The organism is Mesorhizobium sp. P160187 (assembly GCF_057766425.1).
On record NZ_JBYMDX010000004.1, the window covers coordinates 1,179,195 to 1,235,759 of the forward strand.

The following is a 56,565-nucleotide window of genomic DNA, read 5'->3' on the forward strand; positions in this document are numbered from 1 at the left end:
GGAGCAAGGAGCGTAGCGACGCAGCGTAGACCCGAGGATCCATCCCGCGTCTTCAACGCGTTGCCACGGTGCGGAATCCTGCGCAGCTGCACGCCAAGGTCGCGGAATGGATTCCAGGGTCTACGCGACGGAGCTTCGCTCCTGCTCCGCCTTAGAATGACGAAGCGACGGGCGTCTGCCCAGTCGTCGGGGCATGCGGTCCGCAACATGAGCGTCCCCGTCAATTTAGCCCGCCCCTCACCTGTACCGCGCCTGGTTCCACTTGTGCCCCAGCAGCGACAGGATGATGATCAGCCCGTTGAAGAACTGGACGTAGAAGCCGCTCAGGCCCGCCGCCACGACGCCGGTCTGGATGAACGACACGGTGACCGCGCCGATCGCTCCACCGGCAACCGTACCGATGCCGCCCCAGGTCGGCGTGCCGCCGACGAACACCGAAGCCAGCACCGGCAAGAGATAGCCGTCGCCCGCGGTCGGCCACCAGGTGAAGTTGATCATCACCGAAAACGTGCCGGCGATCGCGGCCCCGATGCCGGTGAAGATGAACACTTTCACCCGCACACGCTTGACGTCGATGCCCATTTGCTGGGCGCTGTCGGGGTTGTCGCCGACGACCCTCACCTGCGCGCCGAAGCGGTGCCGGTTGTAGAGCATTGCCGAAAAAATGACGAAGGCGAGTGCCCATAAGACCTGTACCGGAAAACCCCACACCTGACCGGAGAAGATGGTGTACGCCCAGCTGTCGCTGAGACCGGTCAATGCGGTCGATCTGCCCTCGTTGATGATCTGGATCAGTCCCCGCAGCAGGAAATTCATGCCGAGCGTGGCGATCAGCGACGACAGCCCGCCATAAACGACCAGTGATCCGACGAGAAAGCCGAGCAGCGTGCCGGTGATGAGTGCGGCAGCAATGCCGAGGAACGGATCATAGCCGGCCTGCACCACCAGCGCGAACACCCACGAGGCAAAGCCCATGGTTGCGGGAAACGACAGGTCGATCTCGCCGCAAGTGACGACGAAGACCAGCGGCACCACCACGAACAGCGCAACGGGCAGCGTGGTCAGCACGGATCTGTAGAGATACCAGGTGGTGAACACGGTGGGGTTGGCGATCAGGAACGCCGCCATCATGATGATGAACACGGCGAGCGTGCCGAGCGCTGCACGGTTGTCGATGACGAAACCGCGCAGCCAATGGTCGGACGGATGCTTCCACTCAGGTCGGGCCGCCTTGCCGCCAAGAGGGCTCTGCAGATCGGGTTCCATGGTCTTGCTCATCGTGCTGCCCTCTCCGCGTCGCCGGCCTCCTGCAGCCCCGGCAATCCGCCGGGATGCGCAACGTCTTCCATGAAGTTGATCAGCTCTTCGGCCGACTTGACCTGGCTGCGATCGGCGGTCAGCGCCACCTTGCCGCGGTCAATCACCACGAAGCGGTCGGCGATGTCGAAGACATGGTGGATGTTGTGGCCGATGAACAGGATCGAACGGCCGCTCGCCCGCACCTGGCGCACGAAATGGAAGACCTTGGCGGTCTCGGTCAGCGACAGCGCCGTCGTCGGCTCGTCGAGGATGATCAGCTCCGCCTGCTTGTAGATGGCGCGCGCGATCGCCACGCCCTGGCGTTCGCCGCCGGAGAGCTGGCCGACGATCGAATGCGGCGTGAACACTTTCGAGGTAAAGCCGATCTCGCGCATCAGCCGGCTCGCCTCCTCTATCTCTTTATTGACCTTCAGAAAGCCCATGAAGCCGGTGAGTTCGCGGCCCATGAAGATGTTGCGCACGATGGTCTGCTGCACGGCCAGCGCCCGATCCTGGAACACCGTCTCGATGCCGGCGTCGCGCGAGCGTGCCGCACTCCAGCCGGTCACCGGCTTTCCGCGCACCAGGATCTCGCCGCTGGTCGGCTTGACGACGCCGGACAGGATCTTGATCAGCGTCGATTTGCCGGCGCCATTGTCACCGATCAAGCCGACCACCTCGCCGCGGTCGACCGAGAGATTGACCCCGCCCAGCGCATAGACCTGGCCGTAGGATTTGCTGATGTCGCGCAGTTCGATGATGCGTTCGGCCATGGCGATCCTCGCTCCTGTGGTATCATCCCGGCCTGGTGCCGGCGGTCCTGCCGGCCGGGCTTGCGCCCAGCCGGCAGTTTGGGAGGTCAGCGCAGCGCCTGCTTGGCGAGCTCGGCGACGATCTCGTAATTCTGCGGCGTGACGAAGCCCGCCCCGGTGTCGACATTCATCGGCGCCAGCCCCAGCACCACCTGCTGGCAAAGGCTGAGGATCGGCAGATAGCCTTGCAGGAAAGGCTGCTGATCGGCCGTCAGCTGCACCCAGCCGCCCTTGAACGCCTCGACGATCTGCGGGCTGGTGTCGAAGCCGAAATTGAAGATGTCGCCGGGTTTGCGCCCCGCCGCCTGCATGTAGGTGGCGACGTTGCCCAGCATCTGGCCGCCGGGATAGCCGACCGCCTTGACGTCGGGATTGTTGAGCAGGGCCGCGGTGATCACCGGGATCGCCAGATTGGGGTCGGACGCCCATTCGCCGCTCGGCGGCGACGACAGCTGGATGACCTCGACGCCGGCTTCCTTGAGTGCTGCCACCGTGCCGCGCTCGCGCGCGCCGCGGGCCTCGTTCTCGAACGGACCGATCATGATTGCCTTGTCGCCGGACTTGAGCTTCCCGAGCTTGAACGCCTCAGTGCCGAGCGCGCGGCCCTGCTGCTCCTGCTGGGCGCCGACATAGCCGCCGCCGAACGCGTCCACCACCTTCGGAACCGGCACGTTCTGGTACATCATCTTGATGCCGTCCTTGTGCGCCTGTTCGGCCAGCGGCATGATCGCGGCGTCGCCGGGATGGCCCATCATGGCAATGCCGTTGGGCTTCACAGCGACGGCCTCGCGCAATTGCTGAACCATCTTCTCGACGTCCCACTGCGAGAAGATGTAGTCGACCTTGGGTCCGAGATCGGACGCCGCCTGCTTGGCGCCATTGTAGACGATGGTGCCGAAAGCGTCGCCCTCGGCGCCGCCGACGAAAAAGCGGATGTGGACATCCTTGCACCACTGGGCGTCGAGCGCCTGCGCCGGCAGAGTGGAGATGGCAGCGCACAGTGCCGTGGCCGCAGCCACGACGGTCGAGCGCAGAAATGTCGTTCTCATTGCGATGCTCATGCACGTTCCTCCCTTTTGTCCTCGGTGAGCCGAGGGGTTCGTCATTCGCTATCAGCAGTGCTTGTCGGCAGTGCTTGGCAATTTGTCAGGCCGGCTCCTCCCACCGGCCCTCGGTCACGCTGGGTTCGGCAGGTAGATCGCCCCTCCCCGGCATTGCTTGAGGTATTCCAGCCCGCGCACCTGACCTGTGATTTCGAGGTCGCCGCGATAGACCGGGTCGTGCCACCCTTCGATGTCGATGGCGCCCTTGTAACCGGCCAGCCGCAATTCGCTGATCACCCGCGTCCAGTCGCTGTCGCCAAACCCGGGTGTGCGCATCTGCACGAAGGGCAGCTTGCCGAACACGCCGTGCTCGCGGATGACATCCCAGCGCACCGTCGCGTCCTTGCCGTGGACATGGAAAATGCGCGGCGCCCATTTGCGGATCTGCGGCATCGGATCGATGAGATAGACCAGTTGATGGCAGGGCTCCCATTCGAGGCCGAGATTCTCGTCGGGCAATTCGTTGAACATCAGCTCCCAGGCGTCGGGATTGTGGGCGATGTTCCAGTCGCCGGCCGCCCAGTTACCATCCATCGCGCAATTCTCGAAGGCGATGCGCACGCCCTTGTCTGCGGCGCGCCTGGCCAGCGGACCCCAAACCTCACGGAAGCGCGGCAGGCTGTCTGTCAGCTTCTTGCCACGCAGACGTCCGGTGAAGCCGCTGACGATCGAAGCGCCGAACAGATGCGCATTGTCGATGACGGTTTCCCAGGCCGCGAGCACGCTGCGATCGACCTCGCCATCCTCCAGCGGATTGCCGAACACGCCGATCGACGACACGGCGACATCGGCATCGCCGATCGCCTCGCGAATCTCACCGGCGAGCCGCCGCAAATCCTTGCCGCCCAGCGTCTGCCAGAAGAAGGGCTGGATGCTCTCGAAGCCGAGCGGCAGAATCTCTTTGATATAGGCGGCGGGGTCTTCGAGATTGGCCCGCACCATGGTGCCGATGCGGATGTCGAGAAGCGGGTTCGGCATCATTGTGTTTCCTGTGTCGGGATAGCCACTCGCCGCCCCGTCTCGGCACTTTCGATAGCGCCGAAAACCATGGCCAGGCTTTTGATGTTGTCGCTGCCACGCGTCTCCGGCTCGCTGCCGGTCTCGATGGCGTGGATGAAATCCTTGATGATGCCGAGATGGCCACCGACGCGGTCGGCGGGATCGAGCGGCGGCACGATGATGGGCTGGGTCAGGTCGAACAGGCCGTCGCGGACCGACAACACAACCTCTGCCTTCAGCCCGTCCTCGCCGTCCCAGAGCAGGCTGCCGTGCTCGGCTACGATGCGCCATGTGCTCTCCCAACTGGTGCGGAAGCCCGCCGCGCACCAGGAGCCTGCATAGGTGAAGCGCTTGCCGCCGCCGAGATCGAAGATAGCGCTGGCCGACGAGCCCTGCCGGTACCAGGAATTGGCCGGCTCCCATTCCTGGCAATAGACGCCGGCGGGATCGCCTGCGACCATGTAGCGGGCGGCGTCGAATGTGTGGATCGCCATGTCGAGCAAAAGCACATGCGCCATCTCCTCGCGAAAGCCGCCGAAATGCGGCGCGACGAAGAAGTCGGCATGGATGCTGGTCGGCTTGCCGATGGCGCCGGAGTCGAGAAAGCGCCTGATGCGCCGGACATTGGCGACGTAGCGGCGGTTCTGCACCACGGCATGAACGCGCCCTGCCTGGCGCGCCGCGTCGACAATGGCGCGGGCATTTTCCGGAGTGTCGGCGAGCGGCTTTTCGGTGAGCAGATGGCAATTGTGGGTAAAGGCGGAAAAGGCGACGTCTCGGCGGGCGGCGGGAACCACGACGTCGAACACCGCTTGCGGTTTGGTCTGGTCGAGGACCTGATCGAGGCTGGTGCCGATGGCGGCGCTATCGAGCCCGTATTCGCGTGCCCTCGCCCGCGCCCGTTCGGCGTCGAGATCGACAAGTCCGACAATGGCCAACCCGTCGATCTGCCTCGCGGCATCGAGCCAGGCCTTGCTCATCGCACCACAGCCGACGAGGACGGCATTCATCATCCGGCATTCCTCCCGTCCGGTCCCTCCAGACCGAATGTCACGGCATTTCCGGCATCACCGTAAACGTTTCTCCGTAAACGTTTACGAGAACACACCCGATGGCCTAGAATGTCAATCGGCTGCCCGCGAAAATCATCCCGAAGCCTTGGCCTGGGCGGCAGCCGGTGCTAGCCAAGACAGGGGGAGAACTGTCCTTGCCGTCCAGCATCCATGACCTCGCGCGTCACCTGAACATTTCGATCGGCACCGTGTCGCGGGCGTTGAACGGCCGCGCCGACGTCAATGCCGACACCCGCCAGCGCGTGCTCGCCGCCGCCAAGCAATTGAACTATTCGCCCAACCAGTCCGGCCGCAGCCTGCGGCAAGGCACCACCCATTCGATCGCCTTCATGCTGCAGCCGCATCCGGGCGACCAGCAATATGGCGAACCGTTCTTCATCCCGTTCCTGATCGGTCTGCAAGGCCGGCTTGCCGAGGATGACCTGGATCTGATGGTCGTCATGGGCGAGCCCGGCCAATATCAGCAGGAGAGGCTGCGCCGCGTGGTTGAGACGCGCCGGGCCGACGCGGTCGTGTTGGCCAATACACGGCGGGAAGACGATCGGATCGACTATCTCAGCAAGGCCGGCTTTCCCTTCGCCACGCTTGGCCGAAGTCAATCCGGCGACGACACCTATCCTTCGCTCGATATAGATTTCGAGAGGGCGGGTGATGAAGCCGTCGACCGGCTGGTCGCGCGCGGCCACCGCCGCATTGCCGCCATCCGCCCTTCGCTTGATCTCAACTTCGGCTACCTGTTCCTCGACGGCTACCGCAAGGGGCTGGAGCGGCATGGCATCGAAGTCGACCCCGGCCTGATCGCCGACGGCTTCATCAACGAGGCAGGCGGCTACCAGGTGACGCCGCGCGTGATGCTCTCCAAGGACCGGCCCACAGCCATCATCTTCAACAATGACGCAATGGCGCTCGGCGGCTGCAAGGCACTGGCCGAGATGGGCATCAGGCCCGGCCACGACATCGCGGTGATCGTCATCGTCGACACGCCGCTCTGCCGTTATTTCTCGCCGGCGCTGACCGCCTTCCGCCCGTCGCTGGAGCCCATGGGCCGGCGGCTGGCCGAAATGCTGCTGGCATCGCTTCCGGCCTTTGCCGGCCCGGAAGGCCCGCGCATCATCCGCGAAGTCTGGCCCCTGGAGCTGATCGCGCGCGACAGCGATTGATAGTGCGTCCTTCCCTTCTCCCACAAGGGGAGAAGGGAGAGGCCCGCTCTGTCACGCAAGTATCATGTTCGCGTCCTAGACCGCTTTGCGAGAGGGCGACATCGTCGATGCGATGCGGTGGCCCCTTTGCGCCGCTCAAGGCTTGTCACAAAGAGGATCTCCATGAAAATCTCGCACCGAACCGTGTCGCTCGGCGCCGTGCTGGCGCTGTTTACCGCCCTGACCCCTGCCCTTGCCGGCAGCACCGCCACCGTTGGCGGCTTCGTCAACAAGGGCCTGGTCGGCGTCGGCCGCATTCCGGCCGACCTGAAGGACAAGTTCGGCGAGACCTTCGGCTCAGGCTCCGGCATGTCGATCGACGCATCGAGCTGGACCCATGGCGCGGATGGCTACAAGGGTTCGCTGTGGCTGCTGCCGGATCGCGGCTACAATGTCGTCGGCACCACCGACTACCGGCCGCGGCTCAACACTATTCGCATCGAGTTCACGCCGGCCGCACTGGGCGCCACGCCCGCTGCCGGCCAGGAACAGACAGGCGTCAAGGCGACGCTAGCCGATTCCCTGCTCCTCACCGACGACAAGGGCGCTGACGCCACCGGTCTCGATCCGCTCAACGGCGTGCGCGCGGCCAATGGCGACCTGCCGATCCTGCCCGAGGCCAATGGCAAGCTGGCGCTCGACAATGAGGCGATCGCGCGGCTGCCCGACGGCACCATGTTCATCTCTGACGAATACGGCCCCAACATCTACCGCTTCTCGGCCGACGGCCATCTGTTGTCGGCGACGCAGCCGCCGGCCGCTTTGGTGCCGATGCGCAAGGGCGGGCCGAACTTCGCCTCCGACAATCCAGGCCCCGGTGCAGTCGAACCCGATCCGAAGGATCCCGAAACCGGCCGCCAGAACAATCAAGGCCTCGAAGGCATGGCGCTGACGCCGGACGGCAAGTCGCTGATCGCTGTGCTGCAATCGGCGCCCCGCCAGGATGGCGGCGATTCACCCGCGACGCGCCAAAACACCCGCGCGCTGGTCTACGACGCCTCCGACCCGGCCCATCTCAAGCTGGTGCATGAATATGCCGTGCCGCTGCCGGTGTTCAAGGACGCCAAGGACAAGACCAAGGTCGCCGCGCAGAGCGAAATCGTGGCGCTGTCCGACAAGACCTTCCTGATGCTGGCGCGCGACAGCGGAAACGGCCAGGGGGTGAAGGGCGATACTTCGCTGCTGCGCCAGATTTTCGTCGTCGACGTCTCTGGCGCCACCGACATTGCCGGCGGCGCCTTCGATGCCGCCGACAAGCCGCTGGCGCCCAAGGGCGTGCTCGACCCCTCGGTGACCCCGGCCAGGCTGACGCCGTTCATTGACATCAACGACAACAAGGAACTCGGCCGTTTCGGCCTGCATGACGGCAAGCCGAACGACAAGAACAATCTCTCGGAGAAGTGGGAAGCGATGTCGGTGGTCAGCGTGCTCGATCCGGCGCTGCCCGACGACTATTTCCTGTTCGTCGGCAACGATAACGACTTTCTCACCCAGGACGGTTTTCAAGTCGGCGCGCCCTACAAGGCCGAAGACGGCGCCGATGTCGATACCATGTTCCTGGTCTATCAGGTCACGCTTCCGGGCCTCGCCAAGAAGTAGCCGTATACGGAGAGGCGGACGCGCCCGGCGCGTCCGCCTCTAACCGTTTGTCGGTGATCAGCGATGCCGTGAAGGCACCTATTTCAAAATCTCCGCATCCCTTGGCACGCCGGCATCGATCGCCTCGGCGGTCCGGCTCGACACGGCCATGATCTTGCCCGCGGCCGAAAGGTTCGGGCGCACATAGACCTGGGCTACGCCGTTGACCCGGCTGTAGAGGTCGATGATGTCCTGGTTCATGAAGCGCACGCAGCCCGACGACGCGTTCTTGCCGATGGAATCCCATTCCGGCGTGCCGTGCAGCCGGTACATCGTGTCCTTGCCGTCGCGGAACAGATAGAGCGCACGCGCGCCGAGCGGGCTCTGCGGTCCCGGCGGCATGCCGTCCTTATATTTCGCCAGTTCCGGCCGGCGCTGGATCATTTCGGGCGGCGGCGTCCACACCGGCCATTTCTTGCGCGCCTGGATCACGGCGCTGCCGGTCCAGCCAAACCCGGCCTTGCCGAGGCTGACGCCATAGCGCATTGCCTTGCCGCCGTCGCGCACCAGATAGAGAAAATGCTCGGATGTATCGACAACGATCGTGCCGGGTTTTTCGCCGGTCGGATCGTCCACGATCTGGCGCACGAACTTCGGATCGAGCTTGGCCACGGGGATTGCCGGCAATGAAAAGCCCTCATCGACGCGCGCCGAATACATGGTGGCGGCATCGCCCAGAGCCGGTTCAGGCGCCGGGGCGGGCGTTGGCGGCACCACGACATCGGTCGTGGTGCAGGCTGAAAGCGCCATGGAAGCGGCACCCAAAGCGGATATTCCAAGAAACGCGCGCCGGTTCAGGCGCTCGGAAAAAAGCGGATTGTCGGACATGATCCCCCCAGCCTATTCATCATATCCAACAGGATATGCGACCCCACGCGGCGACGACCCATAGCCCATTCCGGATGTTTTGAGAACTGATTAGCGTGAAGCCGCCAGGTGGCATGTTCCAATGCCGCATCGACCTTGTCCGTCAAATCGGCGATCATTGCCGGGCGGACTTTGAGATGAACCTTCGCCGAACAGCCATGGACGAAAAAATACCACCGCGCCGGCGCACCGGCGACCTGACCAGCGGCCCGATTCCGCGCACGCTGCTTTTGTTCGCTCTGCCGGTGCTCGGCTCCAACGTGCTGCAATCGCTCAACGGTTCGATCAACGCCGTCTGGGTCGGCCGCTTCCTCGGTGAATCGGCGCTGACCGCCACCTCCAACGCTAATCTGGTGCTGTTCCTGATTCTCGGCACCGTGTTCGGGATCGGCATGGCCGCGACCATCCTGGTGGCGCAATCGGTCGGCGCCCGCGACCTGCCCGAGGCGCGGCGCATCGTCGGCACCAGCGCCACCTTCTTCTTCCTCGTCTCGGCTATCTTCGCCGTCTGCGGCTGGATCTGGGTCGACGCCATCCTCAACACACTGGGCACCCCGCCCGATGCGCTGCCGCTGGCGCGCTCCTATCTGCGTATCATCTTCGTCGCCGTGCCGATGATGAATCTTCTGTCCTTCGTCATGACGGTGCTGCGCGGTGCGGGTGATTCGCGCACGCCATTCCTCTTCATGGCGCTCGCCGTCGTGCTCGACATCATTCTCAATCCGCTGCTCATTCGCGGCATCGGCCCCTTCCCCGAACTCGGCATCGCCGGCTCCGCCACCTCGACGCTGATCGGCCAGACGGTGAGCGTGACCGCCATCCTCGTCGTGCTTTATGCCAGAAAGCATCCGTTGCGGCTCGCCGGCGCGAACCTCGCTCTGCTGCGGCCGGATCCGGCGCTGCTCAGGATCGTCGTCTTCAAGGGCGTGCCGATGGGCCTGCAGATGATCGTCATTTCGGCGGCGGCGCTGACCGTAATGGGCATCGTCAACTCCTACGGCTCGCAGGTCGCCGCCGCCTACGGCATCGCGGCGCAGCTGTGGACCTATATCCAGATGCCTGCGCTGGCGATCGGCGCCGCAGTCTCGTCGATGGCGGCCCAGAATGTCGGCGCAGGGCGGTGGGACCGCATCGGTCGCATCGCGGCGTCCGGCGTCAGCTTCAACCTGGTGCTCACCGGCGCCCTGGTGGCGCTGCTGTTCTTCTTCGACAGGCCAGTGCTCGGCCTGTTCCTTAGCGGCGACAGCACCGCAATCGACATTGCAGCCCACATCAACAAGGTGGCGTCCTGGTCGTTCATCCTGTTCGGCGTCACCATCGTGCTGTTCGCCACTGTGCGCGCCACCGGTGCCGTGATGCCGCCGCTGATCATTCTGGTGATTTCCGTGCTGGTCGTGCGTACCGGCTTTGCCTACTTCTTCAGGAGCTACATCGGCGAGGAAGCCCTGTGGTGGAGTTTCCCGGCGGGATCGATCACCTCGCTGGTGCTGGCCGCCGCCTATTATCGCTTCGGCCGCTGGCGCACCATGCACATGATCGAGGACCGGCCGGCCGCCGGCGAGCCGCCCGACACCGGCCTCGGCATCCCGCGCGGACGGGCAAACATGGCGCCCGAGACGCCAAACGGGTGAGGCTCAGCGCGCGTATTTGACGCCGAACCCCAGCGCTACGACAGAGAACAGCGTGATCATGCCGACGAAGGCCAAGCTTGCCGTCGTCGGAGTGGCCCAACTCGACAGCAGCCCAATGCCGATCACCGGCAGCGCATTGCCGCAGAAGCAGCAGATGAAGAACGCCGACACCAATTCGGCGCGACGCTCGGCAGGTGCGATCTGGTTCACCACCTGCAGGCCGCCGCGATAGCCGAGCGCCGCCGCCACGCCGCACACAGCGGTGGCGGCAACCATCAGGGACATCGACGCGAAAAACTGAGCAGCAACCATCAGCCCTACGGCCGGGATCATCAGCGCCAGCGCGGCCAGCATGCCGGCGCGACTGGACAGTCGGGTCGTGGCCAGAATGGTCGCGGCCGCAACGATCGACAGTTCAAAGAACAGCGCGCCGGCCTCGGCATGGTTGGCCACATGCAGCTGCTGCGCCAGGATGCTCGGCGCCAGGGCTGCATAGAAGCCGACCAGCGCCATGGCGCCGAAACCGGTGACCGCCGGCGCCACGAAGGCAGCGCGGATATCGCTCGGCACCGATAGCCGTGGCCGCAACGAAACGTCGGTCAGCCTGCCCGGCCGGGACACGGTTTCGCGGGTACGCCAGATCAGCAGCGTCACCACCACCAGCAAGGCAAGATAGACCGCAAACGTTAGTCTCAACGGCCAGGGCGCATATTCGGCGAGCAGGCCCGATGCCAGCGCGCCGAGGCCAAGGCCAACGAAGTTGGTGCTGGTGGCGATGATTGCCGCGCGCGATTTGTCCTTACCCTCGATCAATTCGGCAAGCCAGGCCGTGCCGGTTCCCGCGCCGACGCCGATGCCAAGGCCGCTCAATATGCGGGCGACATCGAGCCATGCGACGTTCTCGGCCAACAGGAACACCAGCGCGCTGACCACCGCTATGGCCATCGACGCCAGCGCCGCAGGACGGCGGCCAATGCCGTCGGACAAGCGCCCGAACATCAGCAATGCGCCGAGATTGCCGACGACATAGACGGCGTAGACCAGCGTCAGCGTGATCTGCGAGAAACCGAAGGCCTGCTTGTAGATGACGTAAAGCGGCGTCAGCACCGTGCTGCCGGCGAACAGAGCGGCGATCATGGCGGCAACCGCGGCCATCGCGGGCCGGCCATCGAGTCCGTTGTCGCGCGTTATGGTCTCGGCATAGCTGGTCATGGCAACCTCCGGCCAATCGCCCAACGCCCAATTGCGCCCCAACGTCCATGTAAGGATGGCCGTTCCACGCGCCGAACTTCATCCTGACAACCTTGTCAGGATGGTCTTGCCCGAAATCCTCGCTTAACGTCTTTCCATCGAGAAGGAGAATCCATGGGAAAAGGCAGAGTCGAGGCATTCACCGATGGGGTGGTCGCCATCATCATCACCATCATGGTGCTGGAGCTGAAAGTGCCCCATGGGGAGGATTTTTCAGCGCTTCTGCCGCTGTGGCCGATCTTTTTCAGCTATGTCTTGTCGTTCATCAATGTCGGTATCTACTGGAACAATCTGCACAACATGTTCCACACCGTCCAAAGGGTCGACGGCCGCGTGCTGTGGGCCAACCTCAACCTTCTGTTCTGGTTGTCGCTGATGCCGGCGACGACGGCCTTCATGGGCGAGAACCATTTCGCGCCGGTCCCCGTCGCCGTCTATGGCATCGACCTGGTGCTGTGCGCGGTCGCCTACACCTTTCTCGCCACCAAGCTGCACCATTTGCACGGCAACGACACCGCCTTCGCCAAGGCGCTGGGCAATGACCGCAAGGGCAAGATCTCGGTGGCCCTCTACGCCGCCGCCGTCCCGCTTGCCTTCGTCAACCAATGGATCGGCGTTGCGATCTTCGTGCTGGTGGCCGCCGTCTGGTTCGTTCCGGACACGCGTTTTTCGCGGGTGCTGGAAAAGTAGCGTAGGACGCCTCTACTTGCGCATCGCCTTCAGCTTTTCGGCAACCGACGCGGCCAGGTCGGCATAGCGCTCCTCCAGCCGCTCGGCCGCCTTGATGATCGAAAAATCATGGCCGAATTTTTCCAGCGCCATGCGCAATTTCTCGACGAACTCGGCCTGTTTTTCGAGTGCCGAAAACAAGGTCTTCACCTGCGCTTCGCTTATGTCCGGATTGGCAAGCATCTGTGGCACCTCGCGGCCCATCTGGTCGCCGGTGGCGGTCTGCTCCTTCAGGATCGCAACCCAGTCGGTCAATCGGCAGTCTCCTGTTCAGCCGCAGCATGCACAGCCGCCGTTGATGCGGTCAACCCGAACACGCGGGACGGCCTTGCACGATGCGCGTCCCGCGCTAAGTTCGGCGCCACCCGAACCCTAGGAAAAAGATCATGACCTCCGACGCCGAAATCCAATCCGCTTTGCCCGCCCTCAGCCGAGGCAACGTCGCCGTCATCACCGGGGGCGCCAGCGGCATCGGGCTTGCCGCCGCCAAAAGGCTGGCGGCTATGGGCATGAGACTGGTGCTGGCCGACATTGGCGGCGCGCGCCTCGATGCGGCCCGCCAGGCAGTCGCCGCGATCGCCGGCGAGAATGCCGTGCTTGCGGTCGCCACAGACGTCTCGAAGGCCGACGAACTCGGCCGGCTGGCGGAAAAGACGCATGCCGCTTTCGGCGCCGTATCGCTGCTGATGAACAATGCCGGCGTCGGCAACAATCCGGGAAAACCGTGGGAGAACGGCGACGCCTGGAAGCGGCTGATCGACATCAATTTCTGGGGCGTCGTACATGGCGTCGAGGCCTTTGCGCCGGCCATGCTGGCCTCCGGAGAGCCGGGCCTGATCATCAACACCGGCTCCAAGCAAGGCATCACCACGCCACCCGGCAATCTCGCCTACAACGTATCCAAATCGGCATTGAAGACGTTCACCGAAGGCCTGGCGCACGCATTGCGCAACGAGCCGGGCGCGAAGGTCGCGGCGCATCTTCTCATTCCCGGCTTCACCTTCACCGGCCTCACCGAAGGAGCGGTCGAAAAACCCGCTGGCGCCTGGACCGGCGAGCAGGTGGTCGACTTCATGCTGGCTTCGCTGGCGCGCGGGGACTTCTACATCCTGTGCCCCGACAATGAGGTGATGCGGCCGACCGATGAAAAGCGCATGGCCTGGGCGATCGGCGACATCATCGAGAACCGGCCTGCTCTCTCGCGCTGGCACCCCGACCATAAGGACGCTTTCGCGGCCTTTATGGGAAACTGATCGTCGAACTCAGCCAAAGCCGAGACTCAGGCGGGCGCGCGTTTTTTCGCGGTGCGCTTTTGCGCGACGGCCTTCTTGCCCGCCAGTTCGGCGAGCTCGTGGTCATGGCGTTTTGCCGCCCGCTCGCATTTGTCTCTGATCTCCTCGACCTCGGATTCGGTCAGGTGCTCGATGCCGATGAAATGATTGTGGCCCTCGCTGACGCGGATCAGTTCGTCGAGCTTGGCCTGAACCGCGGCGCCGTCGCGGTTCTGGGTGTTCTGAATCAGGAACACCATCAAAAAGGTGATGATCGTCGTTCCCGTGTTGATGACGAGCTGCCACGTATCGGAGAAGCCGAAGAATGGCCCGCTTACCGCCCAGACGATAACGATGGCGCAACAGGCGATGAAAGTCGGCGGCAGGCCCGCCAAGTGCGAAACGGTGTTGGCGATTCTGGTAAACAGCTTTTCGATCATTCACATCCTCAACCGTTCAAAGCGCGACGAGCTGACCAAGGCCGCATTCATCGCTCCAACAATAAACAACCGGCAGCCGCTTCCGGTTCCCTGTCGCAGAGGGCATCGCTGGTGCAATTGTATGCACGCCAAAGGCGCAGCGCCGTGAAAAGCCGCCTTATCGGTTTGTTGCCATTAGTCACCATGCAGGCCAAAACCTGTTCGTTCCGCTTCACGGCGGATTTGTCTCCAAGCCCCTTCCGCTGCGCCACCCCCGCATGGCGGAAGGGGTCCGTTGCGTTGCCGCAGACCGGCGGAACTCTTCCCGACACGTGCCGTTCAGAATTTTGGCGCCAGGATTTCGGCCAGCCAGTCGATGAAACCGCGCACGCGCGGCGAGCTCTCAGGAATGCTCTTGCTCCCAACGATCGAGGAAATCCTCAATCGGCAAGGCCTGCATGTCGGGAACCGCTTTGGCGAGTTTCTCCGGCGGCCAGTCCCACCAGGCAAGGCTTTCGATCCGCGCCGCGATCTCGGAGGGAAAGCGCATGCGCAACGGCTTCGCCGGTACGCCGGCGACGATTGTGTAGGCCGGCACATCCCGCGTCACCACCGAATTGGCGCCGATGATGGCGCCATTGCCGATGCTGATCTCGGGCATGATGACGGCGCCATGGCCGATCCAGACATCATTGCCGATGCCGACCGCCTTGGCCTGCCGCCGCGCGCGGAACGCCGCGTCGACGCCCAGCCAGCGGAAATACTCGTTCGGCCGGTAGCTGAGCTTGTGCTGCGTGATCCGCTCGATCGGATGCTCCAAGGCATTGATGCGGCTGTTGGCGGCGATCGAGCAGAATTTTCCGATCGTCGTGTAGATCGCCTCGGCGTGGCGCTCGAAATAGGAGAAATCGCCGACATTGACCTCGCGCAGCACCACCCGTTCGCCGATCGAGGCATAGCGGCCAAGCTTGCACGCTTTCAGCTCCGCGGTCGAATGGATGCGCGGCTCGGGATCTTTCAGGACGAGGTTTTCGGTACGGTCCATCTGGCGGATTTACCCCCGCGCAATTGCGGAAGCAATTGTCGCGTTGCGCCCGGAGGATCGTTATTTCGGCTTGCCGCCGGTCCACACCACGTTCTGGCCGAACAGCGGCACGGTCGTCACCGACATTTTCGCCGAGCCGTCCTGCACTTGGCGCGAATGCGAGAGATAGATCAGCGTCTCGTTCTTCTTGTCGTAGATGCGGTTCACCACCTGCTTCTTCCAGATCAGGCTGATGCCTTGCTTGAACACCTCTTCGCCGCCCTCGCTCATGTCGATGTCGCCGATGGTGATCGGCCCGGTCTGGCGGCAGGAGATCGAGGAATCAGACGGATCCTCGAACCAGTTGCCCTTGTGCAGCCGGTCGATGACGCTGCGGTCGAAATAGGAGACATGGCAGGTCACGCCGTCGATCTTGGGATCCTTGATCGCCTCGACGATGATGTCGTTGCCGACCCAATCGACGCCGACCTTGCCGACTTCCTCTGCCGCTGCGGCACCGGCGCCAAGGGCAATGCATGCGGCCAGCGCGCCGCCGATCAGTTTCTGCCCAATCCGTCTCTGCCCAGTCCGTCTTTGCAAGGGAGCCTCCTCAGGTTCAGTTTGCCGGTCTCAGGTGGGATAAGGGCCAGCTGTTTGCAAGGTAGCGCCCAGCCCGGTTGCGGCAACGCGGCATCTTTGCCTTGCCCCCTGCGACCGGCTAAGACTGCCGGCAGAGAGGCGCCGATCCGGCGCTCGATGATTTCTGCTACGGACAATTCCTGATGATGCGTTCAATTCTGGTCGGCATTCTCGTTCTGATGGCGGCGGGCATCGGCTGGCTCACCTTTGACTTCTATCGCGGCCACTATGGTGGCGAACCGTATGGCGCGCCATTCACGCTGGTCGACCAGAAAGGCGCGCCAATCACCGAAGCCGCCTTCCGGGGAAAACCCAGCATCGTCTTCTTCGGCTTCACCCATTGCCCGGAAGTCTGCCCGACCACTTTGTTCGAAATGGCCGGCTGGCTGAAGACGCTGGGCGACGACGGCAAGAACCTCAACGCCTACTTCGTTACCGTCGATCCAGAGCGCGACACGCCGCCTGTGATGAACACTTACGTCAGCAATTTCTCCGACCGCATCGTCGGCATATCGGGCGATCCCGACAAGGTGCACGCCATGGCGAAGTCCTTCAACATCTACTGGAAGAAGGTCGACACCGGCGACGGCGATTATACGATGGACCACACCGCCTCGGCGCTGCTGCTCAATGCCAAGGGCGAGTTTTCGGGCACCATCGCCTATGGCGAAAGCGCCGATACCGCGATTGCCAAGCTGAAGCGGCTGGCAGCAGGCTAGGCATGATCCCTAAATGTGGAATCCGGTTTTCTCGGACAGAAAAGTGTTGTCCAGAGATCATGCTCAAGCAAGAGACCAACTGATGGGTCAGACCAGGCTCCACTTCATCGCTGGTAAGATCGAGGCCGACCGCATCTTTGCCGCGCTCGAGCCGGCTTTCGAGGATGAAGGCCTGCCGATCGCCGTGCTCGAAGTCGATGAAGACCGCGACATCTATGAGGTTTCGCTCTACACCGACGGCAATGTCGACGCGGTTGAGGCGCGGCTAAAAGACAGCCTTGTGGGACTGTCCCTGTCGAAGCCGATCGAGCGCGAGGTTTTGCCCGACATCGACTGGGTGGCGCGCTCGCTGGAGGGACTGAAGCCGGTGCGCGCCGGACGTTTCTTCGTCCATGGCGCGCATGACCGCCGGAAGCGCCACAGCGGCGAACTCGCCATCGAGATCGAGGCCGGCCTTGCCTTCGGCACCGGCCATCACGGCACCACGGCCGGCTGCCTCGAAATGCTGGAACGGGTCGTGCGCCGCGAACGTCCCAGGAATGCCCTCGACCTCGGCACCGGCAGCGCGGTGCTGGCAATCGCCGTCGCCAAACTGGCGCATATTCCGGTGCTGGCGACCGACATCGATCCGATCGCCGTCAGGGTCGCCGCCGCCAATGCCCGCCTCAACCACGTCAAGGCGCTGGTTGAAACGGTGACGGCGCCCGGCTTCCACCACCCGATCTTCGGCAAGCGCGCGCCTTTCGACCTCATCGTCGCCAACATATTGGCGCGGCCGCTGATGCGGCTGGCGCCTGAGATGGCCAGGCACATCAGCCTCGGCGGCTCGATCGTGTTGTCCGGCATCCTCGAGCGCCAATGCAATGCGGTGATCTCGGCCTATGTCGGCCAGAATTTCCGGCATGTCAGGACCTTGCATCGCGAAGGCTGGGTGACGATCCACCTGAAGCACTGAGACGCAACGCGCTTTGGACCAATCCGAGCCTGTTGCGATTGGCGAAAATCGATTCCGGTTTTCCGGGTCATGCGCTACGGTCGCGCCCGATACAGGAGGCATACCATGTTCCAGACCTTCGATTCCGCAGGCGACCCCAGCGTCGGCAAGCCGCGCGTGACGTTGCTGCGGCGATGGCTGGCGGATAATGGCCTCGACGGTTTCCTGGTGCCGCGCGCCGACGAGCACCAGGGCGAGTATGTCGCCGATCGCTCGGCGCGGCTGAAATGGTTGACCGGCTTCAGCGGCTCGGCGGGCGTAGCACTTGTGCAGCGTGACCGCGCCTTCATGTTCGTCGATGGCCGCTATACCTTGCAAGTGCGCCACGAGGTCGATCTCGACATTTTTGCGATCGAGAGTCTCGTCGACAACCCGCCGGCCTCCTGGATCAAGGACAATCTCGGCAAGGGCGCCAGGCTTGGCTTCGACCCGTGGCTGCACACGATCGCTGAGGTCAAGGCGCTGAAAACCTCGGCCGAGCAATCCGGCGCGACGCTGGTGCCGCTCGACAGGAACCCGATCGACATCATCTGGAAGGATCAGCCGGCGCCGCCCGTGGCGCCGGTCGAAATCCACCCGATCGGCTTTGCCGGGGAACTCGCCAAGGACAAGCTGGCGCGGCTGGTGGCGGCAATCGGCAAGGAGGGCGCGACGCACGCCGTGCTCACCGACCCCTCCTCGATCGCCTGGGCCTTCAACATCCGTGGCGGTGACGTGCCGCACACGCCGCTGGCGCTCGGCTTCGCGATCCCTGCCGCCGACGGCAAGCACCAGCTGTTCATGGACCAGCGCAAGTTTTCGCGCACGGTCGCCGCCTATCTCACCCAACTCGCCGATCTGCACGAGCCCGGCGAATTCGAGGCGGCGGTCGTTACCCTTGCCAAGGGCGGCGCCAAGATCGCGCTCGACCCGGTGCTGGCGGCGGAGAAGCTGAGAATGCTGGTCGAGGACAATGGCGGCGCATTTGTTTCAGCGGCCGATCCCGCCCGCATTCCGCGCGCCACCAAGAACCAGGCGGAAATCGCCGGCAGCCGCGCCGCGCACCGCCGAGACGGGGCGGCCGTGGCGAAACTGCTGTGCTGGCTGGAACGGCAAAAGCCGGGCACGCTCGACGAAATAACCGTTGTCACCAAGTTGGAGGAGGTGCGCCGGCAGACCGGCGAGGAAACGCAGATGCCGCTGCGCGACGTCTCCTTCGACACCATTTCAGGCAGCGGTCCGAACGGCGCCATCATGCACTACCGCGTGTCGCGCGCCACCAACCGCGAGCTGGCAAAGGGCGAGCTGTTCCTGCTCGATTCCGGCGCCCAGTATCAGGACGGCACCACCGATATCACCCGCACGGTGCCGATCGGCCAGCCGACCGAGGAGATGCGCGAGCGCTTCACACTGGTGCTGAAAGGTATGATCGGCATTTCCACTCTGCGCTTTCCCGCCGGCACGCGCGGCTCGGAAATCGACGCGGTGGCGCGCATGGCGCTGTGGAAGCATGGCTGCGACTTTGCCCACGGCACCGGCCATGGCGTCGGCTCCTATCTGGCGGTGCACGAAGGGCCGCAGCGCATCGCCCGCACCGGCACCGAAAAGCTGCTGGCCGGCATGATGCTGTCCAACGAGCCCGGCTATTACAAGGAAGGCTCCTACGGCATCCGCATCGAGAACCTGATCCTGGTGACACCGGCTGAACAGGTGGAGGGCGGCGACATCGCCATGCACGGTTTCGAGACGCTGACGCTGGCGCCGATCGATATCAGGCTGATCCGCACCGACCTGTTGACGCGCGAGGAGTTGCACTGGCTGGATACTTACCATGCCTGGGTGCTGGCCGAGATCGGCCCGATGCTCGACGGCGAGACGCTGGCTTGGCTGGAGAAAGCGACAGCGCCGCTGCCGCACGACGCCAAGATCTGAAATGAGCTTCTTTCTCCCCGTCACTATACGGGGAGGTGAGGAGCGGTCCGCGAAGCGGACGAAAAGCCAATTGCTTGGCTTTTCGAGTGACGAACGCCCGCCAGGGCAATGAGCGGCGGCGCCGACAGTTCGAAACTGTTCCGCGCGCAGGCGCCCTATGCCACAAACTGCCGCGCGAGGACCAGCACCACCGCCCCGGCCAGAAACATCGCCATCAGGCCGCCGCGCAGCGAGACCACAGCGGCGACGACCAGCGCCGCCCATTCCGCCGGTCCGGCGCTAAGTGCGGCGGGCGCCACCAGCGTCGTCAACACTGCGGCCGGCACGGCATTCAAACCCGCCTCGACGCGTGGATGGATGTGGTCGAAGCGCGAGATCACCAGATGGCCGCCGACGCGGGTGAGATAGGTGGCGATCGCGCCGGCAATGATGATCCACAAGTTCGCGCTCATCGTTTTGCCTCCACACCGCTATGGTGCGGCGGCAGGATGACGGCCAGAAGCACGCCTGCAACGGCGCCGATGGAGACGTGCCATGGCGATCCCACAGTTTTGTAGGCAATGATCGACGCCGCGGCGCTGGCGATCACCACCGGCAGCCACAGTGGCCGGTTGCGAAAGCCCATGACCAGCCCGAGGAAATAGATCGGCAGCAGGAAGTCGATGCCGAGCGCATGCGTGTCCGGGATCAGCTTGCCGAACACCGCGCCCAGCGCGCTCTCGATCCCCCAGAACACATAGACCGGCAGGCCAAGCCCCATGTACCAGGCAAAGCCAACGGTCTCGCCGGCTTCGGCCTTACGCTCGGCCACCGCGAATTGCGGATCGGTGAGCACGAAATAGCCCAGCGCTTGGCTGATAACCGGCCAGTGCGCGATTCGCCGGCCGATGCTGGCGGAGTAAAGCACGTGACGGAAGTTTACGGCGAAGATCGACAGCACGATCAGCCATGGCGCGACATGCTGGCCGAACAATTCGATGCCGACCATCTGGCTGGCGCCGCCGAAGATCAGCGCGCTCATCAAGAAAGCTTCGAGAACGGAAAAGCCGTTGTCGACGGCGATGGCGCCGAACAGCAGCCCAAATGGCGCCGCGGCGACAACCACCGGCATCGACAGCCGCACGCCGTCCCAGAAGTCGCTGGCCACGGAATTTTCGCTTAAGGTCTCTGCCGACATGTCACATTCCCATCTCGCGCTGCTATGTAGGAGCCGGCGTTTGAAAAGTCAGACGAATTCGCTTGAGCCAACAAATCAGCGAAACTGATGTTGTAAAAACAAATGAGGGGGTTCGGATGATCGCTTATGACTTCACCGGCAGGCACGCGGTCGTCACCGGCGCCGGTGGCGGTATGGGCGAGGCGATCTCGCTGGCGCTGCTCGATGCCGGCGCCTCGGTCACCGCCATCGACGTCAAGCCGCGTCCGGCGTCGCTTGCCGCCTATGACGACCGGCTCACCTTTGCCCAGGGCGACCTCACCGACGCCGCCTTCGTCGAGCAGACCATCAATGCCGCGGGCCGCGAGCGCGGCGGCATCGATTATCTCGCCAATGTCGCAGGCGTGCTCTGGTTCGGTCGCGACAAATCGGCCCTCGAGATGGACCTCGATGTCTGGGATCAGGTCTTCAACATCAATCTGAAATCCTTCGTCCACACCGCGCGGGCGGTGGTTCCGCATATGCGGGCCGGCGGACGCGGCGGCGCCATGGTGCACTTCTCCACCATCCAGTGGTATCGCGGCGATCCGACCCCGCAGGATGCCTACCAGGCATCGAAGGCCGGCGTCTGTGCGCTGTCGAAGTCGCTCGCCATGCAGTTGGCGGGCGATGGCATCCGCTCCAATTCGATCTGCCCGGGAATGGCGTTGACGCCGCTGCAGGCGCGCTGGGACACCGAAGAGAAACGCGCGGCCGTTGCCAATTATGCGCCGCTCGGCCGCATCGGCACGCCGCAGGACATGGCCAATGCCGCGCTATTCCTGCTTTCCGATGCGGCAAGCTACATCACCGGCATCGAACTGGCAGTCGACGGCGGTCTTTTGATGCGGATGTAGCCGTGCAGTGCGCCGGGCTGATTTAGCTCCGCGGTGCCGTGCCCTGGATCGCCCTGCCCCAGTCAAGCAGCGGCTTGGCGCGCAAGGCGAAATCGACAAGCTCGTCGACCAGCGTCGGCGCGTGAATTCCAGCCGGATCGATCATGTGCTGGACATAGAAGTGCCGGTTGCGGATGGCGTCGACAAGGTCGGGTTCGTTGACCTGCTCGAAGCCGCGCGGCGTGCGCTTCATGCGGCCCTCGGTTTCAAGTTCGAAGCCGTTTTTCTTCAGCGTTGAGAGCAGTTTTCGGAACTCGGCCGGCCGGGCGACGATCGCCTTGCGCATCGCCAGCAGCAGGGACGGCTCCGGATTCCACCAGGCGACATCGGCAAAGCAGCGGTCGATCCCGACATAGACGAAGAACACGCCCTGCTCCATCTTGGTGCCATCCGGCGACAGCATGGCCGACAAATGCTGGTTGTAGGGCCGCTTGTCCTTGGCGAAGCGCACGTCGCGGTTGATGCGAAACAGTGACTTCTTGCGGTCTCCGCGCAAGCCCAGACCCGCCGCCGCGAAGCGCTCGGTCAGCGTCTCGACCAGATCGCAGAACGGCTCATGCAACTCGCTGTCGTAAAGCGCGCGGTTTTCCTGGAACCATTCGCGGCTCTGGTGGAAGTCGAGCGCCTTGAGGAACGGTATGGCCTTTTGCCCGAACCCTTTGAACGAACCGGCGGTCATGCCTTGCCGACCCGTTGCAGCCATGTGTCCTCGTCGATGACTTCGACGCCGAGTTCGCTGGCCTGCTTCAGTTTGGAGCCAGCGCCCGGCCCGGCCACCAGCAGATCGGTCTTCGCCGACACCGAACCCGCCACCTTGGCGCCGAGCCGTTCGGCCATCGCCTTGGCTTCGGAGCGTGTCATCTTTTCCAGCGTGCCGGTGAAGACGATGGTCTTGCCGGCAACCTCGCTGTCGGTCGACACGGTGACGACATACGGCTTCGGCTTGACCTGTTCGAGCAGTCTGTCGAGCACGTCGTCATTGCGTTCATTGCCGAAGAAATCGCGCAACGCGTCGATCACCGTGTCGCCAATGCCGTTGATGGAGGGGAAGACGCTGTGCGGATCCTCAGCCGCCGCCGTTTCCTTGCCGACGCGGATCAGCTCCTCGATGGTCGAAAACGTCCGGGCAAGCACGGCCGCCGTCGTTTCGCCGATATGGCGGATGCCGAGTGCGAAGATGAAGCGGTCGAGCTCCGGCTCGCGGCGCGAATCGATGGCCGCGAACAGCTTGTCGAGGCCTTCATAATTGCGGTTCTCGACACCGCGCACATTCTTGCGCGCCTTGCCCGATGCCGCCTCGCGCTGCCTAGCCTGCTCCTCGCGCCGCTCGGCCAGCGCCCTGGTGACGGCCGGGCGGCGATCCCTGAGGGTGAAGATATCGGCGGCGGTCTTGACCAGTCCCGAATTGAAGAACAGGTCGATATTCTCGGCGCCCAGCCCCTCGATGTCGAGCGCGCCGCGCGACACGAAATGACGCAGCCGCTCCACAGCCTGCGCGGCGCAGATCAGCTCGCCGGTGCAGCGCCGGCGCGAATCCTCCTTGCCGGTCTTCTCGTTGATTTCGCGCGTCGCCGGCGAGCCGCAGACCGGACAAATGTGCGGGAATTCATAAGGCACCGCATCAGCCGGCCGCTTATCGACGACCACGCTGACGATCTGCGGAATGACATCGCCCGCCCGTTGTATGACAACCGTGTCACCGATGCGGACATCGATGCCGTCGCGAATCGGCAGGCCGTTGCTGTCGAAGCCCTTGATGTAGTCCTCATTGTGCAGTGTGACGTTTTCGACCACCACGCCGCCGACCGTGACGGGCGCCAGCCGCGCCACCGGCGCCAGCGTGCCGGTACGGCCGACCTGGATGTCGATCTTCTGCACCGTCGTCATCGCCTGTTCGGCCGGGAATTTGTGCGCAACGGCCCAGCGCGGCTCACCGGTGACAAAGCCCCAGCGACGCTGCAATTCCAGCTGGTCGACCTTGTAGACGACACCGTCGATGTCGTAGCCGAGCGACGAACGCAGCTCCTCGATCTTATGGTAGTGCGCGATCAGCTCCTCGACCGACTTCGCCCGCACCATCAACGGGCTGACCTTGAACCCCCATTCGGCGAATTTCTGCACCGAATCATATTGGGTCGGCGCCGGATCCGCTGTCGTGTAGCCCCAGGCATAGGCAAAAAATTTAAGATTGCGGCTGGCGGTGACGGACGCATCCTTCTGTCGCAAGGAGCCCGCTGCCGTGTTGCGCGGATTGACATAGTCCTGGCCCCCCACCGCCGCCGAGCGGGCCTTCAGTGCCTCGAATTCCGCATAGGTCATGTAGACTTCGCCGCGGATCTCGATGGTCTCGGGCCAGGCCGATCCTTTCAGCTTGGCGGGGATGTCGGCGATGGTCCTGAGATTGGCGGTGATGTCCTCGCCGACAGTGCCGTCGCCGCGCGTAGCACCCTGCACGAACACACCGCGTTCATAGCGCAGCGACGCCGACAGGCCGTCGATCTTCGGCTCGGCCGTAAACGCGATGTCGAGATCCTTGTCGCGGTCGAAGAAGCGCCGGCCACGCTCGATGAAATCGGTGACGTCCTCGTCTGTATAGGCCTTGGCGAGGCTGAGCATCGGCACCGCATGGCGCACCTTGGCAAAGCCCTCCGCCGGCGCGGCGCCGACCCGCAGCGAGGGCGAATCCCCGCGCACCAGACCGGGAAACCGCTCCTCGATGGCAAGGTTGCGCCGCCGCAGCGCGTCATATTCCGCGTCCGTAATCGTCGGCGCGTCCTCGGCATGATAGCGCCTGTCATGACCGGCGATCTCCTCGGCCAGCCGCTGGAGCTCATCCGCGGCTTCGCTTTCGCTCAACGATTCGACTGGCTTTTCAGACATGCAGCGGTCCCTGGACAGTGGCGCGACACCATAAATCAGGATTTCGGAAAAAGCATTCCTGAACAGCGGGATGGAGCCATATCCTGACTCAGTCCGAAAGCCTTGCGACGACTACGCTGCAGCAATATTCTCGCGCAGCAGCCGTTCCGCGGCTGCGCGCGCCTCGTCGGTGATGGTAGCGCCGGCCAGCATGCGCGCGATCTCTTCCTGGCGCGCCGCCCGGTCCATTTCGGCGATGCCGGTGGCGACCTTGTCCGAGCCGCCGGATTTGGAGATCAGGAAATGCGTCGCAGCACGTGCCGCCACTTGCGGAGCATGCGTGACCGACAGCACCTGCACGCGTTTCGACAGCCTGGCCAGCCTTTGGCCGATCGCATCGGCCACGGCGCCGCCGACGCCGGTGTCGATCTCGTCGAAGACCAATGTCGGCGCCGAGCCACGGTCGGCCAGCGCCACCTTGAGCGCCAGCAGGAAGCGCGACAGCTCGCCGCCGGAGGCGACCTTCATCATCGGCCCAGGCCTGGTGCCGGGATTGGTGCGCACCCAGAACTCGACCTGGTCGATGCCTTCTTCCATGCGGTTCTCGCCATCGCTGGCCAGTTCGACGATGAACTCGGCCCGTTCCAGCTTCAGCGCTGGCAGCTCGGCCATGACAGCCTTGGTCAGCCCGACCGCCGCGGCATGGCGAAGCGAGGACAGCTGGGCTGCTGAGATATCGTAGGCCTCGCGCGCCGCCGCGGCCTGCTTTTCCAGGACATGCAGGCGCCCCTCGCCGGCATCGAGATCGGCAAGGTCGGCCAACATGGTGTCGCGCAGTTGCGCCAGATCGTCGACAGCGACACTGTGCTTGCGTGAGGCCGCACGCAGCGAAAACAGCCGCTCCTCCGCCTTCTCCAGCCGCTGCGGGTCGTATTCGGTAGCGCGCAGTGCCGCCTCGACGCCCGATTGCGCTGCATCCAGCGACAGCATCGCCTCATCCAGCGACTTCACCACATCCTCGAGCAGGCCCGGCGCTTCGCTGGCCTTGCGCTGCAGGCGCCGGAGCAAACTGGCCAGTTGCGGCAGTGGCGAGGACGGGCCTGACAGCACATCCTGCGCATCGTGTATTTCCGAAGCGATCTTTTCCGCCCGCATCATCGTGGCGCGCAATTCGGCCAGTTGCGTCTCTTCGCCGGGCTGCGGATCGAGCTTTGCCAGTTCCGCCACCGAGGCCCTGAGATAATCGGCCTCGCGCGCCGCTGCCTCGACCTTGGCGCGGTGCCTGACGAACTCCTGCTCGGCGCCACGCCAGTAGCGCCACGCCTCGCCGGTCGCGCGGGCAGCGCCCAGATGGCCGCCAAAACTGTCCAGCAATTCGCGATGGGCGCCGGGATCGACCAGAGCCCGCTCGTCATGCTGGCCGTGGATCTCGACCAGCGCGTGGCCGATGTCGCGCATCAGGGTGACGCTGGACGGCTGGTCGTTGACGAAGACACGGGTGCGGCCATCCGCGGTCTGCAGCCGGCGCAGGATGATGTCGCCGTCATCCTCGATGGCGTTTTCGGCCAGCAGCGCGCGCACCGGGTGGTTGCGCGGCACATCGAAGACGGCAATGACCTGGCCCTGTGCCGCGCCGTGGCGCACCAGCGAGGCGTCGCCGCGCGCGCCAAGCGCCAGCGACAGCGCGTCGAGAAGGATGGATTTGCCGGCGCCGGTTTCACCGGTCAGCACGGAAAGGCCGGGCTGGAAGTCGATATCCAGCTTCTCGATCAGGACGATATCGCGGATCGACAGTCTGGAAAGCATCAGAACCCGGACCTCAAGCAATTCCGGGAAAAGTGCGTAGCGGTTTTCCGTCCGGAATTGCGTAGAACAAAAAGTTAGGACGGTTCAGCGCCTCAATCAAACCACTGAACCGCTGTGAAGCGGCATGCGACCGATGGAGTCGCAGCGCCGCACTATCTTTTTGTTTGAGCGTCGGATCAATCCGAAAAGCGCGTTCCGCCTCAGTCGATGCTCGGGCGTCAGGCGCCGGTGATCAGCTTGCCGGCCTTGGATATCCACGATCCGGCATTCTCGCGCGGCTCAAGCCCGTTGCTCTGCAACAGCTTGTAGGTATCCTTGTACCATTGGCTGTCGGGATAATTGGTGCCGAGCACAGCAGCGGCGGTTTGCGCTTCCGAGGTCAAGCCCATGGCGTAATAGCTTTCGGCCAGACGCGCCAGCGCCTCTTCGACATGGCGGGTGTTGGAATAGTTCTCGACAACGTTGCGGAAGCGCTTGACGGCAGCAATGTATTCGCGCCGCTCGAGATAATAGCGGCCGATCTGCATCTCTTTGCCGGCCAGCTGGTCGTTGGCGAAACGGATCTTTTCCTTGGCGTCGTCGACATATTCCGACGTCGGCCAGCGCGTCACCAGATCCTGCATCGTCTGCACGGTCTGGCGTGCTTCCTTCTGATCCTGGGTGACGTCCTTGATCTGCTTGTAGTAGCTCAGCCCGATAATATACTGGGCGTAAGCCGCGTCGTCGGTCGACGGATAGAGCGTGAGATAGCGCTTGGCCGAGCCGATCGCTTCGTCATAACGGCCGGCGCGATAGTCGGCGAAGGCGCCCATCACCATCGATTTGCGGGCGAATTCCGAATAGGGGTGCTGGCGGTCGACGGCGTCGAACTTCTTGCTCGCCTCATCCAGGCGGCCGGCATTGAGATTGGCAAGGCCTTGATTGTAAAGGACGTCGGCCGGTTCGGTCTGGTCGACATAGGTCGACAGGTCGACGTCTTTCTCGGACGACATGCAGGCCGAGAGGAAGAGCGATGGCACAACCACCGAAAGCGCCAGGAAAACAGCCCGATACGGCGCTTTCGATTGACCAACTCGCTTGAAGAACATGATTGGATTGCGCCCTTTCGGCGTTAGTTCAATGCCTTTCGCATGGCGTTCCCTCAAAACTGATCCCCACTTTTGAGCGACATGCGCCTAACAGACGGCAGCAGCCATAAACCATAACTGCCTTGCCCAGCAACGCTATGTCTAGCCAATCGCACATTTTTGTGGCGGCTTGGTGTTGCCCGGAAAGCTATGCACTTTCACCGCCGGTGATGCATCCGTGCAACACCGGCCAGCGTTCAGAAAGCCAGAAATACGTTAAGAATCAGATCACCCAAGGTGCAAAGACAGGGCCGGTGACGGCGCTCATCTCGGCGGTGCGGCCGCGCTCGCGGCGCGTGGTCTCGACGACCTCGAAGGCCGAACGGTCGGACAGAAGTCGCCGCAAAGCAGCCGCATTCATCCGGTGACCGCCGCGATAGGAGCGGAAGCAACCGATGAAACGGGCGCCGGCCAGCGCCAGGTCGCCCATGGCGTCCATCGTCTTGTGGCGAGCGAACTCATTGGGATAGCGCAGGCCACCCATGTTGATCACCCGGTTGTCGTCGCCGATCACCAGCGAGTTCTCCAGCGAGGAGCCCAGCGCATAGCCGGCCGCCCACAGCCGCTCGACATCCTTCATGAAGCCGAAGGTGCGGGCGCGCGCGATATCCTGGCGAAAGATGTCGGGGTTGATGTCGGAGGCGAATAGCTGGCGGCCGATCGCCGGGCTTTCGAAATCGATCTCGACCTCGAAGCGCGTGCCGCTATAGGGCCTGAACTCGGCCCAGGACGCGCCATTCTCGATGCGGACGGGCTTGACCACCCTGATGTAGCGGCGCTTGACCGCCAGCGTCTCGATGCCGGCTTGGTCGATGGCTTCCACGAACGCCACCGCACTGCCATCGAGGATCGGAACCTCATGACCGTCGATCTCGATGACGATGTTGTCGATGCCGAGCCCGAAAAGCGTCGCCATCAGATGTTCGACGGTGGCGATATGCTCGCCTGCCGGATCGCCGAGCATGGTGCAGAGATCGGTCGCGCCGACTTCAGCAACCAGCGCGCGGAACTCGCGGCTCTCGCTTCCGTTCGAAAGGTGGAAGAGCACGCCGGTGTCGGCGTCCGCAGGGAGGAAATTGACGGTGACCGGTTTGCCGCTGTGAACGCCGGTACCGGTCAGCGTTGCACGCGATTTCAGTGTCGTCTGATAGTCTTGCAAGACAAACCCCATAGCCCAAACGCCTAAGTCCGCTTTAACCCAAAAGGCGCGGCTCTTTTTTATCGGCAGGCAGGGCCACTTCCCCGAATCCCAGCACACCGAAAGTGCTGCGGCAAAGATAATGGTCTGTCAGGGAGACTCCAAATCACGGTTTCTTACTCTGTGTAACCGCGACAGACCTTGAGCGTCACATCGTAACGCCTTGTTATTAAACCACTTTAAACGTTAACAGGCAGACAATCTCTCGTCTGCCTGTTAACAAGTGTTACATACCGTTAACGGCTCAGTTGGCCTGGCGGCGCAGGAAAGCCGGTATCTCCAGCTGGTCGTCTTCCTGGGTCGACCTGGTCTGCGGCGTCAACCGGCCCTGATCGTCGAGCTGGCCGCGGCGCGGCGCGTAAAGCTGCGGATCCTGGCTGGCAAGGCGGCGCATTTCCGGCGCCGCCTGGCGCAGTTTCGGTTCGCGCGGCTGAGCCGGCTGCAACCGGGCCGGCTCTTCTTCGCGGCGCGTCAGCCCGTTGGTCAGCCGCTTGAGCAGCCCCATCGGCCCGCTGTTTTCATGGTCGGCCGGACGGCCCTTGGCTTCCACCTCGGCCCGCACCACCGGCGGAAAATCCTCCACCCGCGGCATGCGCTGCGGTGCGGCAGCCACCGGCTGCGGCATTTCCCGGATCGGCGCCGGTTGCATCACCTGCTGCACGACAGGCTGCGGCTGGGCAGGCGGGGCTTGGAAGATCTTGCTCTGCGGGCGGAAATCTTCCGCCTGGGCCATCGGCGCCGGACGAGCCATTGCCGCCGCATTGGCCTCGGCAAGCTGGATCGCCTCGGCCACCGGATCGGCCGCGCGCTGCTCATAGGTCTGCTGCTGGACCGGTGCCGGACGGCCTTCCGCCCCCGGAGCCGCTGGGCGGCTGACCGGCTTCTGCTGCGGCGGTACGGCCCGGATCGAGATCGGCGCCGCGGCAATTTCAGCTGCCGATTTGTCGATGCCGGTGGCGACCACCGAGACGCGGATGACGCCTTCGAGTTCCTCGTCGAAGGTGGCGCCGAGGATGATGTTGGCGTCCTGATCGACTTCCTCGCGGATGCGGGTCGCGGCCTCGTCGACTTCGAACAGGGTTAGGTCGCGGCCGCCGGTGATCGAGATCAGCAGGCCCTTGGCGCCCCTCATCGAGGTCTCGTCGAGCAACGGATTGGCGATCGCCGCCTCGGCGGCGGCCATCGCGCGGCCCTCGCCCGAAGCTTCGCCGGTGCCCATCATCGCCTTGCCCATTTCGCGCATCACCGAACGCACGTCGGCGAAGTCGAGATTGATCAGACCTTCCTTGACCATCAGGTCGGTGATGCAGGCAACACCGGAGTAGAGCACCTGGTCGGCCATGGCGAAGGCGTCGGCAAAGGTGGTCTTGTCATTGGCCAGCCGGAACAGGTTCTGGTTGGGGATGACGATCAGGGTATCGACACATTTCTGCAGCTCCTCGATGCCGAGATCCGCCGTCTTCATGCGGCGCTGGCCTTCGAAATGGAACGGCTTGGTGACGACGCCGACGGTGAGGATACCCCGTTCGCGCGCCGCGCGGGCAACCACGGGAGCCGCACCGGTTCCGGTGCCGCCCCCCATACCGGCGGTGACGAAGCACATATGGGTGTTGGAGAGATGATCGATGATCTCATCGATGCACTCTTCCGCCGCCGCACGGCCCACTTCAGGCTGCGAGCCGGCGCCGAGCCCCTCGGTGACATGCGCGCCGAGCTGGATCAGCCGCTCGGCCTTCGACATGGTCAGCGCCTGTGCATCGGTGTTGGCCACGACGAACTCGACACCGCGCAAGCCCGCGGTGATCATGTTGTTGACGGCATTGCCGCCGCCGCCGCCGACACCGAATACGGTGATCCGCGGCTTGAGCTCGGTGATGTCCGGCTTTTGCAGATTGATCGTCATTGTCTCCGTCCTTTGCCTTTCCCGCCGCTTCGCCGCCGCGGCCGCCTATGGGGCTGTCCCCGTCAATTAGAAACTGTCTCTCAACCACTGACTCATGCGATGCAGTTTTCCGCCCGTCCCGGTCATCCTGAGACCGGAAATTCCTTTCGCCGGATGGCTCTCGAAGCTCGCCATCTGCGGATAGATCAGCAGCCCGACCGCCGTCGAGAAAGCCGGCCCCTTGGCAGCTTCCGGCAGGCCCGCCACGCCGAGCGGGCGTCCGATGCGCACATTGCGTCCCAGAATGCGGCGCGCCGCCTCGGGGAGACCCGCAAGCTGGCTGGCGCCGCCGGTCAGCACGACGCGTTTTCCCACGGCATTGCCGTAGCCCGACTTGTTCAGCCGGTCGCGCAACAGTTCCAGCGTCTCGTCGATGCGGGCGCGGATGACGCGCGTCATCACCGAGCGCGGGATCTGCAGCGGCATCTCGCCGTCTTCGCCGATCGGCTGGATCGAGACCAGGTCGCGATCGTCGGCACTGCCAGGCAGCGCCGAACCATGCATCACCTTCAGCCGCTCCGCGGCGTCGAGCGAGGTCGACAGGCCTTTGGCCATATCGAGCGTCACATGATTGCCGCCGATGGCAATGGCATCGGCGTGGACGAATTTGCCTTCCGAAAACACCGAGATGGTCGTCGTGCCGCCGCCCATGTCGATGCAGGCCGCACCCATTTCCAGTTCGTCGTCGACCAGGGCCGCAAGCCCGCTGGCATAGGGCGTCGCCACCATGCGCTCGACCGAAAGATGCGAGCGGTTGATGCAGAGCTCCAGATTGCGCAGCGGCGCGGCATCGCCCGTCAGCACATGCATATCGACGCCGAGTTGGTCGCCGACCATGCCGCGCGGATCGCGCACGCCGCGCTCGGCGTCCAGCGAAAAGCCGACGGGCAGCGAATGGATCACGTCGCGTTCGGCCTTGAGCGCCTGCTTGGCGCCGGCGGCAAGCACGCGCTTGATGTCGGCTTCGTCGGCCTGATGGCCACCGAGATTGATCGTGGCCGAATAGGTTTCGCTCTTCAGCCGGCCCGCCGTCATGTTGACGATTAGCGAATCCACGGTCAGTCCCGCCATGCGTTCGGCGGCGTCGACGGACAGGCGAATGGCGTGCTCCGCGCGGTCGAGATCGACGACCACGCCCGACTTCACGCCTTGCGATTTCTGGTGGCCGATGCCGATCACCTGGATGCGGTGCGAGCGGCCGCGCAACAGCTTGCCGTCCTCGCGCGGCTTCAGTTTCGCCACCACGCAGCAAACCTTGCTCGAGCCGACATCCAGCACGGTGAGCGTGCCGGAACGCCGCGAAGAGGCATCGCTGTTGCCGCCAAGCCAGCTCATATCTTCGTCCCCGACTTGCGCTTCAAATTTTGCGGCTTTTCATTGAGCGCGGCCTGGCGCTGCGTCGCCGCTTCCGGCGTCAGCTGCACCACCAGGCGATCGGAGATGCGCATGTCGACGGCGGCGATATCGCGCGTCAGAAGGCCGTTATCGTGGTCCATCCGAACCAGGTCGGCAATCGCCTGATCCTCGCCATCCTCGGGCAGCTTGATCGTGATGCCGTTTTCCAGCTTCAGGTCCCAACGCCGTTCGCCGATGCGGATATAGCCTTTGACCCGAGCCGCGAGCTCGGGAAATTTCTTGATCTTGGCCACGAAGTCGGGCGCCTTGGCCGGTGCGCCGGTGCCGATGATCAGCGGCAGCAGCGCCTGCTTGCCGCCGGAGAACGGCGCGATCACCGCGCCGGAGCGTTCGATGACCGAAAGCTCCGCGCCCTGCTGCCAGAGCGCGAAGGGCTCGCGCTCCTCGACACGCACTTCCAGCGTATGTGGATAGACCTTGCGCACCGCCGCCACTTCGACCCAGGGCAAGGTATCAATACGTTCACGCGCGGCCTCAGCATCGAAGCCGATCAGTGACGTCCAGCCGTCGAGCTCGAGCCGGTCCAGTATGTCGATCTCCGAAGTCTGGCGGTTGCCGACCACCTTGATCTGGTCGACGGCAAAGCCGGTGCGGGCGGTGATGCTCTGGACGATGTCGTCGGCATGGCCGCCGAGAATGGCGCCATAGAGGCTGCTCGATGCAATGAGCGAAGCCGACAGGATGGCCGCGGAAAAGCGCGGCGCGACGAAGTCGCCGCCGCCCAGGCGCGCCAGCACGCGTACCGGCCGGCGCAGCACGCGCGGCAGCACGAAATGGTCAAACGACAACGACATGCCGAACAGCGCCGGCCCGGCGCCGCCCCTGCCCTTGTCCTGTCCCCATTTCAACGCAGACACGAAGCGTCCTCCACCATCCAACTCAACAATTCGCCAAACGAGTGCCCGGCCTGGGCGGCGATTTCAGGCACCAAAGACGTCGGCGTCATGCCCGGCTGAGTGTTGATCTCGAGCCAGACAATCTCGCCGTTTTCGGAGTGACGGTCGTCATAGCGGAAGTCCGATCGGGAAACGCCCCGGCAGCCGATAGCCAGATGTGCCTTGAGTGCCAGTGTCTGTATTTTTTGGTAAATATTTGATGAAATTTTAGCAGGGATTTCGTGTTTTGATCCGCCGGCGACGTATTTTGAATCATAGTCGTAGAAGGAATGGCCGGTCGGAATGATCTCGCAGACGCCGAGCGCCACGTCGCCCATGACGGCGCAGGTCAGCTCGCGCCCATGGATGTAGCGCTCGACCATGACGGTCTCGCCATATTTCCATTCGGACGAGCCGATGACCTGCGGCGGATGCGACTGGCCTTCATGCACGATGACGACGCCGAAGCTTGAGCCTTCATTGACCGGCTTGACCACGTAGGGCGGCTTCATCGGATGCTTGTTCTGGATGGCAAAGCGGCTGGCAACCTTCGATTCCGCCACCGCGATGCCGGCAGCCTTGGCGACCTTCTTGGCTTGCTCCTTATTCATGGCGAGCGCCGAGGCGAGCACGCCCGAATGGGTGTAGGGAATGGCCAGATATTCGAGGATGCCCTGGATGGTGCCGTCTTCACCGAACGGGCCGTGCAGTGCGTTGAAGACGACATCGGGCTTGAGTTCGGTGAGCACGGCGCCGACATCGCGCGCAACATCGACGCGGGTAACCTGGTAGCCTTCATTCTCAAGCGCATCCGCACACGCCTTTCCCGAAGACAGAGACACGGGCCGCTCGGACGAGAATCCGCCCAGGAGGACAGCCACATGCTTGTTCTTCATATCCCGTCATCCCTCTCACGGCGGGCCCGCAACCACGCATTCAGCGACCAGATTGAGTCCGAGTCTCCCGGCAGGTTGCCCCCCCAGACGGAAAACGCGGTCGACGCGTCGAACGACTCAAATCAGGAAACGCTTTAAGGCAGAGAATCAGAGAGTTGATTCGCTGGCAAGTGCTTATGATTCCGACAGATTCACTTTCCGCGAAAACGGCCGGAAAAAGCGTGTTGTGAGTCTTTGGAGCAACGGTGGCGCTGTTGTTTCAGACCGTTTGAAGTTCAAGCATCACATGAACTTCAGCTTGCGCTAAAGAAGCTGTCCGAGGAATTCCTGCACGGCATGGCCGGGGCGGAAATTGCCGAGCCGCTTGATTTCCCACTGCAGGCGGATGCCTGAATTTTCAAGCACGCGGGCGCGCACCGTCTCGCCGAGATATTCGAGGTCGTATCCGGTCGCTGTTCCGGTGTTGATCATGAAGTTGCAGTGCATCGGCGACATCTGCGCGCCGCCGATCATCAGCCCGCGGCAGCCGGCCTTGTCGATTTCCTTCCAGGCCGAGGTGCCTTCCGGATTCTTGAAGGTCGAGCCGCCGGTCTTCTCGCGGATCGGCTGCACCGTCTCGCGATGCGTCTGGACGGCGTCCATAGCCGCCTTGATCGCCTCCTGGTCTTCCAGAACACCTTCGAAAACGGCGGAGGTGAAGATCAGCCCGGCAGGTGCGGCCGAGTGACGATAGGCATAGCCCATGTCTTCATTGCTGAGGGTGTGGAGATTGCCCTTGCGGTCGAGCGCCTGAACCTCGACGACACGTTCCCGCGTCTCGACGCCATTGGCGCCGGCATTCATCCTCAGCGCCCCGCCGATGGCGCCGGGAATGCCGTGATAGAAATGAAAGCCGCCAATACCGGCCTCATAAGCGACGGCTGCGACGCGCTTGTCGGGCGTCGCAGCACCGGCCTTGATGACGGTCGGCGAAACCACCTCGGCCTCGCCAAAGCCCTTGGCCGAAAGCCGGATGACGAAACCTGGAATGCCGCCGTCGCGCACCAGGAGGTTGGAGCCGACACCGACGATGGTGAGCGGGATGTCCTCCGGCACGGCGCGCAGGAAGGCAGCCAGATCCTCCTCGTCGGCCGGCTGGAACAGGGCGTCCGCCAGACCGCCGGCGCGGAACCAGGTGATCTTGTCCATCTCGGCATTGGGCGTGATGCGGCCGCGCAGGCCGGCAAGCCGGTCGCCAAGTTTGTCGAGCAGGTCCTGGCCGCGCATCATGAGACGGTACCGCCGAGTTCCCCAGGCAGCGCATAGGCCCATTGGGTGATGTTGCCGGCGCCCAGGAAGATGACGAAGTCGCCCGGTTTCGCCAACGCGCGGATGACGGGCGAAATCGCGGCAGGGGTTTCGACGTAGCGCGCATCGCGATGGCCCCCGGAGCGGATGCGCGACACCAGCGCCTCCGAGGTCACGCCGTCGATCGGCTCCTCGCCCGCCGCATAGACCGGCGCCACCATCACCGTGTCGGCATCGTTGAAACAGACCGAAAATTCGTCGAACAGATCGTGCAGCCGGGTGAAGCGGTGCGGCTGCGCAATGGCGATGACGCGGCCCTTGGTGGCGCTGCGCGCCGCTTTCAACACCGCCGTGATCTCGACCGGGTGGTGGCCGTAATCGTCGAAGATGTCGACGCCGTTCCACGAGCCGGTGTGGGTGAAGCGCCGCTTGACGCCGGCAAAGGACGACAGCCCCTTCTTGATCGCTTCGGCCGACAGGCCGAGTTCATGCGCGACCGCAATTGCGGCGGTGGCGTTGGAGACGTTGTGGCGGCCGGGCATCGGCAGCCGCAGATCCGATATCGTCGTCTGGCCGCCGGTCTTGCGGTCGCGGATCACCACGTCGAATGCCGAGACGGCACCGGCCATGCGGTGGTTGGTGAAACGCACATCGGCCTGCGCGTTCTCGCCATAGGTGATGACGCGGCGGTCCTCGATGCGGCTGACCAGCGCCTGTACTTCCGGATGGTCGGTGCACATCACGCCAAAACCGTAGAACGGCACGTTCTCGACGAATTGCCGGAAGGCCTCGCGCACCTTGTCGAAACTGCCATAATGGTCCAGATGCTCGGGATCGATGTTTGTGACGACGGCGATCTCGGCCGGCAGCTTGAGGAAGGTGCCGTCGCTTTCGTCGGCTTCGACCACCATCCACTCGCCATCGCCCATACGGGCATTGGTGCCATAGGCATTGATGATGCCGCCATTGATCACCGTCGGGTCGAGCCCGCCGGCATCGAGCAGCGTCGCCACCATCGACGTGGTTGTTGTCTTGCCATGCGTGCCACCGATCGCAACCGCCTGGCGGAAGCGCATCAGTTCGGCCAGCATTTCGGCCCGGCGCACGATCGGCAGCAGTTTTTCGCGCGCGGCCTTCAGCTCGGGATTGGATTTCTTGATCGCGGTGGAGACGACAACCACTTCGGCCGCGCCGATATTCTCGGCCTTGTGGCCGACAAAGCATTCGATGCCCTTGTCGCGCAGCCGCTGGACATTGGCGCTGTCGGCTTGGTCCGAACCCTGCACCTTGTAGCCGAGATTGTGCAGAACCTCGGCGATGCCGCTCATGCCGATGCCGCCAATGCCGATGAAATGCACAAGGCCGATGGTCTGCGGCATCTTCATCAATGCGTCCCTTTCCTGAAATCCGAAACGGTTTTTCTGGACGCAATAGCCTCTGTGAGATCAGCGAGCAACCGTGCCGCGTTCGGCCGGCCAGCCGACTTCGCTCCGGCAGCCATGGCCGTCAGCCGCTCGGGAGTGTCCATCAGCCCGCCAATGAGAGCCGCGATGCGCTCCGGCGACAGTGACGATTGCGGATGCACCTCGCCGCCGCCCGCCGCGGCAAGGGCGGCTGCGTTCGCCGCCTGATCGTGATCCAGCGCATAGGGATAAGGCACCAGCAGCGCCGGCCGGCCGATGACGGCGATCTCCGAAACCGTCGAGGCGCCGGAGCGCGAGATCACCAGATGCGCCGCGCCCATGCGCTGTGCCATGTCGGTGAAGAAGGGCGAGACCTCGACATGGACGCCGAGTGCCGCATAGCCGGCCTTCACCCGCGCCACGTCGTCGGCGCGGGCCTGCTGGGTGATCACCAGCCGCTTGCGCTGCGCCTCCGGCAGAAGCGCGATCGCCGTCGGCATGGCGTCGGAAAAGAACTGCGCGCCCTGGCTGCCGCCGAACACCAGGAGCCTGAACGGATCCGCCCCTTTGGATGCGGTGTAGGGCGTCTTGGCCGCCTCCAGGATTGGCGGCCTGACCGGATTGCCTGTCGTCACCGTCTTGGCGCCTGTGGCACTTTCATCTTGCGGCAGGAATCCGCCGGCGATGGCATCGACGCGCCCGGACAGCGCCCGGTTGGCGCGGCCCATCACTGCGTTCTGCTCATGGATCAGCGTCGGCAGCTTGCGCCGCGTCGCGGCATAGAGCGGTGGCAAGGTCGGATAACCGCCAAAGCCGACGACCGCATCAGGCTTGATCCTGGCGATGACGGCGGAGGCCTGGCGCACGCCGCGCCAGATCTTCCAGAACGCGCCAAGCAGCGCGACAGGGTTTTTCGAGCCCATCGTCGCCGACTGGATCGGATGGATGGCGGCGGCCGGGAAATGGCCGGCAAAGCGCTCGGCGCGGTCGTCCGTCGCCAGATGCACGCCCCAGCCGCGCTCGATCAGCTCATGCGCCAGCGCCTCGGCCGGAAACAGATGTCCGCCTGTTCCGCCAGCAGCGAGAAGGATGACACCCCGCGCCATATCACTCCGCCGGCAGGGCGCGCTGCGACAGGGCAAAGCCCATCTGCTTGCGCTTTTCCGGTCGCTTGCGCGTCAGCGCCAGCACCATGCCCATCGAGATGGCAATGGCGATCTGCGAGGAGCCGCCATAGGAGATGAAAGGCAGCGTCATGCCCTTGGCCGGCATCAGTTGCAGGTTGACGCACATGTTGATGACCGACTGCAGGCCGAACACGGTGACGAGACCGCCGACGGCGTAGCGGGTGAAATCATCATGTTCCTTCAATGCCGTGCTCAAGCCGCGCAGCACGATGAAGGCGAAGATCGACATGATGAAGAAGCACATGATCAGCCCGAACTCTTCGCCGGCGACCGAAAACACGAAGTCGGCATGCGCGTCGGGAATGACCCGCTTGACCGTGCCCTCGCCCGGCCCGACGCCGAACCAGTGGCCGTTGATCAGCGCCTCGCGGCCCATGTCGACCTGGAACGTGTCGCCTTCGCCGGTTAGGAATTTGTCGATGCGCGCGGCGACGTGCGGGAACACCGTATAGGCGGCAAACAGGCCGCCGGCGCCGGTGGCGCCAAGCGCGATGATCCATAGCCAGGGCAGGCCGGCCATGAAGAACATGACGCCCCAGGTGCCGGTCACCAGCATGGTCTGGCCGAGATCGGGCTGCGCCACCAGAAGCGAGATGACCAGGATCAGCAGCAGCATGGCAAACAAATTGCCCGGAATGTCGGGCTGGCGCTTGTGTTCTGCGAACAGCCAGGCGCAGACGATGACGAAGGCGGGTTTCAGGAATTCCGACGGCTGGATCGACATGCCGACAAACGACACCCAGCGCCGTGCGCCCTTCACCTCGACGCCGATGTAGAGCACGGCCACCATCAGCACCAGCATGATGCCCAGGATGATCAGCGCCATGCGCCGGATCTGCCGCGATTCCAGGAAGGACACCGCCAGCATCACGCCGAGGGCCGGCACGGTGAAGATGATCTGCCTGGTGGCAAAGTGGAAACTGTCGAGGCCGATGCGTTCGGCCACCGCCGGGCTTGCCGCAAAGGACAAGACGATGCCAAGCCCCATCAGCGACAGGAACGCCGCCAGGAACCAGCGATCGATCGTCCACCACCAGGTTGCAACCGGGCTTTTGTCGAGACGGCTTTGCATTATCGTGCCCCTCCGATGGGTTTCACGCCCTCGATAGCATTCGCAGCTTGCCTGAAGGCTTCGCCGCGAACTTCGAAATTCTTGAACTGGTCGAAACTGGCGCAGGCCGGCGACAGCAGCACCACCGCCTCGCCGCTGTCATCCTTGGCCGCGTCTTTCGCGGCATGGTCGACCGCGGCGGCCAGCGTGCCCGAGATTTCATAGGGCACGGCTTCGCCGAGCGTCGCCGAGAACGCGGGTGCCGCCTCGCCGATCAGATAGGCCTTGGCGATGCGTGGGAAGAAACCGCGCAGCGGCTCGATGCCGCCTTCCTTGGGCAGTCCGCCGGCGATCCAGTAAATGCGCGAAAAACTCGACAGCGCGGGTGCCGCCGCATCGGCATTGGTCGCCTTGGAATCGTTGACAAACAGCACGTGGTCCTTGCGTCCGACCTGCTCCATGCGATGCGCGAGGCCTGGAAAGCTCTCCAGTCCCGCCTGGATCTCGCCCAGGCTCAAGCCGACCCTGAGGCAGGCGGCAACAGCGGCAAGTGCATTCTGCGCATTGTGCTGGCCGCGCAACGAACCGATGCCTTCGAGGAAGGCGACGCGGCTGTAGCGGCCATGCACGGCTTCCATCAGATCAGAGCCGTCGGCGAAATAACCATCGGTCAGCGGCAGCCGCTTGGAGATGCGGATCACCTCCCGGCCCGCCCTCTCCAGCCGGTCAGCGATCTGCGCGCACCAGGAATCGTCAACGCCGACGATCGCCGTCTCGCTGCCGGCAACCAGCCGCTCCTTGATCGAAGCGTAATGCTGCATGGTGCCGTGGCGGTCGAGATGGTCGGGCGTCAGGTTGAGCAGGATGCCGGCCGTCGGGTTGATCGAGGGCGCGAGATCGATCTGGTAGGACGAACACTCGACGACATAGTCCCGGTCAGCCTGCGGTGGATCGAGCGTCATGATGGCCCGGCCGATATTGCCGCCCATCTGCGTGTCGCGCCCTGCCGATTTGAGGATATGCGCGGTCAGCGCCGTGGTCGTCGACTTGCCGTTGGTGCCGGTGATAGCGATGAACGGCGCATCAGGCGCGCGCGCAATCCGCTCGCGGCAGAACAATTCGATATCGCCGATCACCTCGACGCCGGAGCCACGCGCCAACTCCACCGTCCAGTGCGGCTTGGGATGCGTCAGCGGCACGCCGGGTGAGAGCACGAAGGCCGAGAATTTCGACCAGTCGGCGCCGCGCAGGTCGGCGGTCGCAATGCCTTGGTCAGCAGCCTTGGCGACGCTATCGGGATTGTCGTCCCAGGCGAGCACGTCGGCGCCGCCCTCGATCAGCGCGCGCGCCGTGGCGATCCCCGAGCCACCGAGCCCGAAGAGCGAAACGCGTTTGCCCGAAAAGGATGCGGCGGGGATCAAGCGGGTTCCTATCTCAGCTTGAGGGTCGACAGGCCGACCAGCGCCAGGATGACGGCGATGATCCAGAAGCGGATCACCACCTGGCTTTCGGTCCAGCCGAGCTTTTCGAAATGATGATGGATAGGCGCCATCAGGAAGACGCGCTTGCCGGTCATCTTGAAGTAGCCGACCTGGATGATGACCGACAGGATTTCCACGACGAACAATCCGCCGACGATGACCAGCACGATTTCGTGCTTGGTGGCGACCGCGACCGTACCGATCAGGCCACCCATGGCCAGCGAACCGGTGTCGCCCATGAAGATCGCTGCCGGTGGCGCGTTGAACCAGAGGAAGCCGAGGCCGGCGCCGATGACGGCGCCAAGCACGACAGCCAGTTCGCCGGTGCCGGGCACGAAATGAATCTGCAGATATTCGGCGAACACCGCATTGCCGGAGAGGTAGGCAATAACGCCGAAGGATGCCGCCGCAATCATGATCGGCACGATCGCCAGCCCGTCGAGGCCATCGGTCAAATTCACCGCATTGCCGGCGCCGACAATGACGAAGCAGGAGAACGGCACGAAGAACCAGCCGAGATTGATGATGAATTCCTTGGCGAAGGGGAAAGTCAGCGACGATGAGAACGGCGCCTGGCCATTATGCATGATCGCCCAGGCGGCAATGCCGGCGATGACGAATTCCAGCGCCAGCCGCGCCTTGCCGGAAAAGCCGAGATGCGACTGCTTGGTTACCTTGAGATAGTCGTCGTAAAAGCCGATCGAGCCGAAGCCCAGCGTCACTAAGAGCACCACCCAAACATAGATGCTGGACAGGTTCGCCCATAGAAGCGACGAGCCGACGATGCCGCACAGGATCATCAGCCCGCCCATGGTCGGCGTGCCGGCCTTCTTGAAATGCGTCTGCGGGCCGTCGGCACGGATCGGCTGGCCCTTGCCTTGCCGCAGCCTCAGCGAATTGATGATGGTCGGCCCGAAGATGAAGACGATCAGCGCCGAGGTGATCAGCGCACCGCCGGTGCGGAAAGTTATGTAGCGGAAGACATTGAAGACCGAGACCTTGTCCGCAAAATCGACGAGCAATGTAAACATGCGATTCCGTCCCCCGGACTAGTTCTGTTTCGTGCCTGCGGCTTCCGCCGGATATTTGCCGAGCAAGGCCTCGACCAGCTTTGAAAAGCCGATGCCTTTCGACGATTTGATCATCACCACGTCGCCTGCCTCCAGCGTCGACAACAGCAGCGGCTTCAATTCCTCGGCGCCGGCGCGGTATTCCGTTTTGATCTCGTCGGGCAGGATGTCTGCCAGCGCCCGCATTTCCGGGCCGCCGAGAAAGACCGTGTGCGTGCCGGTCCCGACGATCAGTTCGGCCAGGGCTGCATGCAGCTTGGCCGAATGGTCGCCGAGTTCGAGCATGTCGCCGAGCACGGCGATGCGCCGGCCCTCGCCCGTGACAGGCGTCGCGTTGAGCAGTGCCATGGCGGCAGCCATCGAGGCCGGATTGGCGTTGTAGCTCTCGTCGATCAGTGTGATCGGTCCCTTGGGATGGCGAAGCACATGGCGCTTCCCACGGCCACGCTCGGCGGAGAGATCGGCCAGCGCTTCCGCCACCTTTGCGATGTCGGCTTCAACGAGATGCGCCGCGCCAAGAACGGCGAGCACATTCTGCACCATGTGGCGGCCGGGCGCGCCGATCCGGGCAACGACATCCTGCCCGCCGATCCTGGCGGTGATGTCGGAATGATCGGCATGCAGCTCGCATTTGGTCAGCTTGTAGGTCGACCGTGCATTCTCACCGAAGCCAAAGACATGTTCGACGCCGGCGGCCCGCGCCATCTTGTCGAGCAGCTTCCATCGCGCATCGTCGCGGTTGAGCAAGGCCGCACCGCCGGGCTCGATGCCTTCAAAAATCTCGGCCTTGGCCTTGGCGATCTCGTCGAGATTTCTAAAGAAGCCAAGATGCGCCGCGGCGATCATCGTGACGATGGCCACATGTGGCCGGACCATCTTGACTAACGGCCGGATCTCGCCGGGATGGTTCATGCCGATCTCGAACACCGCATAGTCGCAATCGCCGGGCATGCGCGCCAGCGTCAGCGGCACGCCCCAATGATTGTTGAAGGACTGCGCCGAAGCATGCACCGTGCCGACGGCCGACAGCACATGACGCAGCGCCTCCTTCGTGGTGGTCTTGCCGGCCGATCCTGTCACCGCGATGATCTTTGCATTGGACCGGGCGCGGGCGGCAACACCGAGTTTCTCCAGTGCTGCCAGCACATCCTGCACGACGATCATCGGCGCCGTCAGCCGCCCAAGCGACGGCAACTTGCCCTCGGCAACGATCAGCACGCCGGCGCCGGCCTTGATCGCCGCGGTCGCGAAGTCATGGCCGTCCATCGCCTCGCCCTTGATGGCGAAGAAGGCGTCGCCCGGCTGCAGGCTGCGGCTGTCGATCGAGATCCCCGAAATTCCCTCCGGCATCGGCCCGAGCGGCCGACCGCCCATGGCGTCGACCAGCGCCTCGGAAGTCCAGAGCACGCTCATGCGGCCCGCTCCCGCAGCGCCGAGCGGACTTCTTCGTGGTCGGAGAACGGAAATGTCTCGGCGCCGATGGTCTGGCCCTCTTCATGGCCCTTGCCGGCAACGATCAGCGTATCGCCCGCTTTGAGCATGGCGACCGCTTCGTGGATCGCCTTGCGGCGGTCGCCGATTTCAATGGCGCCGGGTGCGGCTGCCAGGATCGCGGCACGGATCGTTTCCGGCACTTCCGAGCGCGGATTGTCGTCGGTGACGATGACGACATCGGCCAGCCGCGTGGCGATCTCGCCCATGATCGGCCGCTTGCCCCGGTCGCGGTCGCCGCCGCAGCCGAACACGACGATGACGCGCCCGGTGGTGAATGGGCGCACGGCGGCCAGCACATTTTCCAGCGCATCCGGCTTGTGGGCATAGTCGACATAGACGGGCGCGCCATTGGCGGTGGCGCCGACCAGGTCGAGCCGTCCTGGCGCCCCCTGAAGTTTCTCCAATGCCATTAAAGCTTTGGCGACCGGCGTTCCAGTGGAAATGGCCAGTCCGGCCGAAACCAGGGCGTTGGCGATCTGGAAGTCGCCGGCGAGCGGCAGGTCGATCTCGTAGAGCACGCCGTCAGCTTCGACCTCGGCGCGCTGGCGGTGGCGCTCGTGCTCGACCCGCTTCAGGCGCAGGAAATCGCCATGGCGGCCGACAGTCAGCACATTGAGCCCCGCGGCCTGCGCAGCCTGGATGGTCGGCGCCGACCACGGATCGTCGGCAAAGATGACCGCCGGCGCGCCTTTCGGCAGCAGCGTGTCGAACAGGCGCAATTTGGCGCGATGGTAGTCCTCGACCGTCGGATGATAGTCCATATGGTCGCGGCCGAGATTGGTGAAACCGCCGGCGGCGAGCTTGACGCCATCGAGGCGGCGCTGGTCGAGACCGTGGCTGGAGGCTTCCATCGAGGCATGGGTGACGCCGGCCTCCGCCAATTCCTTGAGCAACTGGTGCAAAGCCACCGGATCGGGCGTGGTCAGCGAACCGTAGTCGTTGCGGCCCGGCGCCACCACGCCGGTGGTGCCAATGGACGCGGCGGCAAAGCCGGCCTGCTCCCAGATCTGCCTGGTGAAGGCGGCGACCGAGGTCTTGCCTGCGGTGCCGGTAACCGCGACCATGGTCTCCGGCTGGCTGCCGAAGAAACGTGCCGCGCTCAGCGCCAGCGCCAGGCGTGCGTCGTCGACACTGAGCACCGGGACGGACAGACCGGAAACGGCGCTGGCCTTGCCCACGACAACCGCCGCTGCGCCGCGCTTTGCCGCATCGGCGGCATAGGCCGAACCATCCGCCTTGCTGCCGGCGAGCGCGAAAAAGACCACGCCGGTCTTGACCGTGCGGGAATCCGACGAAATCCCGGTTACCTCCACATCGCGGGAAGATGTTCCCTCGACAGGCAGGATACCGGCTAAATCTCTCAGGTGCATCGAACCCCGTTTATCTCAACAAAATAGCGCGCAGTTGCCGGCGCGCCCTAAGAATCACTGATAGGAAACCAGCGTTGCGCCATTTTCATGGCTGAAATCTGGCTTCACGCCAAGCATGGCGGCTGCCCGCCTGATGATGTTTCCGGCCATGACACCCGCATTGTTGGCGGCGACGTCGGTCATCCCGGGCTTTTCCGGGTGCGGAGCGTCAGCGATCGTAAACACCAGATATTGCGGATCGTCCATCGGGAAGGCAGCGACGAAGGTGTTGAAATTCAGTTCCTTCGAGTAGCGGCCATTGATGACCTTCTCGGCGGTTCCGGTCTTGCCGCCAACGCGGTAGCCGGGGGCCCTGGCGTTTCTGGCCGAGCCTTTCTCAGCATTGAGCGTGTAGAGGTAGCGCATGCCCTCCACAGTCTTTTCGCTGACCACTCTCTTGGCCACCGACATGGCATCCTGCTCGCTGCGGACCAGGAAAGTCGGCGGGATCAAATAGCCCTGCATCAGCGCCGCGCAGCCGACGGCGGCCTGCAGCGGCGTCGTCGACACGCCATGGCCGAAGGCGATGGTGAAGGAGTTGACCTGTTTCCAGACCTTCGGTTCGGTCGGGCGCGCGACCTCAGGCAGTTCGGTCTGCATCCTGTCCAGAAGGCCAAGGCGATGCAGGAATTCGCGGTGCCCCTCGATGCCGACCATTTCGGCCTCACGCGCCGATCCGATGTTGGAGGAGTAAAGGAACACCTCCGGCAATGACAGCACGCGGTTCTTGCCGTGGAAATCGTGAATGGCCTGATGGCCGACCCGGATCGGATGCGAGGCGTCGAAACGGCTGTTCATGTTCGCCTTGCCGGAATCGAGCGCCATGGCCGAGGTAAAGCTCTTGAAGGTCGAGCCCATCTCGTAGAGGCCGGCCGACATGCGGTTCAGGCGGTCCTTGTCCTGCGCATTGAAGGGATTGTTCGGATCGAAATCCGGCACCGAGGCCATCGCCACCACTTCGCCGGTCTTGATGTTGAGCACGACGGCGCCGGCGCCCATGGCGCGATAGCGCTCGAGGCCGGCGGCAATCTCGTCGCGCACCACATGCTGGACGCGCAGGTCGATCGACAGCTGAACCGGCTTCAGATCCTTGGCGATCGCCAAGCCTGAGGCCTGCAGGTCGCTCAGGCCCTGCTCGTCAATGTACTTCTCCATGCCGGAGATGCCCTGATTGTCGATGTTGGTGAGGCCGACAATGTAGGACGAGGTCACGCCGGCAGGATAGAAGCGGCGCTTTTCGGTGCGAAAGCCGATTCCGGGAATGCCGAGCTGCATGATGTCGGCCTGCTGCTTGGGCGTCAGCTGCCGCTGCAGCCAGACGAAGCCGGCGCCGCTCTTCAGCTTGTGATAGGTCTGCTCGGGGTCGATATCTGGCAGAATGGTCGACAGCTTTTCGATCGCCTCGTCGGCATCGACGATGCGGCGCGGCTCGGCAAACAGCGATGCCGTCTTGATGTCGGTCGCCAGCACCTCGCCGTTGCGGTCGACGATGTCGGGACGCGACGCCGTCACCCGGCTTTGCGGCCCATTCGACATGTCGGGGGACTGGAAACCGAGATAGACCAGCCGCCCGGCGATGGTCGAATAGATGCCGAAGAACACCGCCATCGTCATCACGATGCGGGTCTTGGCCTTGCCGCCGGTCGCCTTGCGAGCGCCTTCGACCACGATGGAGCCGTCCTCGCCGGTCCGTGCGCGGCGCTTCAGCAATTTGCCGACCGACGGAAGTTTGGCGCGCATTGGAAATCCAGCGATCATTGGACGATGGCTCCGGTGACCACGGGATCCTTGTCGGCTGGTCCTTTGCCGGAATTGTCGGCCATGCCGCCAAGCCGTTGCGACGACAGGTCCTCGATGTTGAGCGGTTTTGCCGGCAGGTCGTCGAGCCCGACGATCTGCCGCGCATTGACCGGCTCGAGTGCGAGCTGCGATTTGTAGATTTCAGCCAGCTTCTGCAGGCGCGACGGCTGGGTCAGCAGGCTCCAGTCGGCCTTGAGCAGGTCGATCGTGTCCTCCTCATAGCGGATCTGCGCCTCGATCTTCTGCACCGAAGCCAGCTGTTCCTCGGCCTCGCGCTTGGCCTTGTAGGTCAGGGCCGCGGCCGAGACCATGACGGCGATCAGGACTATGTCGCTGGTTCGAAACACGTATTCACCTCTCTCGCGGCGCCTGGATGCCGGGAAGCTTTGGAAGGCCGAAAATGGTGAGATCACCGGCGCGCGCCGGCGCCTCGGTGCGGATGGCGGTACGCAGCCTGGCCGAGCGCGCCCGCGGATTGGCAGCGACCTCGGCATCGCCTGCCGTCACGCCGCCACCAGCCTTGCGGAAGGTCGCAGTGCGCGCGTGCGCCTCGGGCAAATGACGTGAGCCGGTGGCGACGTCGGCGCGGTCGGCGATGAAGCGCTTGACGATGCGGTCTTCCAGCGAATGGAACGTCACCACCGCAAGCCGCCCGCCGGGCTTCAATACCCGCTCGGATGCCATTAGGGCTTTGGCCAATTCGCCCAGCTCGTCATTGACGAAAATGCGCAGCGCCTGGAAGACGCGGGTGGCCGGATGAATCTTGTCCTTCGGCGCGCGGCCGATATGCGTTTCGATGGCGTCGGCGAGATCGAGCGTGCGCTCGAACGGACGTTTTTCGCGGCGTGACTCGATCATGCGGGCAATGCGGCCGGCATTCCGCTCTTCGCCGAGGAAGCCGAAGATGCGGGCAAGGTCGCCTATCTTGAACGAATTGACGACGTCGGCAGCACTCAAGCCCGCCTGCGCCATGCGCATGTCGAGCGGCCCGTCGGTGCGGAACGAAAAGCCGCGCTCGGGCTGGTCGACCTGCATGGAGGAAATGCCGATGTCGAGGACAACGCCGTCGGCGCTTTCGACCTGCTCGTCCAGCGTCGAAAATGGCGCCTGCACCAGCCTTAGCCTGCCGCCGGATTGCTGTTCCAGGCCGCGCCCGGCGGCAATCGCATCGGGATCGCGATCGATCGCCACCACCGAGGCGCCGCTCGCCAGGATCGCCTTGGTGTAGCCGCCGGCGCCAAACGTGCCGTCGACGATCACATCGCCGGCTTTGGGTGAGAGCGCCTCCAGCACTTCGGCGAGGAGGACCGGAATGTGGCGGACCGGTCCGCCAACGGCGCTGAGATCATCGCCGTGATCCGCCATCATTCCGGCCGCTCCCCAGCCTTGGCCTCGTGAGCCTTCGTCCCCTGCCGAAGCTGCAAAAGCCGAGCGCGCGCCTGCGCCCCATAGGCGGCCAGCCGTCCAGGCTCCCAAACTTGAAAGAAATTGCCACGGCCGACAAAGGCCACTTCGCTCGTGATGCCCGTATGCTCGCGGATGAAATCGCTCATCGTGATGCGGCCATCCTGATCGAGCTTCAGGAACGTCCCGTCGCCATGGCAGAAGAACGACATATCGTCCGCCGTCTGCAAAAAAGGGTCTTCCAGCGCGATGCGCTGCTCGTAGCGGTCGAGCAGATCGAGCCCGCCGACATCCATCGCAGGCACGTCCAGGCCGCGCAGCGCATAGAGTTCGGAATAGCCGCGCTTCTGCACGACCGCGCGGAAATGCGCCGGAACGGAGACCCGCCCCTTCGCATCGATCCTGTTCACCGCGCTTGACAGAAACCGGTCCATGACACGCTGCAGCCGCTTCCGCCGCCGCACCCCTCTCCATGTTTTCGTCCGCGCCGAAGCGCGTCCCCTGCCGAAAATCCGCTTCGATCCCAGCGGCAAAACCCCGCAAACGCACAGCCGCCGCGGCTGCCCGATTGGCGTACGCTTTACCCTGACGCGGAACGAAGGCTTTGGTATCGAAATGGGATATCATGGGGCACTATGGGCGTCAACGGGAACAGGCTTCACAAACGCGCGCGCCACAACCGGTGAGAGCAGCTCTGACAACACTCCCGTCTTTATCTCCCATTAAGCCTAACGAACCGTTTAGAGCGGGCTGGCCCAAGCGGAAGCGGCTTGCCGCGCATCACTGCCGCGAATAGCGTCGTCAGTCTTTTCGCTGAGCAACAAGGTCAGAAATCCATGTCCGAAACAGCCAGGTCTCGCGCGGCCTCCCTTGCCCATCTGCGTCGCGACGGACTTGTCAAAGGCGACCCCATCCCATTGCCGCTGACCATGGCCGCTATTTTCCACAACCCGGGCGACGGCGCCGGCTACAGTCAGTACGGCCGTTACAGCAACGCCACCTGGGATGCGGTCGAGCACATGCTGGCGCATCTGGAAGACGCGCCATGCGTCGGCTTCCCATCCGGAATGGCGGCAATCTCGGCGGTGTTTTTCGGCCTGTTGAAATCCGGCGATCGCGTGCTTTTGCCTTCGGACGGCTACCATGCCACACGCGCGCTGGCCGACCGTTTCCTCAAGCCCTTCGGCGTCGCCTATGATCTGCGGCCGACATCGACCTTTCTCGATGGCGGCTCTGATGGCTACCGCCTTGTCTACGTTGAAACCCCGTCGAATCCGCGATTGGACATTTGCGACATCACAGCCGTCACCGAGGCCGCGCACCAAGCGGGCGCGATCGTCGTCGTCGACAACACCACGATGACGCCGTTCGGCCAGCGTCCGCTCGATCTCGGCGCCGACATTGTCGTTGCTGCCGACACCAAGGCGGCCAACGGGCATTCCGACGTACTGTTCGGCCATGTCGCCAGCCGCAATCCAGATATTATCGCGGCCGTCACCGGCTGGCGCGAGACCGCGGGCGGCATTCCCGGCCCGTTCGAGGCTTGGCTGGTGCATCGCGGCCTGGAGACGCTGGAGGTACGCTTCGACCGCATGTGTTCTTCTGCCGAGGTGATCGCGAAGCGCCTGAAAAACCATCGCGCCGTTAGCGGCTTGCGCTACCCCGGGCTGGAGGGCGACCCGTCGCACAACCTCGCCCGGGCGCAGATGGAGCGCTTCGGCTTCCTCATGTCCTTCGAACTCCTCTCCCAGGAAAAGGCCGAGGATTTCATCAACAACTGCACGCTGATGCAGGCGGCAACGTCGTTCGGGGGTGTCCACACCTCCGCCGAGCGGCGGGCCAAGCGAGGAGATTCGGTTCCGCCCGGCTTCGTGCGCCTGTCGGTGGGCTGCGAGCCGGTGGAAGAACTCTGGCAGGCGATCGAGGCATCGCTGGACAAGATCGGCATCTGAGCTGGCGGTTAGGTCACCAAGTCGTCGGCGCCAATATCGCGCCTGCCGTGCAAAACGCGGACGATCTCGATCGCGTCTTCGCCCATGCGATACAGAGTGACATATTCGCCGACGATCAGATGACGAATGCCGGGCGCGATATCATCGCGCGGCGCACCTGAGAACGGGTGCAAGGTGAGCAGTGTCCAGCGCCTCTCCAAAGCGTCCACAAGGCGCATGGCTCCCTTTGGGCTATGTTCCGCAATGTAGTCACCGATGCCTTCGACATCTGATATCGCCTGAGGAAGCAGCCGATATTTCACTCTTCCGAGCCTGCAGCTTCCGACATCCTGTGATATTTGGCTCGCAGCCGGTCCATGAAGGGCTGGCCGTCCACCGCCGGTCCGCTGTCGATCCCCTCCTGAACCAGCCTGCGCAGTTCCTCGACCGTATAGCCGAGCAGATCGCGGCGGTCTTTCCATTGCCGCAGCGCATCACGGATGACTTCGCTGGCCGAGGCATATTCGCCGGCGGCCACGACATCGTCGACCGCCGCCGCCAGTTCCGGCGAAAGCGTGATGCTGCGTTTGTCCACATGACCCATGGCGTGCTCCTGATCAAACCACGACGATCATGGTACGATTAAATCGTACCAGCTTCAAGAATGCGTTTGTCTCGACCCACCCGGTGCAGTTGATTCAATCGCTCAAGCACCTGAATCGTCAGCTGCGCCCGAAGGCGCAGACTGCTGATCCCAAAGGATTAATCGCGATATGGGGAGAAATTGCCAGCTGGCCTGTAAGCCGGGTTTTGTATGGCCCTCGCCCCTTTCGGGGCGAGAACGTGGCGGCCATTCATCTTGGGCGCATGTTGCCATGCGCCTCACGCAACCTACCCGGACGGTGAGCCGGAAACAGCCCTCGAAGGTTTCCCCTCGCACCGTCCCTATTCGGTCTTGCTCCCGGTGGGGTTTACCGTGCCGCTCCTGTTGCCAGTCGCGCGGTGGGCTCTTACCCCACCCTTTCACCCTTGCCCCGATAAATCGGGGCGGTTTGCTTTCTGTGGCACTTTCCCTGGGGTCGCCCCCGCCGGCCATTAACCGGCACCGTGTCTCCATGGAGCCCGGACTTTCCTCACCCGCAGCCTTTCGGCTTTGCGGGTGCGGCCGCCCGGCCAGCTGGCACAGCGTATAAAGGGGTTCACGTTCCAAAACGCAAATGAAAAAGCAGACTTTATGCCGGCGATCCCAATGCCGCCAACTGCACCTTGACCTTGCCGCAATAGGCCGCCGACACCGGGTTCATCCGCGTCGCGGCATGGCCGGCATTGTATTTCAGGATCGTGCCGCAGGTGGTGCCGCCGCCGAGATTGCGCGCCATGGCAAGGTACTTCATGCCGTATTTGATGTTGGTGTCGGGATCGAACAGACCCTTGGCGGAGCCGCTATACCCCATCATCCGCGCCGTTGCCGGCTTGATCTGCATCAGGCCGATTTCACCCGCGCTGCCGACGATGTTCGGCCGGTAGTTGCTCTCGATCTTGATGACCGCCTGGGCCAGCGACACCGGCACGCCTTCGGCCGCGGCATAGCGGGCAATGATTGCCGAATACTGGCCGCCAAGCGCGGCTGCCGCAGTCGACTCCGCAGCGGTGCTTGGGCGGATCGATGCGGTCGTCGTCAGGTCGACGCTCTTCCTGTTGCGCTTAAAGTGCCTCTTGGCCGTGGCTTTTCTGGCCTTCACCACGGCTGCTTTGCGCACATTCGCGGTGGTTGCCCTTTTTGCTTTCGGGTTTGCCTTCGTCATGGTGGCTTTGGCGGGTGCGGCGATGAAGCCCTGGTCTGCCCTCTGGCTCAGTGGTGCGGCATCGGCCGTGCTGAAGGTAAAAGTCATTACGCCGGCAGCAATAGCTGCCGTTACAACGGTCAATTTCTGCATGTGGTCCCGTTCTGTTTGGCCGCGCGAAGATCTTCACGCAGCAACGCCTAATCAATATCGGAGCATCCGGGGGGCTGGAGGTCCGATAACTTGCACGAACTGCCTTTGAGGGCGGAATTTGTGTCGAACAAGGCGAGGCAATTCACTTTCAGTGACAGGCTGTAACTTGAATATCAGGAAACGATTATTTAGACGCAACTGACCTAAGGGAAGTCAGCAGGCTTTGCAGCGTGCTAGACGTAGAGCCGTCGGCGACACCATCCACCAGGCGCGGTCGGAAATGCCGTTGAAAAGCTTCGACGACGATTTCGGTCTGGCGGTCGAAGACACCTGATATCTCGACGCCATAGCCATAGAGCGCCAGCATCGACTGCAGTGTCTCGACCTCGGCGCCGGTATCGCCGGCTTTCAGCACCGCGCCGCGCCGGACCGGCGCCGCAGGCACGAGATGGCCGACCCCGGCCGCAAACAGCGCCTTCCAGGGGAATTTCTCGCCCGGGTCGATCTTGCGCCCCGGCGCGATGTCGGAATGGGCAAGCACCCTTTGCGCCGAAATGCAATGGCGTTCGATGATACCAAGGCAAAGCCCGATCACCGCTTCCACCTGCCGCTTGGGAAAGGCCGAATAGCCGAGCGAATGGCCGGGATTGACGATTTCGATGCCGACCGAACAGGAGTTGATGTCGGTACGCCCGAACCAGGAACTTGCACCGGCATGCCAGGCGCGGTCGCTTTCGCGCACCATCTGGATAATGCGACCGTCCTCATGGACGAGGTAGTGCGACGAGACTTCGCTTGCGGGGTCGCACAACCAGGCTTCCGCGGCAGCACCAGTCGCCATGCCGGTATAGTGCAGCACGATCATGTCGGGCCTGAGGGTTTCGCGCCGCGGGCCGAAATTCGGCGATACCCTGACCTCCGCGCTTGGCTCGTCGGGCGGGAAGCCGCTCATGCGTGCCTGAGGCCCCGCTCGATCATTTCATAGGCCGCGTTGATCGCCGCGACCCTGGTCGTTGCAATCTTGATGAATTCCTGCGGCAGGCCGCGCGCGATCAGCCGGTCCGGATGATTGTCGGAGACCAGCTTGCGGTATCGCTTCCTGACCTCCTCGAACGGCTTGCCGCGCTCAATGCCGAGCACGATATAGGGATCGCCGGCGCCGAGATTGACGTGCCTGGCCAGGATGGCCTCGTAGTGCACCTCGTCGATGCGGAAAATCTCGGCAATACGGTGCAGGAAAATCCCTTCGCGCTCATGCACCAGCCCGTCCGCCTTGGCGATATGGAACAGACCGTCGAGTATGTCTTCCAGCATGACGCAGTTCGAATGGCCCGAGCCGCACATCTGCGCCATACTCTCGGCATAGGTCTCGAACCCGGCGACGTCGCGCTTGGCCAGATCGTAAAGCCGCGCCACATTGCGGGTCTGTTCTCGCGGCACCTCGAATATTTCCTGGAACGCGCGAACCTCGTCCTGGGTGACGATGCCATCGGCCTTGGCCATCTTGGCTGACAGCGCAATCATCGCCACAGAGAAGGCGACGCGCCGGCGCAGATCGGCGTCACCGGAGAAAACCGTGCGCACGGCCTCGACCACATCGGCTACGCCGGACGTGGCTGAAGATGAAACGCGGTTGATGAAGTCGCCGAGGCGATCCCAAATCGACATGAGCGCTTATTAGGGCCGCCGGCCATCGCTATCAAGCCAAGACAGCGCCGCAGAGTGGATCGAATTCACGCAAGCAACCGACGCGCCAGATCCCAAACCGTAGGAAAGAGCCGGTTCAAGACCCTTGAGCCCCGAATCGACCTAAACGCAGGAAGGCCGGCGCGAAGCCGGCCTCCTCTCTCGTCACGTCAAAGTGACCGAGACTGCTGCTACTGCGCGGGGGCAGGAGCAGGTGTTGCCGGAGCCGGTTCTGCAGGCTTCGGTGCATCCGGCGTCGCCGGCTTCATGGGCTCGGCGGCTGGCGGATTGGTGCTCTGGGTGGTGGTGTTATCCGTACCGCTGTCGCTGCAGGCGGCAACGCCGAACAGGGCCAGGGCGGAAACGGAAGCAAGAATGAGCTTTTTCATGACATCTCTCCTTCAACACACGCTCACGTTGCGGTGAACGGTCGAAGGCAAAATGCATCAAACGGCCATGAGTTTCGTAACGTTGCGTTTCCTGATGTAACATCCGCGCACTACCGATTGCGGGCCGGGCGATGCCGAACTAACAGTCTGGACCCAAATGCAATGCCGGAGTTCTGCGTGGACAAGAAATGGGATTTTTGGATCGACCGCGGCGGCACCTTCACCGACGTGATCGGACGTGATCCGCAAGGCGGTTTGCATCCCAGGAAATTCCTGTCGGAAAATCCCGAAGCCTATCCCGACGCGGCCATAGCCGGCATCCGCGAGCTTCTGGGGCTGAAATCCGGCACCGCTATTCCTCCGGGCCTGGTCGGTGACGTCAAGATGGGTACCACCGTTGCCACGAATGCGCTGCTGGAGCGCAAGGGCGACCGTGTGCTTTTGCTCATCACCAAGGGCTTTCGCGATGCGCTGAAGATCGCCTATCAGGCGCGGCCGGACATCTTCGCCAAGGAGATCATCCTTCCGGAACAGCTCTACGAGCGAGTCATCGAGATCGACGAGCGTGTGCGCGCCAATGGCGAGGTCGAGCGCTTGCTCGACATCGCCGCCTGCCGGCCCGCCATCGAACAGGCGAAGGCCGACGGCATCGATGCGGTGGCCATCGTCTTCATGCATGCCTGGAAATATCCCGACCACGAGAAGGCGGTGGCGAAAGTCTGCCGCAAGATCGGGTTCAGCCAAGTCTCGGTCAGCCATGAGGTCTCGCCGCTGATCAAGCTGGTCGGCCGCGGCGACACTACCGTGGTCGATGCCTATCTGTCGCCGATCCTGTCGCGCTATGTGCAAAGGGTGGCGGGAGAACTGGGCGCGATGCCAATCTCCCCACTTGTGGAGGGTGAGGAGCGGTCGGCCAAAGGCCGAGAAAAAGCCGACGATTTGGCTTTTTCAGCGACGAACGCCCGGAGCCATAGCGAAGGGCAGTCGGCAAAGCCGACAGGGGGGGTTCTCTCAGGAGGCACCACCAAAGCGTCGAGCACTGCCGCGGCGACCCCACCCGGCGGCTTCGCCGCCACCCTCCCCTCGAGGGGGAGGGAGAACCCTCGCCTGATGTTCATGATGTCGTCGGGCGGGCTCACCGCCGCCGACATGTTTCAGGGCAAGGACGCGCTGCTGTCCGGCCCGGCCGGCGGTGTCGTCGGCATGGTCGAAACGGCGAAACTCGCCGGTTTCGAGAAAGTCATCGGCTTCGACATGGGCGGCACCTCCACCGATGTCGCCCATTTTGACGGCGAGTATGAGCGCGCCTTCGACACCGAGGTTGCCGGCGTGCGCATCCGTGCGCCGATGATGCGCATCCATACCGTCGCTGCCGGCGGCGGCTCGATCCTGCATTACGAAGCCGGCCGCTTCCGCGCCGGGCCGGATTCCGCCGGCGCCAATCCCGGCCCCGCCGCCTACCGGCGCGGCGGCCCGCTTGCCGTCACCGACGCCAATGTCATGCTGGGCAAGCTGCAGCCCGATTTCTTCCCGGCAATTTTCGGCCCAGGCCAGGACCAGCCGCTGGACGTCGCCGCCGTGCATAAAAAAATCGCGGCGCTCGCCGCCGAAATCGGCGATGGCCGCACGCCGGAAGCCGTCGCCGAAGGGTTCGTTACCATCGCGGTGGAAAACATGGCCAATGCTATCAAGAAGATCTCCGTGCAGCGCGGCTACGATGTCACCGAATATCTCTTGAACTGTTTTGGCGGCGCTGGCGGCCAGCATGCCTGCCTGGTTGCCGACGCGCTCGGCATGGAGGCGGTACTGATCCACCCCTTCTCCGGTCTGCTCTCAGCCTATGGTATCGGCCTGTCGTCGGTTTTCGCGTCGCGCCAGCAGGCACTCCTGAAGCCGCTTGCCGAAGAATCCAGGACCGAGATCGGCAGCCTCATCGGCACGTTGAAAAAAGCCGTCATCGCCGAATTGGCAGCGCAAGGCATTGCGCAGGACAAGATTGCGGCAAAGCCGGTGCTGCACATCCGCTATGACGGCACCGACACCACGCTGCCGGTGAATTTCGAACAGGACTCTATCTTCCAGGCCAGGCGCGATTTCGAATTGGCCCACAAGGCGCAGTTCGGTTTCGTCTATGACGACAAGCCGATGATCGTCGAGACCGTTGGCGTGGAAGGCGCCGAGATCGTCGAGACCACGGCCGAAGCCGTTGCGCCCGCCGGACCGGCAATGGTTGAAGCGGGTGCGTCGGGAACGCGGCGCATCTACACCGAGGGCCGCTGGCATGAGGCCGGCATCCATCGCCGCGAAAACCTGCGCCCATCCAATCTGGTCCCAGGCCCCGCTTTGATCATCGAGCCGAACCAGACCATCGTCGTCGAGCCGGGCTGGCAGGCCGAAATCACCAACCTCAATCACGTCGTCATTCGCCGCACGGAACGGAAAGTTCGCACGGCTGCCCTCGGTACCGAAGCCGATCCGGTGATGCTGGAGGTCTTCAACAACCTCTTCATGTCGATCGCCGAGCAGATGGGCGTCACGCTGCAGAACACCGCCTATTCCGTCAACATCAAGGAAAGGCTGGACTTTTCCTGCGCCGTCTTCGACCGTCATGGAGCGCTGGTCGCCAACGCGCCGCACATGCCGGTGCATCTCGGCTCCATGGACCGCTCGGTCGAAACCATCATCCGGCTGAACTCCGGCGACATCCATCCCGGCGACGTCTTTGCGCTAAACGCCCCCTACAATGGCGGCACGCATTTGCCTGATATCACCGTGGTGACGCCGGTGTTTTCCCTCCCCCTTGAGGGGAGGGTGGCCGCGCAGCGGCCGGGTGGGGTCCTCTCAGAAGGCACCGCAAGGGCGTCGAGCACTGCCGCAGCGCCCCCCTCCGGCGGCTCCGCCGCCACCTCCCCTTCAAGGGGGGAGGAAATCTTCTACGTAGCCTCACGCGGCCATCATGCCGATATCGGCGGCACTGCCCCCGGCTCGATGACGCCGCTTGCCACCACGGTCGACGAGGAAGGCGTGCTGTTCGACAATTTCCGCGTTGTCGATCGTGGAAAATTCCGCGAGGCGGAGTTGCAAACGCTGCTCACCGACCACGCCTATCCTGCCCGCAACCCACACCAGAACATCGCCGACCTCAAGGCGCAGATCGCCGCGAATGAAAAGGGCGTGGCGGAATTGCGCAAGATGGTCGCCCATTTCGGCCTCGACGTCGTCGAAGCCTATATGGGCCATGTCCAGGA

At 63.7% G+C, this 56,565-nt stretch carries 51 protein-coding genes and 1 other RNA gene (1 of these 52 cut by a window edge); 11 read left to right on the forward strand and 41 right to left on the reverse strand.

All coding sequences use genetic code 11. The features are described from left to right. Positions 1-237 precede the first annotated feature (237 nt). From AC3CCE_RS22775 to AC3CCE_RS22795, 5 genes are all read right to left on the reverse strand, one after another. Entirely contained in the window at positions 238-1,278 is a 1,041-nt protein-coding gene (locus tag AC3CCE_RS22775; RefSeq protein ID WP_352626720.1) for an ABC transporter permease, read from the reverse strand. Further along, positions 1,275-2,072: an ATP-binding cassette domain-containing protein gene (locus AC3CCE_RS22780; protein WP_352626722.1), complete on the reverse strand. Its 798-nt coding sequence runs from the start codon at positions 2,070-2,072 to the stop codon at positions 1,275-1,277. The genes AC3CCE_RS22775 and AC3CCE_RS22780 overlap by 4 nt, the downstream gene beginning before the upstream one ends. 86 nt (positions 2,073-2,158) lie before the next feature. After that, the gene (locus AC3CCE_RS22785) at positions 2,159-3,172 is read right to left on the reverse strand and encodes a substrate-binding domain-containing protein (protein WP_352626724.1); all 1,014 of its coding nucleotides are present in this window, start codon (positions 3,170-3,172) and stop codon (positions 2,159-2,161) included. 114 nt (positions 3,173-3,286) lie between these two features. Next, positions 3,287-4,195, reverse strand: a complete 909-nt coding sequence (locus tag AC3CCE_RS22790; protein WP_352626726.1) for a sugar phosphate isomerase/epimerase family protein — start codon at positions 4,193-4,195, stop codon at positions 3,287-3,289. After that, positions 4,192-5,226: a Gfo/Idh/MocA family protein gene (locus AC3CCE_RS22795; protein WP_352626728.1), complete on the reverse strand. Its 1,035-nt coding sequence runs from the start codon at positions 5,224-5,226 to the stop codon at positions 4,192-4,194. The genes AC3CCE_RS22790 and AC3CCE_RS22795 overlap by 4 nt, the downstream gene beginning before the upstream one ends. A gap of 194 nt (positions 5,227-5,420) precedes the next feature. Here AC3CCE_RS22795 and AC3CCE_RS22800 point away from each other — a divergent pair, with 194 nt between their 5' ends. Together AC3CCE_RS22800 and AC3CCE_RS22805 are read left to right on the forward strand one after the other, a co-directional pair. After that, positions 5,421-6,446, forward strand: a complete 1,026-nt coding sequence (locus AC3CCE_RS22800; RefSeq protein WP_352626730.1) for a LacI family DNA-binding transcriptional regulator — start codon at positions 5,421-5,423, stop codon at positions 6,444-6,446. Between the two features lie 162 nt (positions 6,447-6,608). Continuing rightward, positions 6,609-8,084 carry an esterase-like activity of phytase family protein gene (locus AC3CCE_RS22805; RefSeq protein WP_352626732.1) on the forward strand — a complete coding sequence of 492 codons (1,476 nt, stop codon included), beginning with the start codon at positions 6,609-6,611 and terminating at the stop codon, positions 8,082-8,084. A 78-nt stretch (positions 8,085-8,162) separates the two neighbouring features. Here AC3CCE_RS22805 and AC3CCE_RS22810 read toward each other — a convergent pair whose 3' ends face one another. Beyond that, entirely contained in the window at positions 8,163-8,951 is a 789-nt protein-coding gene (locus AC3CCE_RS22810) for a L,D-transpeptidase (RefSeq protein ID WP_027050611.1), read from the reverse strand. A 197-nt stretch (positions 8,952-9,148) separates the two neighbouring features. Here AC3CCE_RS22810 and AC3CCE_RS22815 point away from each other — a divergent pair, with 197 nt between their 5' ends. Then, positions 9,149-10,621, forward strand: coding sequence for an MATE family efflux transporter (locus AC3CCE_RS22815; RefSeq protein ID WP_488377215.1), 1,473 nt, complete (start codon positions 9,149-9,151; stop codon positions 10,619-10,621). Positions 10,622-10,624: 3 nt separating this feature from the next. On the opposite strand, the gene AC3CCE_RS22820 is transcribed toward AC3CCE_RS22815, so the two are convergent. Further along, a complete protein-coding gene (locus tag AC3CCE_RS22820; protein WP_352626736.1) occupies positions 10,625-11,833 on the reverse strand; it encodes an MFS transporter in 1,209 nt (402 codons plus the stop codon). Positions 11,834-11,986: 153 nt separating this feature from the next. On the opposite strand from AC3CCE_RS22820, the gene AC3CCE_RS22825 reads away from it, so the two are divergent. Beyond that, the gene (locus AC3CCE_RS22825) at positions 11,987-12,562 is read left to right on the forward strand and encodes a TMEM175 family protein (protein WP_023682120.1); all 576 of its coding nucleotides are present in this window, start codon (positions 11,987-11,989) and stop codon (positions 12,560-12,562) included. A 12-nt stretch (positions 12,563-12,574) separates the two neighbouring features. Here the strand turns inward: AC3CCE_RS22825 and AC3CCE_RS22830 are convergent, their stop codons facing one another. Then, entirely contained in the window at positions 12,575-12,856 is a 282-nt protein-coding gene (locus AC3CCE_RS22830) for a hypothetical protein (protein WP_023668298.1), read from the reverse strand. A 131-nt stretch (positions 12,857-12,987) separates the two neighbouring features. Between AC3CCE_RS22830 and AC3CCE_RS22835 the strand changes: the two genes are divergently transcribed. Beyond that, on the forward strand, positions 12,988-13,854 hold the full coding sequence (locus AC3CCE_RS22835) for an SDR family NAD(P)-dependent oxidoreductase (protein WP_023682121.1): 867 nt from the start codon (positions 12,988-12,990) through the stop codon (positions 13,852-13,854). Between the two features lie 26 nt (positions 13,855-13,880). Here AC3CCE_RS22835 and AC3CCE_RS22840 read toward each other — a convergent pair whose 3' ends face one another. The 3 genes from AC3CCE_RS22840 to AC3CCE_RS22850 all read right to left on the reverse strand — a co-directional run bounded on the left by AC3CCE_RS22840 (position 13,881) and on the right by AC3CCE_RS22850 (position 15,915). Then, positions 13,881-14,312, reverse strand: coding sequence for a low affinity iron permease family protein (locus tag AC3CCE_RS22840; RefSeq protein ID WP_023750938.1), 432 nt, complete (start codon positions 14,310-14,312; stop codon positions 13,881-13,883). 382 nt (positions 14,313-14,694) lie between these two features. Then, positions 14,695-15,336: an LbetaH domain-containing protein gene (locus AC3CCE_RS22845; RefSeq protein WP_023733062.1), complete on the reverse strand. Its 642-nt coding sequence runs from the start codon at positions 15,334-15,336 to the stop codon at positions 14,695-14,697. Between the two features lie 60 nt (positions 15,337-15,396). Continuing rightward, positions 15,397-15,915: a CreA family protein gene (locus AC3CCE_RS22850; protein ID WP_023753104.1), complete on the reverse strand. Its 519-nt coding sequence runs from the start codon at positions 15,913-15,915 to the stop codon at positions 15,397-15,399. Between the two features lie 182 nt (positions 15,916-16,097). On the opposite strand from AC3CCE_RS22850, the gene AC3CCE_RS22855 reads away from it, so the two are divergent. From AC3CCE_RS22855 to AC3CCE_RS22865, 3 genes are all read left to right on the forward strand, one after another. Further along, positions 16,098-16,673 carry an SCO family protein gene (locus AC3CCE_RS22855; RefSeq protein WP_023697009.1) on the forward strand — a complete coding sequence of 192 codons (576 nt, stop codon included), beginning with the start codon at positions 16,098-16,100 and terminating at the stop codon, positions 16,671-16,673. A gap of 82 nt (positions 16,674-16,755) precedes the next feature. After that, positions 16,756-17,628 carry a 50S ribosomal protein L11 methyltransferase gene (locus tag AC3CCE_RS22860; protein WP_023733063.1) on the forward strand — a complete coding sequence of 291 codons (873 nt, stop codon included), beginning with the start codon at positions 16,756-16,758 and terminating at the stop codon, positions 17,626-17,628. Between the two features lie 105 nt (positions 17,629-17,733). After that, a complete protein-coding gene (locus AC3CCE_RS22865; RefSeq protein ID WP_023753103.1) occupies positions 17,734-19,578 on the forward strand; it encodes an aminopeptidase P family protein in 1,845 nt (614 codons plus the stop codon). Positions 19,579-19,733: 155 nt separating this feature from the next. Here AC3CCE_RS22865 and AC3CCE_RS22870 read toward each other — a convergent pair whose 3' ends face one another. Both AC3CCE_RS22870 and AC3CCE_RS22875 read right to left on the reverse strand, forming a co-directional pair. Then, on the reverse strand, positions 19,734-20,030 hold the full coding sequence (locus AC3CCE_RS22870) for an AzlD family protein (RefSeq protein WP_023826605.1): 297 nt from the start codon (positions 20,028-20,030) through the stop codon (positions 19,734-19,736). Next, positions 20,027-20,755 carry an AzlC family ABC transporter permease gene (locus AC3CCE_RS22875; protein ID WP_023668289.1) on the reverse strand — a complete coding sequence of 243 codons (729 nt, stop codon included), beginning with the start codon at positions 20,753-20,755 and terminating at the stop codon, positions 20,027-20,029. The genes AC3CCE_RS22870 and AC3CCE_RS22875 overlap by 4 nt, the downstream gene beginning before the upstream one ends. Before the next feature lie 116 nt (positions 20,756-20,871). Between AC3CCE_RS22875 and AC3CCE_RS22880 the strand changes: the two genes are divergently transcribed. Next, positions 20,872-21,630: an SDR family NAD(P)-dependent oxidoreductase gene (locus tag AC3CCE_RS22880; protein WP_023682129.1), complete on the forward strand. Its 759-nt coding sequence runs from the start codon at positions 20,872-20,874 to the stop codon at positions 21,628-21,630. 22 nt (positions 21,631-21,652) lie between these two features. Here AC3CCE_RS22880 and AC3CCE_RS22885 read toward each other — a convergent pair whose 3' ends face one another. The 21 genes from AC3CCE_RS22885 to mraZ form a co-directional block, all read right to left on the reverse strand. Next, positions 21,653-22,348 carry a DUF2461 domain-containing protein gene (locus AC3CCE_RS22885; RefSeq protein ID WP_023682130.1) on the reverse strand — a complete coding sequence of 232 codons (696 nt, stop codon included), beginning with the start codon at positions 22,346-22,348 and terminating at the stop codon, positions 21,653-21,655. Further along, positions 22,345-24,549, reverse strand: a complete 2,205-nt coding sequence (gene ligA, locus AC3CCE_RS22890) for an NAD-dependent DNA ligase LigA (protein ID WP_352626741.1) — start codon at positions 24,547-24,549, stop codon at positions 22,345-22,347. The genes AC3CCE_RS22885 and ligA overlap by 4 nt, the downstream gene beginning before the upstream one ends. A gap of 111 nt (positions 24,550-24,660) precedes the next feature. After that, the gene (gene recN / locus AC3CCE_RS22895) at positions 24,661-26,334 is read right to left on the reverse strand and encodes a DNA repair protein RecN (protein WP_352626743.1); all 1,674 of its coding nucleotides are present in this window, start codon (positions 26,332-26,334) and stop codon (positions 24,661-24,663) included. A 218-nt stretch (positions 26,335-26,552) separates the two neighbouring features. Then, positions 26,553-27,422 carry an outer membrane protein assembly factor BamD gene (locus AC3CCE_RS22900; protein ID WP_023668284.1) on the reverse strand — a complete coding sequence of 290 codons (870 nt, stop codon included), beginning with the start codon at positions 27,420-27,422 and terminating at the stop codon, positions 26,553-26,555. Positions 27,423-27,684: 262 nt separating this feature from the next. Continuing rightward, the gene (gene lpxC / locus AC3CCE_RS22905; RefSeq protein WP_023668283.1) at positions 27,685-28,632 is read right to left on the reverse strand and encodes a UDP-3-O-acyl-N-acetylglucosamine deacetylase; all 948 of its coding nucleotides are present in this window, start codon (positions 28,630-28,632) and stop codon (positions 27,685-27,687) included. Positions 28,633-28,903: 271 nt separating this feature from the next. Then, a complete protein-coding gene (ftsZ, locus tag AC3CCE_RS22910) occupies positions 28,904-30,562 on the reverse strand; it encodes a cell division protein FtsZ (protein WP_023699603.1) in 1,659 nt (552 codons plus the stop codon). Positions 30,563-30,628: 66 nt separating this feature from the next. After that, positions 30,629-31,936 carry a cell division protein FtsA gene (ftsA, locus tag AC3CCE_RS22915; protein WP_023688034.1) on the reverse strand — a complete coding sequence of 436 codons (1,308 nt, stop codon included), beginning with the start codon at positions 31,934-31,936 and terminating at the stop codon, positions 30,629-30,631. Beyond that, positions 31,933-32,874 (reverse strand): cell division protein FtsQ/DivIB, encoded by a 942-nt coding sequence (locus AC3CCE_RS22920; RefSeq protein WP_352626747.1) that lies wholly within the window; start codon positions 32,872-32,874, stop codon positions 31,933-31,935. Before AC3CCE_RS22920 ends, ftsA begins: the two co-directional genes overlap by 4 nt. Then, positions 32,862-33,788, reverse strand: coding sequence for a D-alanine--D-alanine ligase (locus AC3CCE_RS22925; protein ID WP_023668279.1), 927 nt, complete (start codon positions 33,786-33,788; stop codon positions 32,862-32,864). Before AC3CCE_RS22925 ends, AC3CCE_RS22920 begins: the two co-directional genes overlap by 13 nt. Before the next feature lie 303 nt (positions 33,789-34,091). Continuing rightward, on the reverse strand, positions 34,092-35,057 hold the full coding sequence (murB, locus tag AC3CCE_RS22930; protein ID WP_352626748.1) for a UDP-N-acetylmuramate dehydrogenase: 966 nt from the start codon (positions 35,055-35,057) through the stop codon (positions 34,092-34,094). Beyond that, positions 35,054-36,460 carry a UDP-N-acetylmuramate--L-alanine ligase gene (murC, locus tag AC3CCE_RS22935; RefSeq protein ID WP_023668277.1) on the reverse strand — a complete coding sequence of 469 codons (1,407 nt, stop codon included), beginning with the start codon at positions 36,458-36,460 and terminating at the stop codon, positions 35,054-35,056. Before murC ends, murB begins: the two co-directional genes overlap by 4 nt. Beyond that, positions 36,460-37,584, reverse strand: coding sequence for an undecaprenyldiphospho-muramoylpentapeptide beta-N-acetylglucosaminyltransferase (gene murG / locus AC3CCE_RS22940; RefSeq protein WP_023668276.1), 1,125 nt, complete (start codon positions 37,582-37,584; stop codon positions 36,460-36,462). The genes murC and murG overlap by 1 nt, the downstream gene beginning before the upstream one ends. Before the next feature lies 1 nt (position 37,585). Beyond that, the gene (gene ftsW, locus AC3CCE_RS22945) at positions 37,586-38,737 is read right to left on the reverse strand and encodes a putative lipid II flippase FtsW (protein WP_023668275.1); all 1,152 of its coding nucleotides are present in this window, start codon (positions 38,735-38,737) and stop codon (positions 37,586-37,588) included. Beyond that, positions 38,737-40,137, reverse strand: a complete 1,401-nt coding sequence (gene murD / locus AC3CCE_RS22950) for a UDP-N-acetylmuramoyl-L-alanine--D-glutamate ligase (protein WP_023733073.1) — start codon at positions 40,135-40,137, stop codon at positions 38,737-38,739. The genes ftsW and murD overlap by 1 nt, the downstream gene beginning before the upstream one ends. An 8-nt stretch (positions 40,138-40,145) precedes the next feature. Next, positions 40,146-41,228 carry a phospho-N-acetylmuramoyl-pentapeptide-transferase gene (mraY, locus tag AC3CCE_RS22955; protein ID WP_023668273.1) on the reverse strand — a complete coding sequence of 361 codons (1,083 nt, stop codon included), beginning with the start codon at positions 41,226-41,228 and terminating at the stop codon, positions 40,146-40,148. 18 nt (positions 41,229-41,246) lie between these two features. Then, positions 41,247-42,680, reverse strand: coding sequence for a UDP-N-acetylmuramoylalanyl-D-glutamyl-2,6-diaminopimelate--D-alanyl-D-alanine ligase (locus tag AC3CCE_RS22960; RefSeq protein WP_352513478.1), 1,434 nt, complete (start codon positions 42,678-42,680; stop codon positions 41,247-41,249). After that, positions 42,677-44,131 carry a UDP-N-acetylmuramoyl-L-alanyl-D-glutamate--2,6-diaminopimelate ligase gene (locus tag AC3CCE_RS22965; protein ID WP_352513477.1) on the reverse strand — a complete coding sequence of 485 codons (1,455 nt, stop codon included), beginning with the start codon at positions 44,129-44,131 and terminating at the stop codon, positions 42,677-42,679. The genes AC3CCE_RS22960 and AC3CCE_RS22965 overlap by 4 nt, the downstream gene beginning before the upstream one ends. Positions 44,132-44,185: 54 nt before the next feature. Next, positions 44,186-45,910, reverse strand: coding sequence for a peptidoglycan D,D-transpeptidase FtsI family protein (locus AC3CCE_RS22970; RefSeq protein ID WP_023741698.1), 1,725 nt, complete (start codon positions 45,908-45,910; stop codon positions 44,186-44,188). Between the two features lie 14 nt (positions 45,911-45,924). Further along, positions 45,925-46,317, reverse strand: coding sequence for a cell division protein FtsL (gene ftsL, locus AC3CCE_RS22975; RefSeq protein ID WP_023682142.1), 393 nt, complete (start codon positions 46,315-46,317; stop codon positions 45,925-45,927). 4 nt (positions 46,318-46,321) lie between these two features. Further along, the gene (gene rsmH / locus AC3CCE_RS22980) at positions 46,322-47,338 is read right to left on the reverse strand and encodes a 16S rRNA (cytosine(1402)-N(4))-methyltransferase RsmH (RefSeq protein ID WP_023714771.1); all 1,017 of its coding nucleotides are present in this window, start codon (positions 47,336-47,338) and stop codon (positions 46,322-46,324) included. Beyond that, entirely contained in the window at positions 47,335-47,808 is a 474-nt protein-coding gene (gene mraZ / locus AC3CCE_RS22985; RefSeq protein ID WP_023682144.1) for a division/cell wall cluster transcriptional repressor MraZ, read from the reverse strand. Before mraZ ends, rsmH begins: the two co-directional genes overlap by 4 nt. Before the next feature lie 402 nt (positions 47,809-48,210). Between mraZ and AC3CCE_RS22990 the strand changes: the two genes are divergently transcribed. Then, complete coding sequence (locus AC3CCE_RS22990) at positions 48,211-49,326, forward strand: cystathionine gamma-lyase (protein ID WP_352626752.1); 1,116 nt, start codon at positions 48,211-48,213, stop codon at positions 49,324-49,326. Between the two features lie 8 nt (positions 49,327-49,334). Here AC3CCE_RS22990 and AC3CCE_RS22995 read toward each other — a convergent pair whose 3' ends face one another. From AC3CCE_RS22995 to AC3CCE_RS23025, 7 genes are all read right to left on the reverse strand, one after another. Beyond that, positions 49,335-49,628, reverse strand: a complete 294-nt coding sequence (locus tag AC3CCE_RS22995) for a type II toxin-antitoxin system RelE/ParE family toxin (RefSeq protein WP_023668265.1) — start codon at positions 49,626-49,628, stop codon at positions 49,335-49,337. Next, positions 49,625-49,909, reverse strand: coding sequence for a type II toxin-antitoxin system ParD family antitoxin (locus tag AC3CCE_RS23000; RefSeq protein WP_023668264.1), 285 nt, complete (start codon positions 49,907-49,909; stop codon positions 49,625-49,627). Before AC3CCE_RS23000 ends, AC3CCE_RS22995 begins: the two co-directional genes overlap by 4 nt. A gap of 179 nt (positions 49,910-50,088) precedes the next feature. Further along, positions 50,089-50,486, reverse strand: an RNA gene (rnpB, locus tag AC3CCE_RS23005) — RNase P RNA component class A. A 51-nt stretch (positions 50,487-50,537) separates the two neighbouring features. After that, positions 50,538-51,242 (reverse strand): lytic transglycosylase domain-containing protein, encoded by a 705-nt coding sequence (locus AC3CCE_RS23010; RefSeq protein WP_023744596.1) that lies wholly within the window; start codon positions 51,240-51,242, stop codon positions 50,538-50,540. 184 nt (positions 51,243-51,426) lie between these two features. Then, on the reverse strand, positions 51,427-52,194 hold the full coding sequence (locus tag AC3CCE_RS23015; protein ID WP_023753535.1) for an N-acetylmuramoyl-L-alanine amidase: 768 nt from the start codon (positions 52,192-52,194) through the stop codon (positions 51,427-51,429). Continuing rightward, positions 52,191-52,910 (reverse strand): J domain-containing protein, encoded by a 720-nt coding sequence (locus tag AC3CCE_RS23020; RefSeq protein WP_023744594.1) that lies wholly within the window; start codon positions 52,908-52,910, stop codon positions 52,191-52,193. The genes AC3CCE_RS23015 and AC3CCE_RS23020 overlap by 4 nt, the downstream gene beginning before the upstream one ends. A gap of 209 nt (positions 52,911-53,119) precedes the next feature. Beyond that, a complete protein-coding gene (locus AC3CCE_RS23025) occupies positions 53,120-53,317 on the reverse strand; it encodes a hypothetical protein (protein ID WP_023668260.1) in 198 nt (65 codons plus the stop codon). A gap of 177 nt (positions 53,318-53,494) precedes the next feature. Between AC3CCE_RS23025 and AC3CCE_RS23030 the strand changes: the two genes are divergently transcribed. Next, positions 53,495-56,565, forward strand: the 5' portion of a protein-coding gene (locus tag AC3CCE_RS23030; protein ID WP_352626755.1) for a hydantoinase B/oxoprolinase family protein. 886 nt of this gene lie beyond the right edge of the window; only the first 3,071 of its 3,957 coding nucleotides appear in the window; it begins with the start codon at positions 53,495-53,497; the stop codon falls past the right edge of the window.

What these genes read in the sequence shown, in the direction of transcription:
- AC3CCE_RS22775 (WP_352626720.1), bottom strand. Translation starts at nt 1,278, where the DNA reads ATGAGCAAGACCATGGAACCCGATCTGCAGAGCCCTCTTGGCGGCAAG.
- AC3CCE_RS22780 (WP_352626722.1), bottom strand. Translation starts at nt 2,072, where the DNA reads ATGGCCGAACGCATCATCGAACTGCGCGACATCAGCAAATCCTACGGC.
- AC3CCE_RS22785 (WP_352626724.1), bottom strand. Translation starts at nt 3,172, where the DNA reads ATGAGCATCGCAATGAGAACGACATTTCTGCGCTCGACCGTCGTGGCT.
- AC3CCE_RS22790 (WP_352626726.1), bottom strand. Translation starts at nt 4,195, where the DNA reads ATGATGCCGAACCCGCTTCTCGACATCCGCATCGGCACCATGGTGCGG.
- AC3CCE_RS22795 (WP_352626728.1), bottom strand. Translation starts at nt 5,226, where the DNA reads ATGATGAATGCCGTCCTCGTCGGCTGTGGTGCGATGAGCAAGGCCTGG.
- AC3CCE_RS22805 (WP_352626732.1), top strand. Translation starts at nt 6,609, where the DNA reads ATGAAAATCTCGCACCGAACCGTGTCGCTCGGCGCCGTGCTGGCGCTG.
- AC3CCE_RS22810 (WP_027050611.1), bottom strand. Translation starts at nt 8,951, where the DNA reads ATGTCCGACAATCCGCTTTTTTCCGAGCGCCTGAACCGGCGCGCGTTT.
- AC3CCE_RS22815 (WP_488377215.1), top strand. Translation starts at nt 9,149, where the DNA reads ATGGACGAAAAAATACCACCGCGCCGGCGCACCGGCGACCTGACCAGC.
- AC3CCE_RS22820 (WP_352626736.1), bottom strand. Translation starts at nt 11,833, where the DNA reads ATGACCAGCTATGCCGAGACCATAACGCGCGACAACGGACTCGATGGC.
- AC3CCE_RS22825 (WP_023682120.1), top strand. Translation starts at nt 11,987, where the DNA reads ATGGGAAAAGGCAGAGTCGAGGCATTCACCGATGGGGTGGTCGCCATC.
- AC3CCE_RS22835 (WP_023682121.1), top strand. Translation starts at nt 12,988, where the DNA reads ATGACCTCCGACGCCGAAATCCAATCCGCTTTGCCCGCCCTCAGCCGA.
- AC3CCE_RS22840 (WP_023750938.1), bottom strand. Translation starts at nt 14,312, where the DNA reads ATGATCGAAAAGCTGTTTACCAGAATCGCCAACACCGTTTCGCACTTG.
- AC3CCE_RS22845 (WP_023733062.1), bottom strand. Translation starts at nt 15,336, where the DNA reads ATGGACCGTACCGAAAACCTCGTCCTGAAAGATCCCGAGCCGCGCATC.
- AC3CCE_RS22855 (WP_023697009.1), top strand. Translation starts at nt 16,098, where the DNA reads ATGATGCGTTCAATTCTGGTCGGCATTCTCGTTCTGATGGCGGCGGGC.
- AC3CCE_RS22860 (WP_023733063.1), top strand. Translation starts at nt 16,756, where the DNA reads ATGGGTCAGACCAGGCTCCACTTCATCGCTGGTAAGATCGAGGCCGAC.
- AC3CCE_RS22865 (WP_023753103.1), top strand. Translation starts at nt 17,734, where the DNA reads ATGTTCCAGACCTTCGATTCCGCAGGCGACCCCAGCGTCGGCAAGCCG.
- AC3CCE_RS22870 (WP_023826605.1), bottom strand. Translation starts at nt 20,030, where the DNA reads ATGAGCGCGAACTTGTGGATCATCATTGCCGGCGCGATCGCCACCTAT.
- AC3CCE_RS22875 (WP_023668289.1), bottom strand. Translation starts at nt 20,755, where the DNA reads ATGTCGGCAGAGACCTTAAGCGAAAATTCCGTGGCCAGCGACTTCTGG.
- AC3CCE_RS22880 (WP_023682129.1), top strand. Translation starts at nt 20,872, where the DNA reads ATGATCGCTTATGACTTCACCGGCAGGCACGCGGTCGTCACCGGCGCC.
- AC3CCE_RS22885 (WP_023682130.1), bottom strand. Translation starts at nt 22,348, where the DNA reads ATGACCGCCGGTTCGTTCAAAGGGTTCGGGCAAAAGGCCATACCGTTC.
- ligA (WP_352626741.1), bottom strand. Translation starts at nt 24,549, where the DNA reads ATGTCTGAAAAGCCAGTCGAATCGTTGAGCGAAAGCGAAGCCGCGGAT.
- recN (WP_352626743.1), bottom strand. Translation starts at nt 26,334, where the DNA reads ATGCTTTCCAGACTGTCGATCCGCGATATCGTCCTGATCGAGAAGCTG.
- AC3CCE_RS22900 (WP_023668284.1), bottom strand. Translation starts at nt 27,422, where the DNA reads ATGTTCTTCAAGCGAGTTGGTCAATCGAAAGCGCCGTATCGGGCTGTT.
- lpxC (WP_023668283.1), bottom strand. Translation starts at nt 28,632, where the DNA reads ATGGGGTTTGTCTTGCAAGACTATCAGACGACACTGAAATCGCGTGCA.
- ftsZ (WP_023699603.1), bottom strand. Translation starts at nt 30,562, where the DNA reads ATGACGATCAATCTGCAAAAGCCGGACATCACCGAGCTCAAGCCGCGG.
- ftsA (WP_023688034.1), bottom strand. Translation starts at nt 31,936, where the DNA reads ATGAGCTGGCTTGGCGGCAACAGCGATGCCTCTTCGCGGCGTTCCGGC.
- AC3CCE_RS22925 (WP_023668279.1), bottom strand. Translation starts at nt 33,788, where the DNA reads ATGAAGAACAAGCATGTGGCTGTCCTCCTGGGCGGATTCTCGTCCGAG.
- murB (WP_352626748.1), bottom strand. Translation starts at nt 35,057, where the DNA reads ATGATGCGCGGCCAGGACCTGCTCGACAAACTTGGCGACCGGCTTGCC.
- murC (WP_023668277.1), bottom strand. Translation starts at nt 36,460, where the DNA reads ATGAAGATGCCGCAGACCATCGGCCTTGTGCATTTCATCGGCATTGGC.
- murG (WP_023668276.1), bottom strand. Translation starts at nt 37,584, where the DNA reads ATGGCGCGGGGTGTCATCCTTCTCGCTGCTGGCGGAACAGGCGGACAT.
- ftsW (WP_023668275.1), bottom strand. Translation starts at nt 38,737, where the DNA reads ATGCAAAGCCGTCTCGACAAAAGCCCGGTTGCAACCTGGTGGTGGACG.
- mraY (WP_023668273.1), bottom strand. Translation starts at nt 41,228, where the DNA reads ATGTTTACATTGCTCGTCGATTTTGCGGACAAGGTCTCGGTCTTCAAT.
- AC3CCE_RS22960 (WP_352513478.1), bottom strand. Translation starts at nt 42,680, where the DNA reads ATGAGCGTGCTCTGGACTTCCGAGGCGCTGGTCGACGCCATGGGCGGT.
- AC3CCE_RS22965 (WP_352513477.1), bottom strand. Translation starts at nt 44,131, where the DNA reads ATGCACCTGAGAGATTTAGCCGGTATCCTGCCTGTCGAGGGAACATCT.
- AC3CCE_RS22970 (WP_023741698.1), bottom strand. Translation starts at nt 45,910, where the DNA reads ATGCGCGCCAAACTTCCGTCGGTCGGCAAATTGCTGAAGCGCCGCGCA.
- rsmH (WP_023714771.1), bottom strand. Translation starts at nt 47,338, where the DNA reads ATGATGGCGGATCACGGCGATGATCTCAGCGCCGTTGGCGGACCGGTC.
- mraZ (WP_023682144.1), bottom strand. Translation starts at nt 47,808, where the DNA reads ATGGACCGGTTTCTGTCAAGCGCGGTGAACAGGATCGATGCGAAGGGG.
- AC3CCE_RS22990 (WP_352626752.1), top strand. Translation starts at nt 48,211, where the DNA reads ATGTCCGAAACAGCCAGGTCTCGCGCGGCCTCCCTTGCCCATCTGCGT.
- AC3CCE_RS23000 (WP_023668264.1), bottom strand. Translation starts at nt 49,909, where the DNA reads ATGGGTCATGTGGACAAACGCAGCATCACGCTTTCGCCGGAACTGGCG.
- AC3CCE_RS23010 (WP_023744596.1), bottom strand. Translation starts at nt 51,242, where the DNA reads ATGCAGAAATTGACCGTTGTAACGGCAGCTATTGCTGCCGGCGTAATG.
- AC3CCE_RS23015 (WP_023753535.1), bottom strand. Translation starts at nt 52,194, where the DNA reads ATGAGCGGCTTCCCGCCCGACGAGCCAAGCGCGGAGGTCAGGGTATCG.
- AC3CCE_RS23020 (WP_023744594.1), bottom strand. Translation starts at nt 52,910, where the DNA reads ATGTCGATTTGGGATCGCCTCGGCGACTTCATCAACCGCGTTTCATCT.
- AC3CCE_RS23025 (WP_023668260.1), bottom strand. Translation starts at nt 53,317, where the DNA reads ATGAAAAAGCTCATTCTTGCTTCCGTTTCCGCCCTGGCCCTGTTCGGC.